This is a genomic window from Flavobacterium sp. Arc3, from assembly GCF_041431375.1.
In the GTDB taxonomy this organism is placed as follows: domain Bacteria; phylum Bacteroidota; class Bacteroidia; order Flavobacteriales; family Flavobacteriaceae; genus Flavobacterium.
In genome coordinates, this window is the sequence record NZ_JASMRI010000004.1 from 140,716 (window position 1) to 198,386 (window position 57,671).

At 33.5% G+C, this 57,671-nt stretch carries 47 protein-coding genes (1 of these 47 running past the window's edge); 25 read left to right on the forward strand and 22 right to left on the reverse strand.

From position 1 onward, the window contains the following. From QO200_RS04295 to QO200_RS04305, 3 genes are all read left to right on the forward strand, one after another. The coding region (locus QO200_RS04295) for a gliding motility-associated C-terminal domain-containing protein (protein WP_371536791.1) at window positions 1-1,389 on the forward strand (1,389 nt) is incomplete at its 5' end. 52 nt (window positions 1,390-1,441) lie between these two features. Further along, a complete protein-coding gene (locus QO200_RS04300) occupies window positions 1,442-2,350 on the forward strand; it encodes a type IX secretion system membrane protein PorP/SprF (protein WP_371536794.1) in 909 nt (302 codons plus the stop codon). 10 nt (window positions 2,351-2,360) lie between these two features. Then, complete coding sequence (locus tag QO200_RS04305; RefSeq protein WP_371536796.1) at window positions 2,361-4,301, forward strand: OmpA family protein; 1,941 nt, start codon at window positions 2,361-2,363, stop codon at window positions 4,299-4,301. 672 nt (window positions 4,302-4,973) lie between these two features. Here the strand turns inward: QO200_RS04305 and QO200_RS04310 are convergent. The 7 genes from QO200_RS04310 to QO200_RS04340 form a co-directional block, all read right to left on the reverse strand. Beyond that, window positions 4,974-5,684, reverse strand: a complete 711-nt coding sequence (locus QO200_RS04310) for a DUF3307 domain-containing protein (RefSeq protein WP_371536799.1) — start codon at window positions 5,682-5,684, stop codon at window positions 4,974-4,976. Beyond that, window positions 5,678-6,283 (reverse strand): transcriptional regulator, encoded by a 606-nt coding sequence (locus QO200_RS04315; protein WP_371536801.1) that lies wholly within the window; start codon window positions 6,281-6,283, stop codon window positions 5,678-5,680. The genes QO200_RS04310 and QO200_RS04315 overlap by 7 nt, the downstream gene beginning before the upstream one ends. Before the next feature lie 153 nt (window positions 6,284-6,436). Next, entirely contained in the window at window positions 6,437-6,883 is a 447-nt protein-coding gene (locus QO200_RS04320) for a YhcH/YjgK/YiaL family protein (RefSeq protein ID WP_371536803.1), read from the reverse strand. Between the two features lie 132 nt (window positions 6,884-7,015). Then, window positions 7,016-8,734, reverse strand: a complete 1,719-nt coding sequence (locus QO200_RS04325) for a serine hydrolase (RefSeq protein WP_371536806.1) — start codon at window positions 8,732-8,734, stop codon at window positions 7,016-7,018. 59 nt (window positions 8,735-8,793) lie between these two features. Continuing rightward, on the reverse strand, window positions 8,794-9,423 hold the full coding sequence (locus tag QO200_RS04330; protein ID WP_371536808.1) for a hypothetical protein: 630 nt from the start codon (window positions 9,421-9,423) through the stop codon (window positions 8,794-8,796). Between the two features lie 95 nt (window positions 9,424-9,518). Next, window positions 9,519-10,472 (reverse strand): hypothetical protein, encoded by a 954-nt coding sequence (locus tag QO200_RS04335; RefSeq protein ID WP_371536810.1) that lies wholly within the window; start codon window positions 10,470-10,472, stop codon window positions 9,519-9,521. A gap of 27 nt (window positions 10,473-10,499) precedes the next feature. Beyond that, the gene (locus tag QO200_RS04340) at window positions 10,500-10,715 is read right to left on the reverse strand and encodes a hypothetical protein (protein WP_371536811.1); all 216 of its coding nucleotides are present in this window, start codon (window positions 10,713-10,715) and stop codon (window positions 10,500-10,502) included. 212 nt (window positions 10,716-10,927) lie between these two features. Here QO200_RS04340 and recG point away from each other — a divergent pair, with 212 nt between their 5' ends. The 9 genes from recG to QO200_RS04385 all read left to right on the forward strand — a co-directional run bounded on the left by recG (window position 10,928) and on the right by QO200_RS04385 (window position 26,485). Continuing rightward, window positions 10,928-13,036, forward strand: coding sequence for an ATP-dependent DNA helicase RecG (gene recG, locus QO200_RS04345; protein WP_371536813.1), 2,109 nt, complete (start codon window positions 10,928-10,930; stop codon window positions 13,034-13,036). A gap of 306 nt (window positions 13,037-13,342) precedes the next feature. Continuing rightward, window positions 13,343-14,401 (forward strand): efflux RND transporter periplasmic adaptor subunit, encoded by a 1,059-nt coding sequence (locus QO200_RS04350; protein ID WP_371536815.1) that lies wholly within the window; start codon window positions 13,343-13,345, stop codon window positions 14,399-14,401. 71 nt (window positions 14,402-14,472) lie between these two features. After that, window positions 14,473-17,568 (forward strand): efflux RND transporter permease subunit, encoded by a 3,096-nt coding sequence (locus tag QO200_RS04355; RefSeq protein WP_371536817.1) that lies wholly within the window; start codon window positions 14,473-14,475, stop codon window positions 17,566-17,568. 4 nt (window positions 17,569-17,572) lie between these two features. Further along, window positions 17,573-18,883, forward strand: coding sequence for a TolC family protein (locus QO200_RS04360; protein ID WP_371536931.1), 1,311 nt, complete (start codon window positions 17,573-17,575; stop codon window positions 18,881-18,883). Window positions 18,884-18,912: 29 nt separating this feature from the next. Beyond that, window positions 18,913-19,770, forward strand: a complete 858-nt coding sequence (locus tag QO200_RS04365; protein WP_371536819.1) for a bestrophin family protein — start codon at window positions 18,913-18,915, stop codon at window positions 19,768-19,770. Between the two features lie 515 nt (window positions 19,771-20,285). Next, window positions 20,286-22,361, forward strand: coding sequence for a tellurite resistance TerB C-terminal domain-containing protein (locus QO200_RS04370; RefSeq protein WP_371536822.1), 2,076 nt, complete (start codon window positions 20,286-20,288; stop codon window positions 22,359-22,361). Further along, on the forward strand, window positions 22,358-23,671 hold the full coding sequence (locus tag QO200_RS04375; RefSeq protein ID WP_371536825.1) for an ATP-binding protein: 1,314 nt from the start codon (window positions 22,358-22,360) through the stop codon (window positions 23,669-23,671). The genes QO200_RS04370 and QO200_RS04375 overlap by 4 nt, the downstream gene beginning before the upstream one ends. Continuing rightward, entirely contained in the window at window positions 23,671-25,812 is a 2,142-nt protein-coding gene (locus tag QO200_RS04380) for a DEAD/DEAH box helicase (protein ID WP_371536827.1), read from the forward strand. Before QO200_RS04375 ends, QO200_RS04380 begins: the two co-directional genes overlap by 1 nt. Window positions 25,813-25,945: 133 nt before the next feature. Continuing rightward, entirely contained in the window at window positions 25,946-26,485 is a 540-nt protein-coding gene (locus QO200_RS04385) for a hypothetical protein (RefSeq protein WP_371536829.1), read from the forward strand. Between the two features lie 526 nt (window positions 26,486-27,011). On the opposite strand, the gene QO200_RS04390 is transcribed toward QO200_RS04385, so the two are convergent. Beyond that, on the reverse strand, window positions 27,012-27,542 hold the full coding sequence (locus tag QO200_RS04390; RefSeq protein WP_371536831.1) for a fasciclin domain-containing protein: 531 nt from the start codon (window positions 27,540-27,542) through the stop codon (window positions 27,012-27,014). Between the two features lie 1,079 nt (window positions 27,543-28,621). Here QO200_RS04390 and QO200_RS04395 point away from each other — a divergent pair. From QO200_RS04395 to QO200_RS04425, 7 genes are all read left to right on the forward strand, one after another. Continuing rightward, on the forward strand, window positions 28,622-29,647 hold the full coding sequence (locus QO200_RS04395) for a hypothetical protein (protein ID WP_371536834.1): 1,026 nt from the start codon (window positions 28,622-28,624) through the stop codon (window positions 29,645-29,647). Between the two features lie 22 nt (window positions 29,648-29,669). After that, window positions 29,670-29,822, forward strand: coding sequence for a YqaE/Pmp3 family membrane protein (locus QO200_RS04400; RefSeq protein WP_371536836.1), 153 nt, complete (start codon window positions 29,670-29,672; stop codon window positions 29,820-29,822). Between the two features lie 226 nt (window positions 29,823-30,048). Then, entirely contained in the window at window positions 30,049-30,849 is an 801-nt protein-coding gene (locus tag QO200_RS04405) for a haloacid dehalogenase type II (protein ID WP_371536838.1), read from the forward strand. Window positions 30,850-31,033: 184 nt separating this feature from the next. Further along, window positions 31,034-31,462 carry a PH domain-containing protein gene (locus QO200_RS04410; protein WP_371536841.1) on the forward strand — a complete coding sequence of 143 codons (429 nt, stop codon included), beginning with the start codon at window positions 31,034-31,036 and terminating at the stop codon, window positions 31,460-31,462. Window positions 31,463-31,756: 294 nt separating this feature from the next. Continuing rightward, window positions 31,757-32,671: a septum formation inhibitor Maf gene (locus QO200_RS04415; protein WP_371536844.1), complete on the forward strand. Its 915-nt coding sequence runs from the start codon at window positions 31,757-31,759 to the stop codon at window positions 32,669-32,671. A 31-nt stretch (window positions 32,672-32,702) separates the two neighbouring features. After that, window positions 32,703-33,353 carry a peroxiredoxin-like family protein gene (locus tag QO200_RS04420; protein ID WP_371536847.1) on the forward strand — a complete coding sequence of 217 codons (651 nt, stop codon included), beginning with the start codon at window positions 32,703-32,705 and terminating at the stop codon, window positions 33,351-33,353. A 300-nt stretch (window positions 33,354-33,653) separates the two neighbouring features. Then, window positions 33,654-34,487 (forward strand): hypothetical protein, encoded by an 834-nt coding sequence (locus QO200_RS04425; protein WP_371536849.1) that lies wholly within the window; start codon window positions 33,654-33,656, stop codon window positions 34,485-34,487. 252 nt (window positions 34,488-34,739) lie between these two features. Here the strand turns inward: QO200_RS04425 and QO200_RS04430 are convergent, their stop codons facing one another. Continuing rightward, window positions 34,740-35,399, reverse strand: coding sequence for a helix-turn-helix domain-containing protein (locus tag QO200_RS04430; RefSeq protein ID WP_371536852.1), 660 nt, complete (start codon window positions 35,397-35,399; stop codon window positions 34,740-34,742). Window positions 35,400-35,437: 38 nt separating this feature from the next. Then, entirely contained in the window at window positions 35,438-35,623 is a 186-nt protein-coding gene (locus QO200_RS04435; protein WP_371536854.1) for a hypothetical protein, read from the reverse strand. A gap of 362 nt (window positions 35,624-35,985) precedes the next feature. Here QO200_RS04435 and QO200_RS04440 point away from each other — a divergent pair, with 362 nt between their 5' ends. The 4 genes from QO200_RS04440 (at window position 35,986) to QO200_RS04455 (ending at window position 38,711) form a co-directional block, all read left to right on the forward strand. Continuing rightward, window positions 35,986-36,177 (forward strand): hypothetical protein, encoded by a 192-nt coding sequence (locus QO200_RS04440; RefSeq protein WP_371536856.1) that lies wholly within the window; start codon window positions 35,986-35,988, stop codon window positions 36,175-36,177. Between the two features lie 179 nt (window positions 36,178-36,356). Continuing rightward, complete coding sequence (locus QO200_RS04445) at window positions 36,357-36,659, forward strand: SDR family NAD(P)-dependent oxidoreductase (protein ID WP_371536858.1); 303 nt, start codon at window positions 36,357-36,359, stop codon at window positions 36,657-36,659. Window positions 36,660-37,220: 561 nt separating this feature from the next. Further along, complete coding sequence (locus tag QO200_RS04450; protein ID WP_371536860.1) at window positions 37,221-37,457, forward strand: DUF1059 domain-containing protein; 237 nt, start codon at window positions 37,221-37,223, stop codon at window positions 37,455-37,457. Window positions 37,458-37,793: 336 nt separating this feature from the next. Then, window positions 37,794-38,711 (forward strand): AraC family transcriptional regulator N-terminal domain-containing protein, encoded by a 918-nt coding sequence (locus tag QO200_RS04455; RefSeq protein WP_371536862.1) that lies wholly within the window; start codon window positions 37,794-37,796, stop codon window positions 38,709-38,711. Between the two features lies 1 nt (window position 38,712). Here the strand turns inward: QO200_RS04455 and QO200_RS04460 are convergent, their stop codons facing one another. Both QO200_RS04460 and QO200_RS04465 read right to left on the reverse strand, forming a co-directional pair. Continuing rightward, window positions 38,713-39,087: a DUF779 domain-containing protein gene (locus QO200_RS04460; protein WP_371536933.1), complete on the reverse strand. Its 375-nt coding sequence runs from the start codon at window positions 39,085-39,087 to the stop codon at window positions 38,713-38,715. A 101-nt stretch (window positions 39,088-39,188) separates the two neighbouring features. Then, window positions 39,189-40,694: an aldehyde dehydrogenase family protein gene (locus QO200_RS04465; RefSeq protein ID WP_371536864.1), complete on the reverse strand. Its 1,506-nt coding sequence runs from the start codon at window positions 40,692-40,694 to the stop codon at window positions 39,189-39,191. A gap of 264 nt (window positions 40,695-40,958) precedes the next feature. Between QO200_RS04465 and pheT the strand changes: the two genes are divergently transcribed. Then, a complete protein-coding gene (gene pheT / locus QO200_RS04470) occupies window positions 40,959-43,379 on the forward strand; it encodes a phenylalanine--tRNA ligase subunit beta (protein WP_371536867.1) in 2,421 nt (806 codons plus the stop codon). 125 nt (window positions 43,380-43,504) lie between these two features. Here pheT and QO200_RS04475 read toward each other — a convergent pair whose 3' ends face one another. The 7 genes from QO200_RS04475 to lon form a co-directional block, all read right to left on the reverse strand. Next, window positions 43,505-44,059, reverse strand: coding sequence for a fasciclin domain-containing protein (locus QO200_RS04475; protein ID WP_371536869.1), 555 nt, complete (start codon window positions 44,057-44,059; stop codon window positions 43,505-43,507). A 192-nt stretch (window positions 44,060-44,251) separates the two neighbouring features. Continuing rightward, a complete protein-coding gene (locus QO200_RS04480; RefSeq protein ID WP_371536871.1) occupies window positions 44,252-44,719 on the reverse strand; it encodes a hypothetical protein in 468 nt (155 codons plus the stop codon). Between the two features lie 110 nt (window positions 44,720-44,829). Beyond that, entirely contained in the window at window positions 44,830-46,608 is a 1,779-nt protein-coding gene (gene rpsA, locus QO200_RS04485) for a 30S ribosomal protein S1 (protein ID WP_371536874.1), read from the reverse strand. A gap of 408 nt (window positions 46,609-47,016) precedes the next feature. Further along, complete coding sequence (locus QO200_RS04490) at window positions 47,017-48,270, reverse strand: nucleoside permease (RefSeq protein ID WP_371536876.1); 1,254 nt, start codon at window positions 48,268-48,270, stop codon at window positions 47,017-47,019. A gap of 71 nt (window positions 48,271-48,341) precedes the next feature. After that, entirely contained in the window at window positions 48,342-49,037 is a 696-nt protein-coding gene (gene cmk, locus QO200_RS04495) for a (d)CMP kinase (protein WP_371536879.1), read from the reverse strand. Window positions 49,038-49,044: 7 nt separating this feature from the next. Then, on the reverse strand, window positions 49,045-50,064 hold the full coding sequence (gene porQ, locus QO200_RS04500) for a type IX secretion system protein PorQ (protein ID WP_371536881.1): 1,020 nt from the start codon (window positions 50,062-50,064) through the stop codon (window positions 49,045-49,047). Window positions 50,065-50,235: 171 nt separating this feature from the next. Further along, window positions 50,236-52,686, reverse strand: coding sequence for an endopeptidase La (gene lon / locus QO200_RS04505; protein ID WP_371536884.1), 2,451 nt, complete (start codon window positions 52,684-52,686; stop codon window positions 50,236-50,238). Between the two features lie 463 nt (window positions 52,687-53,149). On the opposite strand from lon, the gene QO200_RS04510 reads away from it, so the two are divergent. After that, entirely contained in the window at window positions 53,150-53,878 is a 729-nt protein-coding gene (locus QO200_RS04510; RefSeq protein WP_371536887.1) for a head GIN domain-containing protein, read from the forward strand. 71 nt (window positions 53,879-53,949) lie between these two features. Here the strand turns inward: QO200_RS04510 and QO200_RS04515 are convergent, their stop codons facing one another. From QO200_RS04515 to QO200_RS04525, 3 genes are all read right to left on the reverse strand, one after another. Further along, a complete protein-coding gene (locus QO200_RS04515; protein WP_371536889.1) occupies window positions 53,950-55,251 on the reverse strand; it encodes an MFS transporter in 1,302 nt (433 codons plus the stop codon). Window positions 55,252-55,390: 139 nt separating this feature from the next. Beyond that, on the reverse strand, window positions 55,391-56,209 hold the full coding sequence (locus QO200_RS04520; RefSeq protein WP_371536892.1) for a M48 family metallopeptidase: 819 nt from the start codon (window positions 56,207-56,209) through the stop codon (window positions 55,391-55,393). A gap of 89 nt (window positions 56,210-56,298) precedes the next feature. Beyond that, window positions 56,299-57,671, reverse strand: partial view of a glycoside hydrolase family 31 protein gene (locus QO200_RS04525; protein WP_371536895.1) — the 3' portion only. 1,027 nt of this gene lie beyond the right edge of the window; the window shows 1,373 of its 2,400 coding nt (coding positions 1,028-2,400); the start codon falls outside the window, past its right edge — the gene reads right to left on this strand; its stop codon occupies window positions 56,299-56,301.

Below are 57,671 nucleotides of genomic sequence, written 5' to 3' on the forward strand. Positions count from 1 at the left end.
GCTACTGTGACAGTGACTGTAGTAGCTCCAGCTATCAAAGCTGTCAATGATATTGCGGGACCTATCAACGGTACTAAAGGTGGTGATGCCGGAATCAATGTACTTACAAACGATACATTAAACGGTGTTAAAGTTAATCCTACAGACGTATTGATTACTTCTACTCCAAACGGACCTCTTACGGTCAATACGGATGGAACAGTAACTGTTGCGCCAAATACTAAAGCAGGTAATTATGCTGTAGATTATACAATATGTCAACTATTGAATCCTAACAACTGTAGTACTGCTATTGTGACAGTGACTATAGTAGTAGATATAATAATACCTGATCTTCCATCGATAAGCATACTGAAAGACGGTACGTATATTGATAATGACAAAAATGGTATTACTAACCCTGGAGACACAGTACTTTATAATTTTGTAGTAACCAATACTGGTAATGTAACTTTGACTAACATAACAATAACAGATAACAATGCTGTTATCACGGGTGGTCCAATAGCAACACTAGGAGTTGGTGCAGTAAATTCAACAACATTTACAGCTGTACATACAATTACGCAAAACGATATAAATGCTGGTTACGTATACAATTTGGCAACAGCCACAGGAACTACGCCAAATGGAGGTTTAGTTACTGCCACTTCTACAGACCCTACTCCTTGTACCACATGTCCAATAATTCAAGATTGTAAAACATGTACAATAACCAAATTGGCTCAAAGTCCAACAATAGAAGTTGTTAAAACAGCTAATTCTGAAAATTATAGTGCAGTTGGTGACATTCTTAATTATACTATTAAGGTTACTAATACAGGAAATGTTACCTTGTACCAAATAGCTGTAACGGATCCATTAACTGGGTTGGATATTGCAATCACTAGTTTAGATCCAGGTAAATCTCAAGAATACACACAAAACTATACTACTACCCAAAATGATATCACGAACGGTACTGTAAAAAACATTGCTTATGCAAAAGGAGTTACCGCTTTAAATACTGAAGTAAGCGCTTCTGATGATGCAGATGTAGATATCGCAATAGTATTAGGTTGTGGAGTTATTAATGTTCATAATGCCTTCTCACCTAATGGTGATGGAATCAATGAAGGATTTGTTATTGATAATATTGATGATTTGACTTGTTATCCGGACAATACAGTTGAAATTTACAACCGTTGGGGAGTACTTGTTTACGAAACTAAAAACTATGATAATGTAAATAAAGCGTTCAAGGGATTTTCTGAAGGTAGAACAACAATTAAACAATCTGATGGATTACCAGTTGGAACTTACTTTTACATTCTAAACTATACTTCAGTTGATGGAACTGGTAACTTAGTTACAAATAAAAAAGACGGATACTTATACCTTACTAGATAAAAATCAAATAAAAGATACTTTTTTAGTTTCAATTATAAAAAAAACAAAATAGATGAAGAGAATTATAATAATATTTACTTTGGCATTTACTAGTCTAGCCTCTTTTGCACAGCAAGATGCGCAATACACACAGTATATGTATAATACGATCAATATAAATCCTGCTTATGCTGGCTCACGAGGTGCTATGAGTATTTTCGCTCTACATCGTACACAGTGGGTAGGTTTAGATGGTGCTCCGGTCACTAATGCAGTTTCCATAAATACTCCGCTAAACAATAGTAACTTGGGCTTAGGCCTCTCTCTAGTAAATGACAAAATTGGTCCTACACAAGAGAATACTTTTTCAGCTGATATATCTTATACTGTTCCAACTTCTGAAACAAATAAACTTTCATTTGGTATAAAAGCAACAGCAAATGTATTTAATTTAGATGCCTCAAAATTAAACCCTCAAATTAGTGATCCAACCCTCCATGATTATGGTAATAAATTTACACCCAATATTGGAGCTGGAATCTACTGGCATTCTGATAAAGCCTATGTAGGATTATCAGTACCTAATTTCATAGCAACAAATCGTTACGATGATAATGAAGTTGCGATTTTCAAAGAAAAAATAAATTACTATTTGATTGCCGGTTACGTATTTGATCTAAGTTATAATTTAAAATTTAAGCCTGCCCTACTTACTAAATTAGTAGAAGGAGCTCCATTGCAAGTTGATATATCAGGAAATTTTATGCTTAATGATAAGTTTAGCCTTGGGCTAGCTTATAGATGGAGTGCAGCCGTAAGTGCAATGGCAGGGTTTCAAGTTTCAGATGCCATATATATAGGTTATGGATATGATTTTGAAACAACTAAATTACAGAATTATAATTCAGGATCTCATGAGATTTTCTTTAGATATGAATTATTCAAAAACAACAAAAGAATAACAAGCCCAAGATTTTTCTAAAATAATTACTATGAAAAAAAATATATTACTTTGCTTAACTATAGTAAGCGTTTTTTCTTTCAGTTTATCTGCGCAACAAGCTAAACTTGCTTCCGCAAATAAAAAGTATGAAAACTATGCCTACATTAATGCTATTCAAACTTATGAAAGAGTTGCAGAAAAAGGGTATAAATCAGTAGAGCTATTTCAAAAATTAGGGAATGCGTACTATTTTAATGCCCAGCTAGAAAAATCGGCTAAATGGTACGGAGAATTGTTTGCTCTAGACAGTACTAGTATTCAACCAGAATATTATTACCGATACGCCCAATCTCTTAGATCTATAGGACAAAATGATAAAGCAAATAAAATCTTAGAGAAGTTTAACAAAGTTGCAGCAAATGATGACAGAGCTGAACTTTTTATGAAAAACGAAAATTACTTAGAAGCAATAAAAGCTAAAACGGGATATTATACAATAGAGGACGCAGGTATAAATTCTGAATATTCAGATTACGGTACTACCGTATATAAGAATAAAATTATCTTTACATCAGCAAGAGATACCGGAAGTCTTGGACAAAGAAAACACACGTGGACAAATGAACACTTCACAAGTTTATATTCTGCCAATTTAGATTCAAATATGAATCCTGAAGCAACTGAAAAATTTGACCAAAATATCAAGTCAAAATTTAATGAAGCTACTCCTGTCTTTACCAAAGATGGTAAAACAATATTTTTTACACGAAATAACTACCTAGAAGGTAAAAAGGGAAAAAATGGAAGTGGTATTACTTTAATTAAAATTTACAAAGCTACATTAGATAATAATGAGTGGACTAATATTACTGAGTTACCATTTAATAGCGATAACTATAGTACTGCGCATCCTGCTTTAAGTCCAGATGGGAAATTTTTATACTTTGTCTCTGACATGCCTGGAACTTTAGGTCAGTCTGATTTATTTAAAGCGGAAATTTATGAAAATGGTACCTTTGGAAAACCTGAAAATTTAGGTCCTACAGTAAATACCGCTGGAAGGGAAACTTTCCCTTTTTTGAATGATGACGATGAAATCTATTTTGCATCTGATGGACATCCTGGTGTTGGCGGACTTGATATATTTGTAGCCAAAGTAAAACCGGACGGTACTTATGACAAAGTTCAAAATATTGGTATTGATATTAATTCTCCAAAAGACGATTTTGCGTATTGGATAGATACAAAATCAAACAATGGCTTTTTTACCTCTAATAGAGATGGCGGTAAAGGATATGATGATATCTATAAATTGAAGCAACTTAAAAAAGTTATCTGTGAACAATTATTATATGGTATTATTACTGACAATGAGACTTTAGAAATCCTGCCTCAAACGAAAGTTTCTTTATATGATAAACAATTTAATTTAATTGAAACGACATTGTCAGATGAGAATGGAAAGTATACATTTAATGTAGATTGTGGATCTACATATAATATAAGAGCAGAAAAAAAAGACTATTTAACGAAAGAAAGTAACGTAAGCATTAGTGCCGAAAATGGAAAAACTGATTTCCCTATTGCTTTAGAACCAATTGAAAAGAAAGCTAAAGTTGGAGATGATTTAGCAAAATTCCTTGACATAACTGTAATTTATTTTGATTTAGACAAATCAAATATTCGAAGAGACGCTGCATTAGAATTGGAAAAAGTATTAGATGTGCTAAACCAAAATCCAAATCTTAAAATTGACATTCGCTCCCATACAGATAGTAGACAAACTCATAAGTATAACGAAGCCTTGTCTAATAGAAGAGCTAAATCAACTCAAAATTGGTTAATCCGTAATGGTATTGATGCAACTAGATTGAGTAGTAAGGGATACGGTGAAACACAATTGGTTAACAAATGTGCAGATGGAGTTAAGTGCTCTGAAGAAGAACATCAATTGAATAGAAGAAGTGAATTTATAATTATGTCATTATAGATTACAACTACAAACTATGTCTAGTCCTAAAAAACGATACAATAGGTAGAAAATAAAACCCCAATTAATAAACAGTAGTAAGCAAAAGTTTACTGCTGTTTTTTTTTTATAAGTAATCATTATTATTTGGTAGTCTGAATCTGAAAATAAGATGCACACAAACATTAAGCTTCATTATAAAAAATATTTATTGACTCTAAATCTGTTCTGTGGATATGTATTCTCGAACGATAGTTATGACCTTTCAATCTAATAGACACGAGAGATACTTTTTAGGTATGCTTTACAAAGCAAGTTTCTTACTATTTAACCAGTAGGATGCTTTATGTATATCGCTATTTCAGGACGGGACAATGCGGCCTAAACGTAATAACTAATCCACCCAAAGATTCCTCCAGTAATGACACAAATTGCATTTATAGTTTAAATAGAATAATTATCTACCATACTTTTACTAGAAGCTCTATAAAAAGACCAAACTATTCCAGCAAGATATAATAGTAGATATAAATGCTTTTCATATTTGTAATCATTAATGAATTTAAAAGTTCTCTAGGAGCTAAAATTATTATCACAAAGAACTGGCTTTCTCATATACTAGTTTTCTCAGGTAGAAAATAAAGTTCATTCCTGCTTTTTAATTTTTTTAGGTGTTGTGTTTCTCTGTTTAATTTACGCGAAATATTTATAAACCATCGCACATAAAATCCCAAGTCCAAAACTCAATAAAGTTCCTATCAAGATGTATTCAGTAAGTTTGACATCCTTAGATTCTTTAAGGTCTCCAAACCTAAAAATGGATTTTGCTGCTAATAAAAACCCGATACCTTCCCAAAAATTAATCACCACAAAGAAGAAAATAAACAGCCGTTCTAGAATCCCAATATACTTCCCCGCATTATTTGTCTCGTCGTTATTATTAGTAGTGATTTGAGCACTCCATTTTGACAACATCATTTTTAACACAATCGCACTCACATAAGTCACCGTGACTAAAGCTGTAAGTAATGCAAGGCTTTTTGTTGAATACACTGCTTCAAAATCGATTTCATAGGGATAATAATAATGTACCACGGCAGCAATGACGGCTAAATGTAATAGTTGGTCTGCGAAAAACCAGATTTTTACCGTTTTCTTTTTTTCGAAATATAATTTAGCGCAATCAATGGCAAAATGACTGATAACAATCACAATCAACGCAAACAAGTATTCAGGATTAAATCTCGTGATCAATAACAAAAGCACAAAATGTACCAGCAGATGAAGGTATAGGTATTTTGATTTGATTTTATATTTCTTTTTATCCTTGACCCAAGAAGTGGGCTGTAATAAAAAGTCACCTATCAAATGAGCTAAAACAAGCATTAAAGATAACTCTACCATAGTTTTTTAATTTCTTGTTTATAATACTCAATCACATTTTTTAGTTCCTCGTACCCTGCCCTATTTAAAGATGCACTTATCGAACTTTGGCTTTTTCTATTTAAAGCAAGAGCCAGTTCCTTTTGATTAATGTTCGGATTTTCTAATGCTTTTTTTATGATTTCGGCTGATGTGGGCGTCCAATTATCAGCAAATAAAACCACTAATTGAAAAATAACAGTAAAGGTTTCGTTAAACCCAGACCAAGGTGTTTGTATTCCTAAAGTTTGTTTTTTTAATCCTTCAAAGCATTCCCCTGAATTTACAAAAGCATTCCCGTTTGATTCCGTTACTTTATCAGCGGTATAATCGACAGTACCTACTCCTATTGCCATACGAACATCGAGTACTTTGTTTTGTTTGATAGCAGCCTTGATTAATAAGGCGATTTCGAGTGCATCTCTAGGGTCGACTACTAGCTGAAAACTGTCGCCTCTATAGATTTCCCAATCCTTAGGTTCATTGCCGTAAGCGTTCAAAATACCCTTTAAATCCTCCATCCACAGTGCCGAAGCTACTTTTCTAGAGTTAATAATATCACCGGTGATTACTGCTTTCATACCTTTCAATTTTAAGCAAGATAGTGAAAATATCGCTAAATATGACGATATTTTAATTTATCGTTAAATTAAGCGATAATATATATAATCGCCATTTAAGGCGATAATGATTGAATCACGGTTTTGCTACTATGATAAAAAATTCTAACTACATTAAACCTGGACTTTCACAACCACTTTTTTAACTCTTGAACTTTTGCCTACTTGTACACACGGCATATGCAAATCATCAGGGAAAAACACAGTAAACATCCCCTTTTCTACTCTAATAAAGGAGGTTTCTCCCTCATAAAAAGTGTAATCTTTATCTAAATCGCTACTAATTGCTTTTTGGTTATTCTTTGTTACAACTCCCATCAATTCGGTTCCCTGAATTATATATTGAATGTCAATATATTTAGTATGCCCTTCTAGCACACAGTCTTTTATTTCTTTTGTATCATAATCCTGAACAATGGCAAAAATAGCCTTATTATCAATTTCATAAGTCCCAGATTCTATTTGAACTAAATCTGTGTTTTTTATAAATTCAAATCCTTTTGCTAATCTTTCTGTCAAGTTTGCATAAAGGTTAGAATTTTCAATTTTATCGATTACCATTCTCTATTTTTAATTGTTCATCCCGGTTTTCTTGCTTTTGCAAATTTGTAAAAAATTAAAATGCTATTTTAAAACCAGGCTTTTTTATTTTATTCTTTTTTCGAAATTTTGTTTGAATTTATTAAATGTCATCTACTCTACTTTTTTAGCATTCATATCTTTTCCCATATTCAATGTCAAACTATCAATATGTCCATTTTCATCGCTATTAAAAGTAAATTGAGCTGTAATTATTTTGCTGTAAAATCTATTTTGTGTCATCGGATATACAGTTGTGATTTTTTCGTTAGTCCCTTGTATATATAGCTGTCCTTTGTCTTCGGTTACCGTAAAAGAATAATTTTCATTTAATTGATATCGTCCCAAATAGTTTTTAAGAACTTCTGCAGCAACCGTAACTTCACTAATTAAATCAGTTGTCGTAACACCTATTTTTTTTAAAACCTTTAATGCATTTGCATTATCTGGATTTAAAGCCACTGATTTTTTATAATTTTCGATCGCATTGACCGTGTCTTTTTGCAATAGATAAATTTCGCCCAGACTGTTATAAACATTTGAAGAATTTGGATTTAATGTCACATTAAATTTAAATAGGGAGAAAGCGTCTGCTAATTTATTTTCGTTAAGATATTTGTAACCCAATTCATTAATAGCGGCATCGTCCATCATAAATAGATTTGGATTAGATTGTATCGATTTGGTCGTTTTAGCAATCGCCTCATCGACAGAGTTTGCTTCTAACGCTTTTTGTAATTCTGACAAAACAGTAATCTTAGGTATTTCATAAGGCTTAGAAGCTAATATATTCTCTATTGCAACATTCATTAAATCTTTAGTAATCGCATTTCCAGCATTCGTAAGCCATATATACGTATTTTTTTTGTCTAAATCTCTCATGATAAAATTACGGTAACCAAAATCACTTCCTGAATGGTTAACTGATTTTTTTTCTGGAGTAAGAAACCATCCAAATCCATAATTAGACAATGAACCATCATTTAAAACCACTGGAGTAAATGCTTCCTCAATTGTTTTCTTAGAAACTAACTTTTCAGTATACAACGCTTGATCCCACAAAAACAAATCATCAACGTTTGAAAACATACTTGTAGAACCCGTATGTGAAACTACATAATCATCAAGTTCACCAATCACAGTATAACCAATAGCCCTATTTTTTAAATCGATTTTTGGAGCATCACCAACCAAAGTATTTTTCATTTTTAATGGGTTAAAAATATTCTCTTTTAAAAATTCTGCTAACGACCTATTCGAAACTTTCTCTATAATCATAGCCAACATAACGTAACCAGCATTATTATATACATATCGCTCTCCAATGCCCGCATCTAACGCCTCTCTTTGCTCAATTATTTTTAAAATTTCTCCATTGGTCAGGTTATATTTTTCAGCAAATGGCTGATATAAAGGCATACCCGAAGTTTGATTTAGTAAGTTTCGTATTGTAATATCCTTCCCATAAGCTGGAAATTCAGGGAAATACTTGGTAATTTTTTCATCGTACGACAACTTATTTCTTTCTTTTAAGATCATAATCCCCATAGCAGTAAATTGCTTTGAAACAGATGCCAAATCAAAACAAAATTCTGGTTTTAATAACTGTTTTGTTTCTTTATTGGCATAGCCAAAAGCTTTACGATAAATAACTTTTCCGTTTTCAGCTACTAAAACACTTCCATTAAAAACACCATTTGCGTGAGCTTGATTCATTAATTTATCCAGTTCTGCCGTTTTATTTTGCGCTACAGCATTTGTTAAAGTAGTCAATAGAATGATAAATCCTAAAAGGATTACTTTCAAGAAAGAGGGAGTTAATGTTGTTTTCATGTTTTGTTTTAAGGTGTTATAATAGCAGTGAATTTAATATCGTTTTACTTTGTTATTTTTTATTTTTCAATTAAAATTTTATGTGATGGTAAAACAAACTGTTTGTCAGTCACATTACCGCCATTTATGGCTACAGCTTCCATTCTTGCAATAAAATCAATGAAAAAATAATCAACTCTAAGAAATATAGATTTCATTATATCTGTAATTTCATTTTTATTGAAAGCGCTAAAATTTCGAAAATATTTGGGGCTTACTTTCAAGTCCTTTGTATAATAATAATCTTGTTTTCCTACATCGTCCTTAACAGTTAATTTATCACAAACATGTCCCAAAATAGTAATTGCATTTTTAGTGATTTCATATTCAAACTTAGTGTTTTTAATTTTTGATCCAACAATATAAAACAAAGTATCCGATTCTATTTGACTCTTCAAATACAATCTATTTGTAAGCGGTTCATAAAGTTGATAGGCCATATACTGAGAATTAGTAACTTGTTTATAAGATCCCTTTTTAGTAATAAATATAGAAGTATCACCAAACAATCTAATAAGTTCCGGAGATTCAATAAGAGTTTTGTTCTCTTTTTGATAATAAGACAGTTTATATTTTATTTCCCCTTCAAAATCCTGAGCGCTAACGGAAAATGAGAAAATTAAAAAAAAACAAAGGATAATAGTCCTCATAGTATATCTAGGTGTGGGTTCCTGTTTTACAAAATTCTATCCTTTTCATAATTTGGATTGAAAACAAAAAACTGAATAAAACAAATAAGTATTTTTTATTTAATTTTCGCTTCGTAGTCTGAAACCGTTTTATATTCTCTATTTTTTATAATTATTCGATACATTCCTTTATCCAAAATGAAATGAGCTTCTTGGTCTTTATTTTCAATTTCAATGACATCAGCAGGAACTCCTTCTTTTTCAAATTCATTTATTCGATACGCTAAAGCCAACACAGGAAATTCTAAAATAGATTCTGTAACAATGCGGTATGCTTTTCTTCTTCCTTCTAAAGTCAACCAATCCGGCCTACCGTTTTTATAAATTGTAACTGGATGAATTATTCTGCAATCAGCAACACCATTATCTTTGCTACCATTAAATGTCTCCCCTTTTCCATTAACCATAATTACAGGTTTAACTTGATTTGCAATACTGATATAGGGGTTGTTAAATTCGGGGGAACCCTTCTCTGAACAAGCTATTTGATCAATTGTAAATGGATTAACTCCTGTCTTATCGTTTAATCTTGCTGCCATTGCTTTTTCCCAACTACTAATCCCTGGAATTCCTTCATTAAGATGATCATACCCACAGTGAATTAAAAACTTATCATTGGGATGCTTTGCCATCATCTTAGCAATATTTTCAGCTTGCTCCATCTCTCTGTCTTTTCCGGTCTTCCCTTTGACATACGTATATTCATAATTAAATAAAACAAAACCAATATTCAGGGCTTCTTTAATTAAATTAGAATTTTGTGATTCTTGTAAATACAAACTACCACTTTCCAAATTTGCAAAATTACGGGAGTTAATCAATGTATCTTCTAATGCCTCAATTCCCAGATATTTATAACCATTTTTATATAGACCTTGCAATAAAGAGGTAGTAAAAACTCTATGCCTAGAATTATTATGGGCTTCATTTATTATTATTACCCTTTCTTTTTGAGAACGTTTTATGATGTAATCTTTAGCATTCTGTGGCTTAAATTCATTAAAATACAAGCTATCCTTTGCAGAAATCGATTGCCTTTAAGCTCCTTGCATATCATAGGCTTGCAGTGCTTTTATATAATTTCCACTAATAGAAAAATCTACAGCAGCATATTGAAATCGCCAAGGAACAGTGTCCTTTTGCAGCTTATTACTGATATCTTCAGAAAACTTATAAATTTCTTTTTTATTTTGAGCATTCATTTCGATACTAATCAAAATTATACATATTAAAATAGCTAAAGCTTGTTTCATAGATTTTTACATTTAAGTTCAACTACTCAAATATACACTTTTTTCTTACATCACTTTCAAACAATCCTATTTCCAAATTTCCCAACAAAAACCTATCTTCGCTTTTAATTAAGAGTAAAGAAAATAGAACAAAGAAAAAAGACACGAAACAGCTATATTCTTTGCTCTATATTCTATTTTCAATCTTTACTCTATTTTCCAAATAATTTAAAATGTCCAACAACCTCCTACTTACTCCTATCGAATACTTAAAAGGCGTTGGCCCTAGTCGTGGCGAATTGTTGCGCAAGGAATTGGGGATTCATAAGTATAAGGATTTAATCAATTTATACCCCAACCGCTATATTGATAGAACACGTTATTACAAAATCAACGAGTTGCAAAACAATGTTGCCGAGGTACAAATCATTGGTAAAATAATCAATATAAAAACTGTCGAATTTGCCAAAGGCAGGAAACGCCTCGTCGCCACTTTTGTGGACGATACAGGACAGATGGAATTGGTATGGTTTCAAGGACAGAAATGGGTTCGGGAATCGTTGAAGCTAAACGAAATTAGCGTGATTTTCGGGAAATGCACTTCGTTTAATGGAGCCTACAATATGGCACATCCTGAAATTGAAGCGATGAGCGAGCACGAGCAAAGTTTGCGTTCCGCTATGCAACCTGTATATCCGTCGACCGAAACCCTGAACAACCGCGGAATTTCAAACCGGGTCATCAATAAATTAATGCAACAGCTTTTTATGGAAACTCAGGCGTTGTTTACTGAAACCCTGCCGGAGTATCTATTGCAGGAATTGCAACTGATTCCTAAAAAAGCAGCTTTATTCAATATTCATTTTCCCAAAAGCGCTGAAGCGTTGGCAAAAGCCCAATTCCGATTAAAATTTGAAGAATTGTTCTTTATCCAATTGCAATTAATTACCAAAAACCTGGTTCAAAAACACAAAATAAAAGGGCATCCGTTTACTAAAGTGGGTGACAATTTCAATGATTTTTATCAGAACCACCTTCCTTTCCAACTCACCGGAGCACAAAAAAGGGTGATTAAAGAAATTAGAACTGACATGGGAAGTAACGCCCAAATGAATCGTCTATTACAAGGAGATGTAGGTTCTGGGAAAACGATTGTGGCCTTTATGAGTATGTTACTTGCGCTCGATAATGGATTCCAAGCTTGCTTGATGGCACCTACAGAAATCCTAGCCAATCAACACTTTATTGGATTGTCAGAATTGGCAAACGAACTAAACATAAACATCCGAATACTGACGGGATCAACCAAAACGTCAGCTCGAAAAATCATATATGAAGAGTTAGAAAACGGAAGCTTACAAATACTGATTGGTACACATGCCTTACTCGAAGACAAAGTGAAATTTCAAAATTTAGGGTTGGCCGTAATTGATGAACAGCACCGTTTTGGGGTAGAACAGCGTTCTAAATTGTGGAAGAAAAACGAAATTCCGCCACACATTTTGGTAATGACTGCCACTCCTATTCCGCGAACGCTGGCGATGAGTTTGTACGGCGATCTGGATATTTCAGTTATTGACGAATTGCCTCCAGGACGAAAACCCATTCAAACCGTGCATCGCTTTGACAGTAATCGACTGAAAGTTTGGAAATTTATAAGAGACGAAATTGGTCTAGGCCGACAAATATATATTGTCTATCCGCTGATACAAGAATCCGAGAAAATGGATTTTAAAGATTTAATGGACGGTTATGAAAGTATTTCCCGCGACTTTCCTTTGCCTGATTATTCCATTTCTATTTTGCACGGAAAGATGAAACCAGCCGACAAAGATGCTGAAATGAAACGTTTTTCGGATGGAAAAACTAACATTATGGTTGCTACAACTGTTATTGAAGTTGGGGTAAATGTTCCTAATGCTTCGGTAATGATTATCGAAAGTGCTGAGCGCTTCGGACTTTCACAATTGCATCAATTGCGCGGTCGTGTGGGTCGTGGTGCTGACCAAAGTTATTGCATCTTGATGACGAGCCACAAATTAAGCTCTGACAGTAGAACCCGAATGGAAACTATGGTAAGTACTAATGACGGCTTCGAAATTGCGGAAGTAGATTTAAAACTCCGCGGTCCAGGAAACCTGATGGGAACGCAACAAAGTGGTGTTTTAAACCTTCAAATTGCCGACATTGTTCGGGACAGAGATATTTTGGCTTTAGCCAGAGAAAAAGCCATAAAAATCCTTACTGCCGATGCCCCTTTGCAAAAACCAGAACACGCTACTTTAAGAAGTGTTTACATTGAGTTGACTAAAAAGAAAAACATATGGAATTACATCAGTTAATCTTTTTTAATAAAATTTAGTTTTTTTAAAAAATCGAATTAAACCTTTATCTATTTTTAACGTCTTATTGCGAAGTGTAAAATAGTAAACAATTTATTTTTTATTGTTTTTTACTGTTTAATTTATTTAAAACAATAACCTAATCGTCATAATTTGAACGACTAGGTATTTTATATGGCTTTTTAAAAAATAGTTGTATGTACAAGTGTTAAATATGACAAACCTATTATGTATTCCAATTCTAAAACTTAAATTTGTTTTTTTAACAAAAAAAATTGAAACCTAATCCTACTTTACTACATAACCATGAAAATAAAATACTTAGTTTACGGCTTACTCATTGTTGGTTTTGGTGCTTTCATCAGCTACCGAATTATCGAAAATAAAGGAGATGCAAAACCAGACAATAGCAAATCAGAAAAACCAAAGGCGATGCGTTTATCCGGGATTGTGGTTCAGCCAGAAACTTTTGATAATAACTTGTCCCTTTCGGGTTCTATTGAGGCCAATGAGCAAGTAGAGATCCGTTCTGAAGTTTCAGGTATTGTAGAAAGCATCAATTTTCAAGAAGGAAGTAATGTTAGTAAAGGACAATTACTTTTTAAAGTAAACGACAGAGAGCTAAGAGCCCAGTTGAGTCAAGCAAACACTAAGGAAACTCTGGCATCAGAAAATGAAAGAAGAGCCAAACTTTTATTGCAAAAAGAAGCCATCAGTCAAGAAGAATATGAAGTCGCCAGAGCTGAATATGCTTCAATGAAAGCACAAAGTCAGTTGATTAAGGCACAAATAGCTAAAACAGCCGTTAGAGCTCCATTCTCAGGAAGAATTGGATTGCGTTCTATTTCTGTAGGAACCTATATCACCCCTACTATTTTAGTGGCTAATTTGGTTAATATTGGAAAGTTAAAAATTACTTTTTCAATACCTGAAAAATATGCAAATCAGATAAAAAACAATACTATTTTAAGTTTTAAAGTTTCTGGATCTACTGAAAAATATACGGCTCAGATTTATGCCATCGAACCATCAGTTGAAGTTTCAACGAGAACCCTACAAGTTCGTGCCATTGCTGAGAATAAAGACGGAAAGTTATTACCTGGCACTTTTGCAGATGTTGAGTTGCCACTTGCTGTCATTAAAGACGCGATTGTGGTTCCCACACAAGCCGTAATTCCAGTGCAAAACGGAAAAAAAGTATTTATTTCTGATCTTGGTAAAGCCAAGGAAGTCATGGTCGAAACAGCTACAAGAACAGATGCATCTCTCCTGATTTTATCTGGATTAAAAGCAGGTGATACCGTAATCACAAGTGGTGTTATGTCTTTGAAAAATGAAACTCCCGTAAAAATAATCATCAAATAATTTAAAGTTATTGGATAAGGATATACTATTACTCCTAACCCAATAACGATATCTTATTAATCCCATAAAAAATGAGTTTATCTACATTAAGCATAAAAAGACCGGTGATGACCATTGTTATGAATTTAACAATAGTATTATTTGGTATTATAGGATACACCTATCTTGGCGTTCGTGAATTTCCCTCGATAGATCCCGCTCAAGTTTCCATTAGAACCAACTATACGGGAGCCAACTCAGATATCATTGAGTCCCAAATCACAGAGCCGCTTGAAAAAGCAATCAATTCCATTGATGGAATTAGAAATATCACCTCTTCCAGTTCACAAGGAAGCAGTTCGATTACGGTAGAATTCAACTTGGATAAAGATCTTGAGGAAGCGGCAAATGATGTTCGTGACAAAGTATCACAAGCCATTCGAAGTTTACCGCAGGATATTGATGCGCCGCCTGTTGTTTCTAAGGCTGATGCCAATAGTGATGCGATTATCTCCATGACGGTTCAAAGTGATACCAGAAGCCAACTAGAATTGAGTGATTATGCAGAGAATGTGATTTCACAACGTCTGGAAACGATTCCTGGTGTGAGTGGTGTTCAAATTTGGGGACAAAAAAGATACGCCATGCGTTTGTGGATTGATCCTGTAAAACTAGCTTCTTATGGACTAACAGTTGCCGAGGTGAGAACGGCCTTGGGTAAACAAAATGTCGAATTACCATCTGGGAAATTGACGGGTACCAATACTGAATTGACCGTAAAAACCGTTGGGAACTTATCTACAGCCGAAGAATTTAATAATATCATCATTCTTTCCGAAGGAGAAAAAATTGTTCGTTTAAGCGATATTGGTTCTGCCGTTCTTGGGCCAGAAAATATTGAAACTAAATTAAGTCAATCTGGATTACCTTTAGTTGGTTTGGCAATTGTTCCTCGTCCAGGAGCCAATTATTTAGACATTTCAAAATCCTTTTACGAGCAGTTTGAAGCATTAAAGAAAGATCTGCCTAAAGATATCAAATTAAACATTGCTCTTGACAATACCATTTTTGTAAAAAAATCAGTACTTGAAGTAGCTGAAACATTGGGAATATCAATATTCTTAGTAATTCTTATTATCTATTTATTCTTTAGAGACTGGGCAATCGCTTTTAGACCATTAATTGACATCCCCGTTTCCTTAATTGCGACCTTTTTCATCATGTGGTTGTTTGGTTTTTCGATCAACGTTTTAACCTTGCTGGCGATTGTTCTGGCTACAGGATTGGTCGTAGATGACGGAATCGTGGTAACTGAAAACATCTTTAAAAAAGTAGAAGAAGGTATGACGCCTATCGAGGCAGCTATTAAAGGATCAAACGAGATATTTTTTGCAGTAATATCTATTTCAATTACGCTGGCAGCCGTATTTCTACCCGTTATATTTCTGGAAGGATTCGTGGGCCGATTATTTAGGGAATTTGGTGTCGTCATAGGTGCAGCCGTTTTAATTTCGGCTTTTGTATCGTTGACCTTAACACCTATGCTGAATGCCTATTTAATGAAAGGCGGCGAACAAAAAAAATCAAAATTTTACAATTTAACCGAACCTTATTTCAAAAAATTAAACAGCAATTATGCAGCTGCATTAGGACGATTTATGGCTAAAAAATGGTGGAGTTTCCCCATCTTATTCGCTTGTTTTGGATTGATTTTTGTCTTTTATAATTTGATCCAAAAAGAAACCGCGCCTTATGACGATCGTAGCTCTTTGATACTACGAATCACTGCTCCGGAAGGCTCTAGCTACGAATATACAGATCGTTTCATGCAAGAAATCTCTAAATTAGTTGATGACTCTATCCCTGAGAAAAAAGTGAGTTTAGTGGTTACCTCTCCTGGATTTGGATCTTCTTCAGTAAATAGTGGTTTTGTGCGTCTCTCGCTAAAAGAACCGGGGGAAAGAAAGTTGTCTCAAGAAGAAATTGCAGACAAATTAACCAAATGGACCAAACAATATCCAAATGCCAAAACATCTGTTACGCAACAGCCCACTATTTCTGTAAACAGACGTGGTGGCTTGCCGATACAATACATTATACAAACGCAAAACTTTAGTAAGCTAGAAAATAAAATTCCCGTGTTTATGGACGAAGTGGACAATGATCCCACTTTTTCAATGTCTGATGTAAATTTAAAGTTCAATAAGCCCGAGCTTAATGTCACTATTGATCGTGAAAAAGCAGAGAGTTTAGGAATATCGGTTATTGATATTGCACAAACCTTGCAACTGTCCTTAAGCGGACAGCGTTTTGGTTACTTCATGAAAAAAGGAAAACAATACCAAGTAATTGGACAATTTGATCAACAAGACCGTTCAAAACCATTGGACTTAACCTCGATGTATGTAAAAAACAACAAAGGAGATCTAATTCAAATGGACAACATTGTAAGTATTGAAGAACAAAGCAAGCCTCCACAATTGTATCATAATAATAGATTTATGTCGGCAACCGTTTCTGCTGGTCTCGCTCCAGGCAAAAGCATCAATGACGGAATTGAAGCAATGGAAAAAATTAGAGCCAAAGTCCTCGATGATACGTTCACGACCGATTTAGGAGGAGAATCAAGAGATTTTGTTGAGAGTAGTTCTAATACTTCTTTTGCCTTCGGATTGGCTTTATTATTAATATTTTTAATTCTAGCAGCACAGTTTGAAAGCTTTATTGATCCGTTTATCATTATTTTAACCGTTCCTATGGCTGTTGCAGGTGCTTTATTCTCCTTATGGTTATTTGATCAAACTTGGAATATTTTCAGTCAAATTGGAACCGTAATGTTGATTGGATTAGTAACTAAAAACGGAATTTTAATTGTAGAATTTGCTAACCAACTCCGAGAACAGGGAAAACCGAAACTGGAAGCCATTCTTGAAGCTTCAGAAGCACGTTTAAGACCTATCTTAATGACCAGTTTAGCCATTTCACTTGGTGCATTACCTATTGCCATGTCACTTGGTGCAGCATCTACCAGTAGAATTGGTATGGGAGTTGTTATTGTAGGGGGAACTATATTTTCTTTGGTTCTAACCTTATTTGTTATTCCTGCACTTTATTTTATGTGGTCTAAAGCCAAAAAACACTATCCTGAATTTGAACACATCGAAGAATATGAAAATGAAAGTAAATAAAATTATGTCTACTAAAATACTATTTCAAAGTCTGCTTATCTTCTTTTTTTGTGTTCTAAAAGGAAACGCACAGGAGCTATTAACGCTCAAAGATGCGGTACAAATAGCTTTAGAAAACAATTACGAAATTAAAATTGCCAAAAACGATTTAAAAATTGATGAAAGTAACGTCACTGCTGGAAATGCCGGAATGTTACCTAATGCAACCGCATCAATTGTCAATAACAATAACATCCAAAATCTTTCGCAAACACGTACTGATGGAACAACAAACAGCCTCGATAATGCTAAAAGCAATAGCTTAAACTATGGTGTGAACTTAGGATGGACTATTTTTGATGGGTTGAGAATGTTTGCCATGAGAGACCAGCTAAGAGAGTTGCAAAAACTGGGCGAGAACCAACTAAAGCTTACGATTATTACAAAAATAAGCGACGTTCAAGCCGCCTACTTCGATTTAGTGCAACAACAGCAGCAATTGTCTGCGCTTGATAGTACGTTAGTTATTTCAAACCAGCGAGTAAGTTTGGCACAAAACCGATTTACCATTGGAAAAGCCTCTAAATTAGAAGTTTTGAATGCCCAAGTAGATATCAATACAGACAAGGTAAGCTTGTTGAGACAAAAAGAAATGTATGCTAATGCTAAAGTTTTACTGAATCAGATTTTGGCCAGAGACCTTACTACTGATTTTAAAGTAGCTGATGTTTTCGTCATGGACAAACAATTGGATTTTAACGAGTTAAAAGGTTTGGCAGAACAACAAAATCCAAAAGTTGAAGCGCTAATCATTAGTAAAAAAGTAGCTGAATTAGAACTTAAAAAAATAAAATCAGGACGCTATCCTACGGTAAAGTTGAACACGGGCTATAACTTTACTGATACGGAGTCGAGCCTTGGTTTTACAACAAAATCCTCTGCTAGAGGACTTAATTATGGTTTTAGCGCTTCTCTAAATCTGTTTGATGGATTTGCTCAAAAACGCAATGAAAAAATTGCCGCCTTACAAGTTGACAATTCCAGTATCTTAATTGAGCAACAAAGTGTAGCACTTCATGCACAATTAGCAACAGCCTATCAAACTTATGTGACCAACTTAGATTTAATTGAGCTAGAAGAAAAGAACGAGGCTATTGCCAAACAAAATCTAGACATTACCTTAGATAAATTCCATATTGGAACAATAACCACCTTAGAATTTAGAACGGCACAATTGAACTATGTGAATGCTACAGTACGATACAGCAACGCACAATTTCAGGCAAAATTATCAGAAATTGCTTTAAGAGAATTAGCCGGGAATCTTAATTTTTAAATTAAATTTGTGAAAAATATTTCGCATTAATGATTACCTACAACCCAAAAGACTGGATTACTTTTATTTTTCGTTTTCACAAAGCCGATACTTTCCGCCAACTGATTCCTACGATGATTTTCATAGGAGCCTATTCCGCTGGGATTGCTTACCTTGAAATAGAATATTGGGATTTACCTGATGACAGTCATGTCAAGAACATTTCCATCATGCATGGAATGCTGGGTTTTGTGATCTCTTTATTACTCGTCTTCAGGACAAATACCGCTTACGATCGCTGGTGGGAAGGAAGAAAAATATGGGGCAGTTTAGTGAACAACTCTCGCAATCTGGCCATAAAGCTGTCCGCAATTTTAACTGAAGAATCAGACCGCTCTTTTTTCAGGAAAATAATACCCAGCTACGCCTCTATCCTGAACAAACATTTAAAAGACGAAGAAACCAGCAAGCAGCTTTTTGACGATATCGTCATAGAACACCACAAGCACAGACCCAATCAGGTGGCCAAAGTATTGTTTCACAAGATAAATGACCTTTATAACTCCAGGAAAATAACGGGCGACCAACTCATAATCTTAAACCATGAGATACAATCCTTCACGGATATTTGTGGCGCTTGCGAACGCATAAAAAACACCCCTATCCCCTATTCTTACAGTGCTTTCCTCAAGAAATTCATCTTTTTTTACGTGATGACATTGCCTTTTGGATATGTATTTAATCTGGGGTACTATGTAATTCCCGTAGTTGTATTTATCTTTTATGTTCTGGCCAGTTTAGAATTAATTGCCGAAGAAATCGAAGACCCTTTTGGTAACGACGCTAACGATTTACCCACAAAAAAAATAGCCGAGAACATCAAAAGACACGTCGAGGAATTACTTTAAAACGAACACTTTTCATCCTTTTTTTTCAGGAGCAATTCCCGTCATTCGTTACAATCCTTTTGGCACAAAACCCTTTTTCTAGGCTGTTTCAGGAGCTTCTTTCAGTCGCTCTGCCCCATCCAGAAAAAAGCGGTTTTCTTCCTGCAAGGGATTTCACTACTACCGCGGCTAAAAAAATCCTGCTAAAAAAACCCGTTTACGATTTTCCGTAAAGTAGGTGGAGGAAAAGGGGTTATATTTGAAAAAAAATAATTTATCAGATTTTTCGGTAAAATAGCATATATTTGAATAACTGAAAAGGCGCTATTCAATAGCGACAATCTACCTGATTTGGGGGTGTATAGTCACAATGGAGTAGTGAGTATATAAAAGTTGATTGAAAATTAATGCTTTTGACATTCAGAACACTAATGACAGCACTATTAAAAATTGGAATGTTAATATTTGTAGCTTTTAATAAGAAAAAAATGCCACTACAAATATAATTTATTCACGTTATAATATAAAAGTAAAAAATGAAAAGTAAAAATACTGCTTCTTTCTTGGCATTATTCTTAGGTGGAATTGGAATTCATAGATTTTATTTAGGACAAACAGCAAAAGGTATATTCTCTCTAATTTTTTTCTGGACCTATATTCCGTTATTTATAAGTATAATTGATTTTATAATTTTTCTAACTATGTCTGAAGAAAAGTTTAATCTTAAATACAATCCATTAATAAGAAATGTAAATTCTAATTATAAAAAAGAAAAGATAATACCACAAAAATTAGTGCAAAACCCCTTTAACAACACCAAAGTAACCGTGACAACTTTAGGTTTTTCAAATAACTCTAATGACGACTCAGTAATTGACATTTCGGATCAGTCTTACACAATACCACCAATAAGTAATTTAAAACACAATGTCGACGTACCTGCATGGAAACATCAATATATTTACTCGTATGAAGAGATAAATAGAGCTTCAAGCGAACAAAAGAAGTTTTATAGTATTTTCAAAAACAGCTTCTTAAATAATGAGTATTATGATTTAGAAGGAAACACAAATTATGCTTTCATTCTATTATTTGACTTACTCGCTGAATATGATAATTCTAAAGACATTCCTAAACTTGAGAACCAGCTTAAAACTTTAGGTCAATATTATCCTAAAACAAAATCCTACGGTATTTCATTTCTTAGGCAAAAAATCAAAAATGAGAATTATTCTGTATCAACTGAAGATACTGTTTACCCTCAAAATAATTATTATGAAGAGTATTGGAAATTAGGAACCAAATACAAAGAAAAACTAAAACTAAATGAAGAGGAGGTAATACTACTTAACAATATTTATAATCCAAGTAATGTTTTTTTCAACGTTGAGTTTTGTAGTCTTGAAATTATAAAACTCTATATTGTTTTAATTGCAGAGTTAGTAAACAACTATAAAATAGAAGGAACGAATCTAGAAACAGAATTTTCAACTGTTGCAAAATTACTTACGAATAGACATCTTAACTATAGCGTAGGAACTGAATTGTATCATCACTATTTAGGATTAGCTATAAAAGAAATTCATTCAAATATTTTTAAACATTGTGAAAATGCAGTTCGCGAATTTTACAGTCACAAACGTAAATTAGATACTCGTTTTTACTATGGAACAACAAATTCAGAAACCATTTTTGACACAAAAATAATTTCGAAAGTAACTGAATTACTCCCTTTATTAATCTCTAAAGTTGCATTACCAGATGAAGCGACAGAGATCGAGCTATACTCACAAAATACAAATCGTTGGAAAATTAAGTTTGAAGAATTAATAGCAAACTATAATGAAAATTCAAATGAGTTTATCGATTCGATTCACTCTCTTGTATTACTAAACGAAAAGAATCCGTCAATTGAGAACATCTTTTTTGAAGCTTCAAAGTTTATCTCTAAATATGACAAGGAATCTGCACTTACTTTTTATGTGTCTTATTTATACTGCGATTTGGAATCCGCCACTTTCAATAATAAACAACTTACTAAAACCATCCAGAAAAAATTGTTCAATACAAATGAACAATTACACACTTTTGAAAAAATTATTAGTGAACTAATTAAAGACAAGGATATAGATAAAGCGCTGGAAGGCGTCTCTAACTTATATAAGGTTAAACGTAAAAAAATAAAGCTTAACACGTCATCAATTAAAGAAGTTCAACAACAACACTCCGAAACTGTTGAACTACTTAATGAGTATTTGAAGGATGAATTTGAAGATGAGAACATCATTGTAAAATCACAGGAAATAAGCAATGAAGAAATCCAACTCGAGATAACTAAAAAAAACGAAAAGGTTCATCAGTACGCTTTTGTAAGCGAAATATCTTTTACAACAATACATGCAGCGGCATTACAACTATTTGCTAAAAGCAATTTTTCAATACCTCAAGAGGAGTTTGAAGTATTTGCCAAATCAAAAGGAGTCTTTAAAAACTCCTTGATTGAAAGTATTAACGATACTTGTTACGAGTTTTTGGATGATGTATTGATTGAGGAAGAAGACGATTACTACACCATCAACATTAACTACTTTCAAAAAATATCTACAATATGATAAATAACATTAAACCTAAAGAAGCTACATCAATTATCAATTCATTAATTGGGGGCGTAGTTCCAAAAATTGGCGTTCAACATATTGCTGTTGGACGTTCGGAAGAAATAAATGCAGTTGTTTCTGCATTAGAAGATGTAAAGAATGGACACAGCATGGTGAAATTCTGGATTGGTGACTTTGGGTCAGGTAAATCCTTTATGCTTCATTTGCTTAATACTGTTGCTTTAAAACAGAAATTTGTCGTAGCAAATGCTGACTTCACTCCCGACAATCGTCTGTATTCCAATGACGGAAAAGGTGTTGCATTATACGCTGCCATTATGGATAATGTATCTATTCAGACCAAACCTGAAGGTGGAGCTTTACCTACTTTATTGGAAAAATGGATTGAACAAGTGATTTCTAAAACTGCAGAAGACAACAATATTTCCTTAATAGATATTCGTAACGAACAATATTTGAAGCTTATACAAAGCAATATTATGAAAACCATTAATGACATCACAGATGTTGGTGGTTTCGATTTTGGAGTGGTTGTAATGAAATATTACGAAGGATATATAACTGATGATGAGCAATTAAGAAGAAATTCCTTGAAGTGGCTCAAAGGAGAATACAAAACGAAAACCGAAGCGAGACAAGATTTAGGAGTAAGAGAAGTCATTAATGATTTGAATTACTATGATATGCTCAAAAATTTTTGTAAATTATTTGTAAGTATGGGCTATAGCGGCTTTATGGTGAACTTAGATGAAGCTATTAATCTTTACAAAATTTCAAATTCTGCTGTTAGAGAGAAGAATTACGAAAAAATATTGACGATTTATAACGATTGTTTTCAAGGAAAAGTCACTAATTTATTTTTCAACTTTGCGGGTACAAAAGAAGTTTTAGAAAATCAACGCAGAGGCTTTTTTAGTTATGACGCTCTAAAAAAAAGATTAATAACTAATAAATATGAAACAGCCGAAATAAGAGATTTTGCGCAACCGGTGATTCGTCTACTTCCTCTTGACCATAATGAAATATTTGTATTGCTTAAAAAGTTGAAAGCTATATTTGATTACAATTACAAAACGGAAATATCAATCAATGATGAAGATATTCAACAGTTTATGGAAGAGTTATTTAACAAACCTGGAGCCTCAGAATTTTTAACGCCAAGAGAAGTTATTCGAGATTTTCTCAACATACTCAATATTCTTCGACAAAATCCAGAAATAGACAAAAAGAAGCTTTTTGGAGATTTAGAAATTTCAGATGAAAGACCTGCTGAATTTTCATTAGATAGCATTGAAGAATTATAATGTCGTTTAATTTACTTTCAGAGCCAATACGAAAATATGTTCGTGATATGCATTGGGAACAATTGCGCCCAATTCAAAATGCTGCTATTACTAAAATTATTTCTTCTGAAGACAATTTTATTTTAGTGTCAAGAACGGCATCAGGAAAAACAGAGGCTGCTTTTTTACCAATCCTTTCAAAAGTTGATTTTAACGAATCTGGTGTTCAAGTACTCTACATTTCGCCTTTAATTGCTTTAATAAACGACCAGTTTTTTCGCATTGAAGAACTTTGTAAAAATCTCGATGTAACTGTCACAAAGTGGCATGGTGAGGCCAACAAAACATTGAAAGACAAACTAATAAAACAACCAAACGGAATAATATTAATTACGCCTGAATCATTGGAAGCAATGTTTGTGAATAAGCCTTTCAATATAAAACAGTTGTTTTCAAATCTCAAATATGTAGTTATAGATGAAATACATTCATTTATCGGTACAGACAGAGGAATTCAATTAAAATCTATTTTATCAAGACTACAACAGCTGAATTCTAAAGCGTACAGCATTGTTGGTCTATCAGCTACAATGAGTGAAGAAAATAAATTTTCAGAAGTAAAAGAATTTACTGGTAATGCTGAGAAGACTAAAATATTAATTGACAGAACCGCCAAAGAAATTAATGCTCAATTTCGCTACTTCAAAAATGAAACCGAAGAGTTACCTTTAGAACTTTTGAAAAATTTATACCTAGAAACAAAAGATAACAAGGTTTTAATCTTTCCCAACAGTAGAGGACGAGCTGAAGAGGTAGCGGTAAAACTTAAAAAGATTTCAGGCCGGGTGAATGGGCATTCTAATTATTTTTCACATCATTCATCAGTGGACAGAGAAGTAAGAGAGTACGTTGAATATTTTGCAAAGAACAACAATAGACAAAACTTTTGCATTTCTTGCACATCAACACTTGAATTGGGAATTGACATTGGAACAGTTGATGAAGTAGTTCAAATTGACGCAACTCATAGCATTGCTTCGTTAATTCAAAGAGTTGGACGAAGTGGACGAAAAGAAGGAGAAAGCAGTAATTTGTTTCTGTATGCTACAAATAAATGGAGCTTACTTCAATCTATTGCTTGTTGGTTATTATACAAAGAAGGTTTTATTGAACCACCTCAAAAAAACGAAAGGCCCTATGATATTCTAGTCCATCAGGCCTTATCAATAACAAAAGGACATTCAGGAATTAAATTAAAGGATTTAATAAATCAACTAAAAGAAAATGCTGCGTTTAAACAAATTGAATTATCTGATATAGAACAAATCCTTAATCATTTAATTGAAATTGATTTCCTTGAAAAATTACAATACGAAGTTATAATCGGTGTAGAAGGAGAAAAAGTCGTAAATAGTCGTGATTTTTATAGCGTATTTAAAACTGAAGAAAATTTTAAAGTAGTAAATGCAGGTAATAAAATTGGAGAAATACCCTTTTCATTACAAATAATTGAAGATGAAAATATTTTGCTATCTGCTAAAATTTGGAAAATTAAATTCATTGACCACAAGGCTAAAAAGATAGAAGTAGTGCCTACAAATGATGGAAAACCACCTAAATTTTCGAGTAATGGGGCAACATTACATCTAAGAATTAGAGAAAAAATGCTCGAAATTCTTTACTCAAAAACAAACTACGATTTTCTTGACCAACCAAGTTGTAACGAAATAGAAATTCTTCGTAAAGATTTTTCTGTTTTCGAAATACTTGATTTGCACACTGACCGTCCTTTATTTTTAACAGAAAGAAACTTGCAACTATTCACTTTTGCAGGGACACGGATAAACAGGACTATACAATTACTCTTAAATATTGCAGGAATAAAAAATTCCCTTGATGAGAGAGAATCCAAGTGTCTGTTTTATATAGAGATTCCTCAAGAAGAATTAATCTCAAAATGGAGTTCTATAGCTCTCCCATTAACCGATATTGATAGTCATATTTCTATACTTTTAGGAGTAAATCCAGCATTATTAGATTTTTCTAAATGGGGTATTTATTTACCGGTGAACTATAAAGTAAAGCTTATAAAAGATAAATACTTTGACATCGAAAAAACACAACAACTTTTAACAACAATGAAGTTAATAGTAAATAAGTAATTACCCCCGCTACAGCCCGAATCCTTTCGCGTGGTAGCTATTTAAAAAAGCTAAAGATTCTATATTTACAGTAAACTCAATTTAAAAAGAACCGATCAAGAAAGTTGTAATAAACTTCTAGAAAACACAAAGAATGAAATTCGACAGAAAAGATAAAATAGAAATATTTGAAAATGCAATTAGCTGGATTGTAGTATTTGGCTTGTTTGTTTATGGTGGCGGAAAAGCATTACAATTTGAAGGAGCTAGTGCGATTGAGAAAACAGTTTCAGAAATGACTGGAATGCAATTGATGTGGGCTTTTTATGGTTATTCTAAATCATATGCAATAACTTTAGGACTTTTTGAAATAATGGGAGGGGCTTTGATTTTGATAAAAAGAACTAGACTTATTGGTTGTTTAATTGCCTCTACTATACTTGTCAATGTGATCTTACAAGACATATATTTCGAAGTGCATTATGGAGCTCTAAAAGCAGCGATTCTGTACCAATTGTTAATACTAATCATTTTATGGTTAAATAAAGAAAAAGTTATTCAAAGCATAAAGGCATTAATGAATTTCAATAAGTTTCAACAACCGAAATCTAAATTTTTAATCAAATTAGTTATTGCTTTTACATGTTTTGTATTATTTAGAATAGCAGAATATTATATAACAAGAAAATGGTAAAGCCAGCAGTTAAATAAACCGACCGAACCGATATTTTAGCGCAAACGTTGGCCCTGACTGCTCGGATATATTTTTTCCCATCGTTAGCGCAGAATTGCATTCTGTGCCCGCAACAATGAGTAAACAAGCGTAAACCTGAGAAGTGAAAAGTTCAAAAAGAACTGGTGAAAATAAATTGCAATTGATAATTGGCATGGGTACGGATTACAAATTCGTGTTATCGGGATAATAAACTTTAATTAAAACAATTCATAATCAACAACCTCGGGGCAAGCCACGAGGTTGTTGATTATGAAAATATATTTTGATTGCGAGGCAAGCCCCGGGGAATTAAACCCACAATGAGGGATTAAAAGGCGAGCCGTGATTTTAAAATTTGTTGAAATATCATTTTAACAGCGCTCGTTTTGTGTTAAATATTGAACTTATCACAGACATAGTAAAAGGGCTTTCCTTCAACATATTTCTATTGAAATTTGAAGTAAAGCCCTTGTGAGGTTTATAGTATCAAAAACTTGAATTGCTCTTAAAAACGGGAAGGTTCTATAAAGCCATCTATTATAAAAATCATTCCGTTTTTAGATTTGATATCTGCTTGAATGACTTCTGCTCCTCCAAAAGACAAATAATAATCATCCTTATAAAGTTTAATCTTGGTGTTATTTCCAGTACTGATGATATCAGCCTGCTTAAACTCATAACTATTATATTTTTTTGATAAAAAATGGTCAGTCATAAATTTGATCAGTTCTGTCTTGTTCTTTGGATTGGTCAATTCCACAAACCGTTTTATGGACATTTTGGAAAAAGCTTCATTGGTAGGAACTAACAGTGTATGGGGTTCTGTGGTAAGCGCCAAAGAAAGATTGAGCCCAGAAAGCGTCAGCAAGTTTGCAAAGGTCGAGAGATCTTTGTCCATATTTATTAACTCGATTGTTTTATACTCGCTGGTGTTGTCTACTCCGTTAAGGATAGGTCCATCCACCTGGGCAGAAACGCTTGAACTTAACATAAATGTTGTCAAGATAGTGATGATTTTAAAGAAATTAGTTTTCATAATATTGATTTTAGTGTGAATTATTTGTTTTCGTATTTCTATTTAAAGAATCTATTATTTCCAAAGAAGAAGTCTGTTGAATTAGCGATTTTTCGGGAATTTAGCGAACATAACTGAAAAAAATAAGTTTCTTAAATTATAATAATACTTTTTGTTCTTAATTACTTCAAAGATAAATCATTCTTATTCAATATGTTACGTAATTTTGAAGTATTTTTACACAATTCACATATCGTGATAATCATTGGATAGTTTAACCCGTGTTGATGATCAAGTTTTTTTTTATGCCTGGTCGGAAACAGATTTGAAAAATCAACCTTGTGCTGTTTGCCTATATTAGGAATGTTGGGGACCTACCTCATACCTTGGTTGTCTTCACTAACCAATCAAAATTAAGAAAGTAAGCTCTTCGACTTGTTCTGAAAGTCATGTCGAAGCCAGATAAAATGGAATCTCCTGATTCCATTACCTAATCTTCACCTCTGTTTTCCTTTGAATAAAGTTACTCTTTTTATCAAACATAAAGTAAAGGCACGAATCCTTTCGTGTGGAACCACGTTAGCGCAGAATTGCATTCTGTGCCCGCAACAATGAGAAAACAAGCGTGAAACTGAGAAGTGAAAAGTTCAAAAAGAACCGTTAAAAATAAATTGCAATTGATAATTGGAATAGGTACTTGTTGAAAATTCGCGCTATCGGGAACAACTCAACTCAAATTAATTCATCAGATTTTTCGGTAAATTTATATATTTGAATAACTGAAAAATGCGCTATTCAATAGCGACAATCTAACTGATTTGGGGTGTATAGTCGCTATTGAGTAGCGAGTATATACAAGTTATGTGCAAGGCTAAAAAAAGCCAATACTCGAAAGGCACATTTGTTTTTTGCCAAAAACGCACCACCAACCACACAAAAAATAAAAGAGCCTTTTGCCACCGCTGACATCACTAATACAAGGAAAAGAGTAGCAAAATTAAATTTTGATGAAATTGATAGCATCAAAGTTTTTTCAAAATAGAGTCTTTTAACCACCTTTTTTAACTAACTTTATTTGTAAAACACTAAAAACCAATACAATGAGAAATCAATACATTGACATTCAAAATAAATTTCCAAAAATTTCAAGAATATCTTGGGGAGCAATCATCGCAGGTACTCTTACCGCAATTACAGTAGCATTTCTACTTAATCTTCTCGGATTGGGTATTGGACTTACCACCATTGACCCAATGACCGAAGCCAATCCAATGGACGGTTTGGGAACTGGAACGATAGTATGGTGGGGAATTTCAAATCTTGCTGCTCTCTTTATGGGTGGTATGGTAGCTGGTCGTATGAGCGGATTGCCAGCAAATAGTGACGGCGGACTTCACGGATTTCTTGCTTGGGCTCTTTATTTAATACTTTCGATATATCTTGTAACATCTACTATTGGAGGAATTTTCAACGGGATGGCAAGCGCAGCAAGCTCAGTTTTTTCAGATTCTACAGCAACAAATGTCGCTGAAGCATTAAAAGAAGCTGAAAACAAAGGAACAGATGACGCAACATTTTCAATGGAAACAATTAAAAAACAAGCTTTTCAACTCATTAATACTGCTGAAAGAAATGATATTTTACCAAACGATGCATCAGCAGAGATCAGAAGCACAATGAACGAAGCCCAAAGAGATTCTAAAGCATTTTTAAAGGACCTAAATCTTGACGAGAATATTGACGAATTTTTTAATGAACTATCTGTTGATTTAGATAAAGACGGGAATTTAAGGATTAACGCAGATGGCGCAGATGAACTTCTAAATAAAGAAGAGATTAAGAATTATCTAACCGAGAATACCAAATTATCAGAAGCTGAAATCAACGGAGTAATTGAAAAATGGGACAGAAAGATAGACAAAGCTGTAAACAAGGCAGAAAAGTACTATGCAAAAGCAAAAAAGAAAGCAATTAAAGTAACGGATGAAGCAGCTGATGCAGCAGGAAAATACAGCATTATAGCATTTTTTCTATTCTTATTAGGCGCTGGAGCTGCATTTGCAGGAGGTGCGATTGGCTCACCATTTTTAACGGTCGAGGAAGAACAAATTGAAGATAAAATTTAAAGTAATTTAAAAAACATAAAATATGTCACCATTAATAATTATACTAAATATATTAATACCACCATTAGCAGTTTTTATGAAACACGGAATTGGTGGAACATTTCTGATAAGTATTATCCTCACAATTATAGGATGGCTACCAGGAGTAATTCACGCATTTATCGTGAACGACTAAATTTAATTTCAATAGGATTGAGATAGCCATCATTCATTATTGATGGCTACCCGATCGCGCAGTTATACTTAAACGTTCGCGCAGATTACAAAGTTATATGATAAAGAGATTATTCTAGTTCAATATATTTCTGGTTTATCATTATACCTAAATCAACTAAAACCATAATTTTTTTTTTACTTCGAAAACATACCTCATAAAATGTTTTAACATAAATACACAAACAATGAAAAACAATAGAAGAAATTTTATTAAAAACACCGCTTTACTTGGAATTGCAGGTACAGCAATTCCTTATTTTGGATTTGCTGCAACCGCTGCGAACGAATTGGAATCAAAAGAGTTATCGACAAGACCCAAAGTATTATTTTTTGATGTTAATGAGACTTTACTAGACTTAACAGCAATGAAGAGAAGCGTTGGAAACATACTTGGAGGCCGAAGTGAATTATTACCGTTATGGTTTACCACCATGTTGCAGTATTCTTTAGTCTCTACCGTAGGACGACAATACAATGATTTTGGAGTAATTGGAGCGGCAGCACTACAAATGGTCGCAGCTAACAATGGTATCGTTATTACTGAAAATGAAGCTAAAGAAGCTATTTTGGTTCCCATCCGCTCCCTACCGGCACATCCCGAAGTCAAAGCGTCTTTACAGCAATTAAAAGATGCTGGATACAAATTAGTTTCCTTTACCAATTCATCAAATAAGGGGGTGAAAACACAATTTGAAAATGCTGGATTATTAGACTATTTTGAAGAAAGATTAAGTATTGAGGATATAGGAAAATTTAAACCTCATGCAGATGCCTACGATTGGGCAGCAAGGAAAATGGGTGTAAAACCTTCTGAATGTCTATTAGTAGCAGCACACGGATGGGATATTGCCGGTGCACTTTGGGCTGGCTGGAGAGGTGCTTTTATTAGTAGACCAGGTGCTCAATTGTACCCTCTTGCTCCAAAACCAGAAATCAGTGAAAGTGATCTGGAATTAGTCACTAAAAAATTAATTTCCTTAAAATGAAAAAGATGACCCGATCGCGCAGTTATGCGTAAACGTTCGCGCAGAATTGCAACAGTTAGTACGCGCAACGATGAGCAAATAGCAAAAGAGAAATACGTGATTGTCAAAAACTTTGGCGATCTTCGGTCTGGAACTTTTTTAAACCAAAAACAAGATTGGAAAGATTAATGAATATAAAATTTTTATGACAAAAACATATCCATCAAAAGTATCATACGGATTACTGACTTTTGTATTCTTGGTGTTTTATGGACCATTGATTCCTGATTTAATTAATGGAAATATTAATGCAAAAACGATTGGATTAATAGTATTCCTTTCAGTAGTTTTTGCTTTTATTGCGCATCTTTTTTTAAAAACCCAATACACCATAGATAATGATAAACTTAAAATAAAAACCGGAATATTTTCGTATGAACCGATTGATATTGATGAAATCAAAGAAATATCAAAAACTAAAAGTATCATCTCTTCACCTGCACCATCATTTGACCGAATTAAAATCAAATATGGAAAATTTGATGCTATTATAATTTCACCAAAAGACAAGTTTCATTTTGCAAAGGATTTAACTAAAATAAATCCAAGAATAAAAAATAAAATAACTGAATAAAAACGTTCGACAACAATGGCAATAGGTAACTGCTTATTCTAGCATACCTACGAAAATAATCGCAGATTTTTAGCTTAAAACGCACTTACAATGACAACTGTTAACCCAGGTAATAACTAATTAGTTTAAACAGAAGAAATTATTCCCGTAATTATGAAAAGGAATCGTTATTAGTAGCCTTATATTAAATTTAAGTGACTATAATTTAGATAAAGAAATAGCCGCTGAACCTCTTCAACGAGTAACAAGCATTTTAGAAATTTAAAAAAATTACTGCTTTAAAAATAGACACTTATGAATACATTCTTAAATACATTGTGCTGCATTAGCATTGTCACCTTATTTAGTTGTCAGTCAGACCAAAAGTTATCCAAAGATCAGGACAGCACTGCAAATAGCGGCACTACAACAAAAGAGTTTAATGATTATTGGTATTCTGGAAAAGCGGAATTGGATAGTTACACATTAAAACAATCTCGCTATGGCGAAATTCGTAATGGCGAAGTAGTTTTGGTATTCGTAACGGAACCTTTTTCGTTAAAAAAACAAGTCAAATTAGATGATCCAGAAAAAGCGGGTAAAGACAATATTTCGGTGATGAAGTTAAACCAAATAAGAAAATTCACGACCGGGATTTACGATTATTCTATCGTTAGCTCTACCTTTACGCCCGTAGATTTAGGTCAGTATCCGCATACTTTAAAATCAAACACAAGCATACAAGAGTGGTGTGGTCATACTTTTACACAGTTCAACCTTGGTAAAAATAACTATCACATGAAGCAATTCTCTTATTTTGAAGCTGATGGCGATACTGAGAAAGACATTCCTGTTGCACTACTTGAAGAAGAATTAATGACGCGTTTGCGAATCAACAAAGCACACCTTCCTCTAGGTGAAGTGGATATGATTTTCTCCACGGTTTATAGTCGCTTTTTTTATAAAAAACTTCAAGCTACAAAAGCTACGATTAGTAAAACTGAATCCGATAATTTGATCAATTACACTATTCAATACGCTAAATACGATCGAAAAGTGACTATTGCAGTACAAAAAGCTTTTCCTTACAAAATTGAATCTTGGACAGAAGACGATGGCGACGGATTAATTACTGAAGCAAAATTAAAGAAGACCCTAAACGAACCGTATTGGAATCAAAAAAAGACTTCAGACGAGGCAAAAAGAGAAGAATTACAATTACAGAAATAAAGACGCCCTTAAAGCAATTTAAAATAATAACATGAAAACATTAAAAGAACAAACAGACGCAAAAATTGAAGCAGGACGCCAAGCTAATCCTGAATTCATGAAAGGTGTCGATGCAGCAATAAATAAAGCAAAAGAATTTGAACAAGGGGCCAACGCATTAAAAGTGGGACAAAAAGCCATTGATTTTGAATTACCAAATCAAGAAGGTGAATCAGTATCATTGAAAAAATTAATATCTCAAGGTCCAGTGGTAATCACTTTTTACCGTGGTGATTGGTGTCCGTATTGTAATTTACAGCTAAGAGCATTACAAGCCCGATTAGAAGAAATTCAAACGCTAGGTGCTACTCTCGTTGCCATAAGTCCGCAAGTTCCTGACGGTTCCCTAACAAAAACTGAGATCAGCGAAATGAATTTTACCGTTTTATCAGATCAAAACGCAAAAGTCGCATCGCAATACGGTGTTGCATGGGAGGTTCCTGAATTTTTGTTAGATCACATGCGCGTGGATCGCAACTTAGATTTAGAGAAAATCAACAATGGCAACAGCAGCGTTCTACCTATTCCCGCAACGTTCATCATTGGAACTAACGGAATCATTACTTGGAATTACGTTAATGTTGATTATAGAACGCGTTCTGAACCGGAAGATATAATCGAAGCACTAAAAAACCTTGTTTAATAAGAACTGATACAGCTTATCCTCTTACTTTAATATATAGTTTTATTAAAATTATTTTGATATTTTTTCTTGTCCTAAAACACTCGTTTTCTTAACTTTCAAAATGAATAAAGCTTCACGAAAGCCGCAGTTAATACCTTTTATTTTATAGTTCCAGTTTAATTATAAAAATGCTCAAGAACCTTCTATTTGTTATGTATTTCATAAATTAGCTGCTTCGACTCAATGCAAACTATCGTACCACATTTTTTATAAATCAAAACACAATCATCAACAATACCTTTCAAAATAATAAATACTATGAGAATCAAATTACTAGTCAGCATAACTTTAGGTTTTCTCTTGGTTTCGTGTAAAAACGATAACCAATCTGCGAAAAAACAAATCCCAACTGATTCTATTACTTCGACGACGCCAAAATTTGCAAATAAAGGGCATGAATTAGTATATAATATGGTTCAAAAAGTGGGCAATTTTAATGCACTTTTGGATAAAAAAAATGTAGTATATACGTATACGTACCAAACGCCAGATAACAAAACCGATAGTGTTACAGAGAAGTATATCTTTGAAGGAGAATTGTCTTACGGCGCTTATAAAAAGCACGAACGTACCTTAGCAAACCTAGACGGACTAGTGGAGCAAGGATATGACGGTAATGAATATTGGCTTAAGCATAAAGGGAAAATTATAAAGGATCAAGACCTATTAAAAACGGTGATTTTTAATAGACCAACTAATTTTTATTGGTTTACAATGATGCAAAAATTATTGGATAATGGATTGTTTTATGAATACCTAGATGAGAAAACAATTGATGGCATAAAATATGACGTTGTAAAAGTCACTTTTCAATCTAAAGATGATAAACCCAAAGATACCTATCAATTGTATATCAATAAAGAGACGCATTTAGTAGATCAGTTTCTTTTTACAGTGGTTGATTTCGGCAAAATGGAGCCTTTTTTAATGAAATTGGAATACGAGAATATTGAAGGTCTATTGTTACCTACAAAACGTAAATATAAAAAATCTAATTGGGATGCAGAGGTTACTAATGAGCCATGGACACTCGTGAATTGGTCTGATATAAAATTCAATACTGATTTAACTAAAGCTGATTTTAAAAAATAGACAATAGTACATACAGTCCGAAAAATTATTGTTTTATAGCTTCAACTGCTTTTTTAACGAAAAATTATTGTGATTACACAACCAAAGCTGTTTAAAAAAAACAGCAAAACCTGATGGCAGCGGGATCGCCCCATTTAGAAAAAGAAGGCTTTTCTAACCGTAGTTTTTGTTAATGTTTATATAGCGTACAGCAGGACGTATCGTACTTTAAAACTCCAGTTTTTCTGCTCCTAAAAAAAGAAAAATCTCATGCTATGCGCTACAAACTGATCTTTTTAGCAGCATATACTCTCCTTCTTTTTTGAACTCCCGGATGGATTTTCCCGTGTATTTTTTAAACGTTTTGGAAAGGTGGCTGACATCAGTAAAACCTAAATCATCAGCGATTTCGGTCAGGGTGAAATTAGAATTTAACAACCTGATTTCGACTAGTTTCAACTTGGCCTTGATAATGTATTCTCGCAAGGGCATATTAACTTGCTTCTTGAAAAACTCACTCACATAAGTAGGAGACATGGCAAAAGTGCTGGCGAGGTTTTCAATTTTTAGTTGTTCGGGTTTATCAATATGCTCGTTGATGTAGGTGAGCATTTTTGTAATACGCTCGTCAGTATTGTTTGGGCTCACTTCGGAAAAACTTCCTTTTTTTATATTGCGAATGATAATTTCTAATACACTCATCATTAAACTGACAATCAAACTTATAGAATCGTCACCATAATTGCGAGATTCTTGCAAAATAATAGCAAGTAAACGCTCGATATGCTGTCTGTCGACATCATTTTTAATGATATCACCAGGCAATTGGTTGTAATTAGAAAGGATATACGACGCTTCTTTAAACCATTCGTTTCTGTCAATGGCCAATCGATTGGTATTCTTGAAAATCGAATCGGTAAACTTTAAAAACACAAACTTAGAAGATGTTTTAATATCAAAAGAATGGCATTTTAAAGGCGGCAACAAAAAAATGCTTCCCTTACATAAGGGTAATGATTGTAATTGATGCATTGTGTGCCATCGCCTTCAATTACTAAAACGAGTTCGAAGAAATTATTTTTAACTGGGCGTTGTTTCCACTCGGTTAATTCTAATTCTTGTATTTCAAAAGGTTTATAAGTCTCTAATACTTGCATTATGATGTTATTTTGATGCAAAATTAGATTTTTTTTACAATACAAATAAATTACACTGCTGTAAACCTTTAAATATACCTAAATACCCATTTTAGACACCTTATTCGCCGTCGAAACCCCCTATATCCTTGTAACACCAACCTTGATTTTATGGGGTAAACATGATGGCGTTGTAAAAGCAAACGTATCCGAATACCTGCATCAAAATATTGTAAAAAGTAGCGTGGTTTTTTATCGAAAATGTTTCTCATTCTCCACAATTGGAAGTTCCAGATGATGTGGCTAATAAAATAATCTCATTTTTAGAAACGAAAAAATAAGCTTGAACAAGAGTTTAATAGTAACTATAAAATTAATAAATCATGAAAAGAAACGTATTAATTACAAGAACATCTACAGGAGTAGGATTTGAAAGTGCTATTTTATTTGCACAAAATGGATACAAAGTGTACGCCACTATGCGCGACACTAAGAAAGCAACCGATTTAAAAAAGAAAATTAAACAGGACGATCTAGTCATCGAAATCCTACCGCTTGAAGTTACCTCTATTTAATCGATAAAAGCAGCGGTAAATACTATTATTGAAAGAAACGGTACCATTGATTTTTAGACAACAATGCAAGTGCGGGATTTGCAAAAACTACTGAGCAAGCAACCGAAGCCTAAATAAGATAGGTAACGGACGTTAATTATCTAAGTACTGTATTTTGTACAAAAGCCATTTTACCGTGCATGCGTAAACGAAAATCAGGTCAAATTATATCGTTAACTTCTGTAGGCGGAGTAGTTGGACAACCTTTTAACGAATTGTATTGCGGTGCTAAATTTGCAGTAGAAGGGTTTATGGAAGGATTAGCAACTTACGTATCAGATGCTTTTAATATCAAAATTAGTTGTGTGGAACCAGGCGATATTGCAACCGAATTCATGAAATCGGCCATAGAAAAAACGGCTGTTGACGGGCAATTTGCGACGGCGGAATACTTGTCTATATTCGAAAAATACATGTCTGGAAATCAAAAAAGAGCTAGATAAAGCACAACATCAGTCTATCAAACTGGATTAGAATTAGCTCAAGTTGTTTTGAAAATGGCTCAGAATGAAAACCCGCCTTTGCGCATTAGAGCCTCACAATGGGCAGAAGATTTTTGTAATGACAATGACAAAAATTATCTATTGGGTCTCTACAATTGCATTGGCCCTTTTTCTGTTGATAAGTGCTTACCGTTCTATTTTAAATAAAAACAGTATCTCCTACTCTGCCCTCGTTTGAAAGTTCACCTCTACTTTCCTTTGAATAAATTTAGTGTTTTTTACTGAATACAAAGTAAAGGCTCGTTTGCAACGTAGATTCCCCAAAAAAAACATTAACCAAAATCAAAAGACAAAACCTTTGATGAGGAAATAGAAAGCCTCTTTTAAGTTTTTCTAAGCTTATATTGACAAACACTTTTCTTCAAAAACTACCAAATTGTCATTTAATTCCATTATATTTACGATATAACGATGTTAAATGACTAAAATACGTGTTGAATATTGCATTAAATTGAATATCGACTCTTCGTATTTAGTTCTCTATTAATTAAAAATAATTTTATGAAAACAATGACTTGTAAAGAACTTGGCGGAGCATGTGAAGAAAAATTTCATGCTCACACTTTTGAAGAAATCGCTGAATTGAGTAAAAACCACGCTTTGGAAATGATTGAAAAAAAGGATGACGCACACACCAAAGCATTAAGAGAAATGCAAGAGTTAATGCACTTCCCGCAAGGTATGAATGCATGGTACGAAAACAAAAGAAAAACATTTGAATGCCTACCAAGATCTTAAAATTAAAAAATATGTTTTGTTACACGCTTGAATCACGAATAATGATATACGCAGTAAACTACTCCGCTTTTACGAAATTTCATCCTTGACGCTGTCTAACTATTTATGATAGGTAGCATTCTTAACAATGGAACTTAAATATATAAATAATTTGTGGTAGTATTTGCAAGCAATTCTTTTTTCAAAACTACATGGTTGCACTTGCAAAATAGTTGATTTAAAATTTTCTGTAATTTGATTCCTAAGATGAAAATTATATCCATTTTAACAATGTAAGATTTAACTAATTCGTTTATTTTTATTAAGTTTATAACTCTTTCTTTATAAACTACTTCTATGAATCGCAACTACATCAATCCTCCTAATTTGTCGAGTGAAAAATCGTTAAAAACATTAGTTGAAAATAGAACAGTTTACAATTTAAATCATTGTGAATTAAATCTATTTGAAACATACAAAGAATCACAATTAGTACCATTGAAGTTTAATGATTTGGTAGTAACCAGTATGTTGAGAGGAAAGAAAGTCATGCACCTTTTTGACGAGCCAGGGTTTGAATACTTGCCTGGTGAAACTGTAGTTATTCCTTCTAATGTAGAAATGAAAATTGATTTCCCTGAAGCAACAAAAAATAATCCTACCCAATGCTTAGCTTTGGCGATAGACCAACAAAAAATAAATGAAACACTGCATTTTTTAAATGATCGTTATCCTAAGGAAGGCAATAGCCAGTTCTGGCATTTAAACTACCAAAATTACTATTTCTACAACAATGTAGAATTAGCTACAACCATCAATAAATTGATTAAAGAGTGCATGAGTACTTCAATAACAAAGGATGTATTAGCTGATTTGACCTTACAAGAATTACTAATTAGAATTATACAGACCCAAACGGCTAAATCTATTGAGGAAGGACTTTACTCAGATCCTAATAGTGCGATAGCACAAGTAGTAGAATACATTCGAGTAAACATCAAAGAAAATATAAGTCTTAAAAACTTGAGCGAAAAAGCTTGTATGAGTACAACGTCCTTTTATCGTTTCTTCAAGAGAGAGTTAGGTATGACTCCAATTGAGTTTGTAATTAGAGAAAAAATAAAATGTGCGAAGCAGTTACTGAAAAACCCAGCGATTCAAATTAATGAAGTGTGTCATTTATCAGGATTTGAAGACAGTAATTACTTCATTCGTTTGTTTAAAAAGCACGAAGGCATTACGCCAAAACAATACCAGTTGTTGTACGTGAATTAGCTTATTCAATATATTTCACGGGTTCTAAATCTTTCTCCTCCTCAGGAGTAAAGACTCTATATTCAATTCGGAATGTCTTTTTTAATGGTGTTTCCAAAGAAAACCCTCCTACTCCAAAAGCATCAATTACATCCAAAGTAAAATGCGTATGTTTCCAATATTCGAATAAATCCTTGTCTACCCAAAACTCAGTGTTTTCTATTGTACCAATACAAACATCACCCAATCTTTGATAGAAACCTCCTTTTTCAAAACATTGCGGCTGCGAACCTTCACAACATCCTCCGGCCTGATAAAACATCAAGTCGCCGTGTTTTTCCTGCAAGATTTTTATTAGTTCTATTGCTTTTTCGGTTGCGTCAATTCTTCTAGTCATCATTTGTTTTCTAAAATTTAAATCTTTAATCTCCCTTTATTCCCATCATATAAAAAAAGGCAAGTCTTTCAACTCACCTTTTCTATAGTTAGTGCTACATTCTAAAAGAAACCTAATTTCTTTTTATCGTACGAAATCAACATGTTTTTTGTTTGTTGATAATGCGCAAGCATCATTTTATGATTTTCACGTCCAATTCCTGATTGTTTATATCCTCCAAAAGGAGCACCTGCAGGATAAGAGTGATATTGATTGATCCAAACACGCCCTGCTTGAATCGCTCTTGGAACCTGATATATCTCATGGGCATCACGTGTCCAAAGCCCAGCACCCAAACCATACATAGTATCATTTGCAATAGCAATAGCTTCCTCTGTTGTTTTGAAAGTAGTCACTGCTAAAACGGGTCCGAAGATTTCTTCCTGAAAAATACGCATTTTATTATTCCCTTTAAAAAGAGTAGGCTTGATATAATATCCTGTTGAAAGATCTCCTTCTAAATGATTCTCTTCCCCTCCAGTCAATACTTCAGCTCCTTCTTCTTTTCCTAATTTAATATAGTTAAGAATTTTTTGTTGCTGAACCAATGAAGTCTGTGCTCCCATCATCGTAGTTTTATCCAATGGGTTACCCATTTTTATAGCCTCGGTTCTTTCAATTACTTTAGCTATAAATTTGTCATATATATCTTCATGAACTAATAATCTTGACGGACAGGTACATATCTCTCCCTGATTTAAAGCAAACATTACTGCTCCCTCAATCGCCTTGTCAAAGAAATCATCATCGGCATCACCAACAGATTTCATAAAAATATTAGGGGATTTACCACCAAGTTCTAATGTCACAGGGATAATATTTTCAGTGGCATATTGCATCACTAAACGTCCTGTGGGTGTAGAACCCGTAAATGCGGCTTTTGATACTTTTTTGTTTGTTACCAAAGCTCTTCCCAGCTCTGCACCAAAACCATTTACAATATTGATAACTCCCGGAGGAAGAATGTCTCCTATCAATTCCATTAACACCAATATCGAAATAGGAGTGCTTTCTGCCGGTTTTAATACCACAGTATTTCCTGCTGCCAACGCAGGTGCCAGTTTCCATACAGCCATTAATATTGGGAAATTCCAAGGAATAATTTGAGCAATTACACCTAAAGGTTCGCTCAATGCTATAGATACGGTTTGTGAATCTAATTCAGCAATCGAACTTTCTTCAGCACGTATCACTCCAGCAAAATACCTGAAATGGTCAATAGCTAAAGGAATATCAGCTGCCATTGTTTCGCGAATAGCCTTTCCATTATCTATCGTCTCTACTGTAGCTATGTACTCTAGGTTGTCTTCTATTCTTTGAGCAATTTTATTCAATAAATTACTTCTTTCTGTAGCCGAAGTTTTTCCCCAAGTTTGAAAGGCTTCATAGGCTTTATCCACAGCAAGTTCTAAATCTTCCTTCGCGGAATGTGCGGCTTGTGTAAATACCTTTCCGTCAATCGGACAAATAACATCAAAATATTCTCCTTTAATGGGGGCTACGAATTTACCACCTATATAATTATCGTACTTTGCCTTAAACTCAGGTCTTGATACTATGTTACTCATATCTTATTAATTTAAATTTTATCAAATATAGATTGATACATCTTAATACTATAGCACTATTCCACCAAAAAATAGCATTAAATTTTCATATGTGCTTTTTTATAGTTATTTTTTTATGTTATTCGTAAATAGCTTTAACTTAGATTAATAATATCCAATTAAGAATACTTATAAAATATATCAATACTGTGTTAAAAAACCAAAAAAATAGTTTCTTACTACAAACTGCAATCCTTATATTTGCAATCTTATTAAAATTGACAGATGAAAATATCTTATAATTGGTTAAAACAATTCATAAAAATAGACTGGGACTCCGAAGAAACAGCAGCATTACTAACGGATCTAGGTCTAGAAGTAGAAGTTGTTGAGAAATACCAGTCTGTAAAAGGCGGCTTAGAAGGCATAGTAGTTGGGCATGTACTTACTTGTATTCCTCATCCCGATGCAGACCGACTAAAAATAACAACTGTTGATTTAGGAGACGGAGTACCGCTACAAATTGTATGTGGAGCTGCCAATGTTGATGCTGGACAAAAAGTTCCAGTAGCAACAATAGGTACCGTTTTGTATGACAAAGAAGGTGGTTCTTTTACTATCAAAAAAGGAAAAATTCGCGGACAGGAAAGTCACGGAATGATCTGTGCCGAAGATGAGTTAGGTCTTGGAACTGGTCATGACGGAATTATGATATTAGACAATTCAATTGCGGCAGGAACAAAAGCGGCAGATGTATTTAAAATAGAAAATGACGAAGTATTCGAAATCGGACTTACACCTAATCGTGCCGATGCGATGAGTCATTTAGGAACAGCTCGCGATTTAAGAGCCGGTTTACTGCAAAGTGGAGTAAATGTTGAATTAATCACTCCTTATGTCAGCAATTTTAGAGTCGACATGAGAACACTTAAAATTGACGTTAACGTAGAAGAAATACTTCTGGCACCACGTTATTGCGGTGTTACCATTTCAGGAATTACGGTAAAACCTTCTCCTAACTGGTTGCAGGATCGTTTAAAAGCAATAGGAATCACTCCTAAAAATAATGTAGTAGATGTAACTAACTATGTTCTACATGAATTGGGACAGCCACTACATGCTTTTGATGCTACAAAAATTAATGGAAAAATAATTGTAAAAACATTACCTTCTGGAACAAAGTTCACAACATTAGACGATATTGAAAGAACGCTTCATGAAGAAGATTTGATGATTTGTGACGAAAAAGGACCTTTATGTATTGCTGGAGTTTTTGGCGGTAAAAATTCAGGTGTTACAGAGCATACTACTTCTATTTTCCTAGAAAGTGCTTATTTTAATCCGGTGAGCATCCGTAAGACAGCCAAAAGACACCAATTGAATACCGATGCTTCTTTCCGTTTTGAAAGAGGAATCGATCCTACAATTACTGCCTACGCATTAAAACGTGCCGCTTTGTTAATCCAAGAAGTGGCAGGTGGTGACATTACATCTGATTTGATTGATGTCTACCAAAAGAAAATCGAAGATTTCTCCGTATTCTTAAACTTCGCAAATGTTGCCAAGATAATTGGGCAAGAAATACCAAAAGATACTATTAAGCAAATTTTAGTTTCATTAGAAATTAAAGTAAATAGCTTTTCAGAAACAGGCCTAGGTTTAACAATTCCTGCTTATCGTGTTGATGTCCAAAGAGAAATTGATGTAATAGAAGAAATATTAAGAGTTTACGGATATAACAACATCAGCTTTTCTAATAAACTGAATGCGACCGTATCTAATTCTCCTAGAAATGAAGATTATAAATTACAAAATATAGTTGCCACACAATTGAATTCACAAGGATTTAATGAAATGATGGCCAATTCATTAACGACTGCTTCTTACGTTGAACTTTCAGAAATGTTGAAAGAAGAGCACAACGTGACCATGTTGAATCCGTTGAGTAATGATTTAGCAACATTGCGACAATCTTTATTGTTTTCAGGACTAGAAGCCATATCCTACAATATCAATCGCAGAAACAGTGATTTGAAATTATTTGAATTTGGAAAAAGCTACCATAAATTTTTATCAGGTTTTGAAGAACACAAACACCTAACATTGTTTCTAACAGGAAACAGAAGCAAAGAAAGTTGGACTACAACACAAAAACCTTCTGATTTCTTTTTATTTAAAGGTTACGTAGATGCTGTTCTTGCAAGATTTGGAATCCAAAAAACACAAAACAGCCCTGCAACATCTGACGTTTTTTCGGAAGGAATTGCAATAGGCGCTGGTCATAATGCTCTGGTTGAATTTGGAGTTGTAAAAAAATCAATCTTAAAACATTTTGGAATAAAACAAGAAGTGTTTTACGCTGACTTTAATTGGGATGTGATTATTAAAATGATATCCAATAAAATCAAATTTACAGAAATTCCAAAATACCCAGAAGTAAGAAGAGATTTAGCCTTGCTAGTAGACGAAAGCGTAACATACGACAGTATTTATGCCATTGCAAAACAGAGCGAAAAAAACCTATTAAAAGACGTCAATTTGTTTGATGTTTACGAAGGAACCAATCTGCCTGAAGGTAAAAAGTCATATGCATTAAGTTTTATCATACAAGACACCGCAAAAACTTTGACCGATGTTCAAATTGATAAAATCATGGGGAAACTTCAAAAGAATTTTGAAACAGAACTAGGAGCAAGTTTACGATAACACACGATATTATAAAATCAGAAATCCCAATTCTAAAATTAGAATTGGGATTTTTTTGTATAAAAAAGTCTCGCACATATGCGAGACTTTTAAATCAACAAACAAATCTAACCTCTTAATTGAAATTATTTTTTTGGCAAAAAAACTGCATCCACAACGTGAATAACACCATTTGATTGATTCACATCAGCAATTGTAATTTGCGACATAGTACCATTTTCATCTGTAATGTATAATTTTTTACCTTTCATCCATGCAGTCAAAGTTCCACCACTAACTGTTTTCAATTTAGCTTTTCCATTTCCTGCTTTAATTGCTTTAGCGATATCAGCAGAATTCATTTTCCCAGCTACTACATGATAAGTAAGAATAGTTTGTAACATTTTTACATTTTCAGGTTTCAATAATGTTTCTACTGTTCCCATTGGCAGTTTATCAAAAGCTGAATTTGTAGGAGCAAAAACAGTAAAAGGCCCTTTTCCTTGTAATGTTTCTACTAAACCAGCTGCTTTAACCGCTGCTACTAATGTCGTATGGTCTTTTGAGTTAACTGCATTTTCGATAATGTTTTTTGAAGGGTACATCGCTGCTCCACCAACCATTACTGTTTTTTGAGCGAATGACGTTGCTCCAAATACTAATGCCATAAAGGCTACTGATAAAAATTTTCTAGTTTTCATAAATCTATTTATTAAGTTATATAAAAGCATTTACGCCACAAAAGCAGTTATGGTTTTAAAATAACTAAATAAAATTAAAAATAATTTAATTACACCTATATATCAACAAGTTACACAGTATTTATTTTTACAAAAAAACCTCCGATTCTTAAAAAAAGAAGCGGAGGTTATATGTTTTTTTTAAAATTATATTCAGAAAGCAGAAAAAATACCTACAATTAAGCCCATAAAAATAATAAAACCATAAAAACAAGCAAAAATTAATGCCATTATTCCAATGAATTTATAATGCGACTTCAAATATTTAAAGGAAGCATTTAGCTGCTCGTTGTCATCATCCCTAAAAGCAATCTTTATTTTAGACGAAAATTGAAACAAATAATAGATTGGAAAAAAATACAATAAAGCAATAAGTAGGTATATCGCAGAAAAAAATCCTGTGCCCACCCCCATCATCGGATTCATCGTGCCACTCATACTAGTCAGCTTTGAAAAAATTGTGCCAATAAAAAGCGCTAAAACCACCATTAAACCCATCATTACAAATCCTAAAATAGACAAAAAATAGGCCCATTTGGCTATTTCCTTTAAAAATCCTTGCGATTCTTCTGATAATTCAAAATTCTTTTTTGAGACCATTTCTGTAAAATTTTCCTCCATGTTATATTTTTTAAATTTAAATATAAGTATTTTATTTCAAAATTTAACTTTTAACAAAAAAAAAGCCCCACATCACTGTGGGGCTTTACTATTATAAGAAAGATTGAGAATTATTTTTTCTCTGTTTTTTCCATTTTAGCTTTCAATGCTGCAAGAACATCATTGCTATCTCCTAAAGTTGAAGCAGATGCATTGTTTGTAGATGCAGATGAATTATTTTCAGTAACTGCTTTCACATTTTTCTCTTCTTCTTCACGGAAGATAGCAGTGTGAGATGCAACTACTCTTTTGAATTCTTTGTTGAATTCGATTACTTTGAAATCAGCAGATTCACCTTTTTTCAATTTCTTACCATCTTCTTTTTCAAGGTGACGAGTAGGAATGAAAGCAACGATATCATCTCCAAATTCTACAGTAGCTCCTTTGTCAACAATCTCAGCGATTTCACCTGTGTGGACAGTTCCAACAGCAAATGAACCTTCGTATTGATCCCAAGGATTAGGAGTAGTTTGTTTGTGACCTAAAGATAATTTACGTCCGTCAACATCTAATTCTAATACTACTACATCAAGTTTCTCTCCAACATTTACAAATTCAGATGGATGTTTGATTTTCTTAGTCCAAGATAAGTCAGAGATGTAAATTAATCCATCAATTCCTTCTTCAAGTTCTACGAAGATACCAAAGTTTGTAAAGTTTCTAACGATACCAGAATGTTTAGAACCTACTGGGTATTTAGAAGTAATATCAGTCCAAGGATCTTGAGATAATTGTTTGATACCTAATGACATTTTACGGTCATCTCTATCTAATGTTAAGATAACAGCTTCAACAACATCACCTACTTTTACGAAATCTTGAGCAGAACGTAAATGAGTAGACCAAGACATTTCAGAAACGTGGATTAAACCTTCAACACCTTCAGCAACTTCGATGAAAGCACCGTAATCAGCGATTACAACTACTTTACCTTTTACTTTATCTCCAATTGCTAATTTAGCATCTAGAGCATCCCAAGGATGAGCGTTTAATTGTTTCAATCCTAATTGAATTCTTGTTTTCTCATCATCGAAATCAAGGATTACAACATTTAATTTTTGATCTAATTCAAGAACTTCAGATGGGTGGTTGATTCTTGACCAAGAAAGGTCAGTAATGTGAATCAATCCATCAACACCACCTAAATCAATAAAGACACCATAAGAAGTAATGTTTTTAACAACACCTTCTAATACTTGTCCTTTTTGTAATTGACCGATGATCTCTTTTTTCTGTACTTCAATATCCGCTTCAATAAGCGCTTTGTGAGATACAACAACGTTTTTAAATTCGTGGTTGATTTTCACAACTTTGAATTCCATTGTTTTATTTACGTAAACATCGTAATCTCTAATTGGTTTAACATCAATTTGAGATCCTGGTAAAAACGCTTCAATTCCGAAAACATCAACGATCATACCACCTTTAGTTCTGCATTTTACAAAACCATTAACGATTTCTCCTGTTTCATTTGCAGAAATAACTCTATCCCATGATTTGATAGTACGTGCTTTTCTGTGAGATAAAACTAGTTGTCCAGTTTTGTCTTCACGGATGTCAATTAATACTTCAACAGTATCACCTACTTTTAATGCTGGGTTGTAACGGAATTCGTTTAAAGAAATAACACCTTCCGATTTTGCGTTGATATCAACGATAACGTCTCTATCTGTAATTCTAACAACAGTTCCATCAACTACTTCTTCTTGATCAGTAGAAATAAATGTTTTTGTAACTAATTCTTCGAATTCTTTTAAGTTTTCTTGATTAACTGGATCAATACCTTCTTCAAAGTTATGCCAGTTAAAATTCGCTAAAAACTCTTCTTGTGATTGTACTTGTTCAGACATGCTGATAAAAATTTGTATTCTGTATTCTCTCGAGTTTCTTAATGTGACAGAAAACAACAGAAGTTGTTTGTATAATTAATTGATACCCAAAGGAAACTCTTACTCACCAAAAGGTGTGCAAAATTAATACTTTTTTATTTAACTACAAAATAAATGACACCCCGATACTCATTTAAAGAGCGACGAATACTAATTTAACACTAAATTAATATAAACAACTGTTTTTCAGGAGCATAAACGCCGTACATTCTAATCGCGTTCCCTCCTGCTCTCGCCTTTATCTCTCCATTTCATTACGAGGATATCGGCTCCATCAGGGCTCATATCTTTGCCATAGAACTTCTAAGAAACAAATAACCCGATGCTTATGACACATCGGGTACTATATTTATAAAAATTGTTTGATTATTAATGAGTTACAGCAACAACATCTTCTGCATGATGTTTGTGTTTAAACAACACAGCAAAAGCAATCGCAATTACCAAGGCATACGCTGCAAACGAAAGCCAGATGTTATGCCAGTCTCTAACGCCATTATGAGTGAAAAAATTATCGATAACGATTCCGCTGGCAATCCCTCCAAAGAAGGCGCCAAAACCGTTAGACATCATCATAAACAATCCCTGCGCACTGGAACGAATTCTAAAGTCGGTAGTCGTTTCAATAAACAACGATCCTGAAATATTAAAAAAGTCAAACGCCATACCATAGACAACACAAGACATAATAATCATCCATAAACCATCTCCAGGATTACCGTAAGCAAACAATCCAAAACGTAAAACCCAAGCAAACATTGAAATCAGCATTACCTGTTTAATCCCAAAACGCTTCAAGAAAAAAGGAATTGCCAAAATGAATAAGGTTTCAGAAATTTGAGAAATCGACATTATAATAGTAGAATATTTGGCTACAAAAGAATCTGCATATTTAGGAGTATTTGCAAATTCTGATAAATAAGTATCTCCATACATATTAGTCAATTGCAATGCTCCACCAAGAAACATGGAAAATATAAAAAACAATGCCATCTTATAAGTTCCAAATAACTTAAACGCATCTAAACCTAGTTTTTCAGTCCAAGTCGCATTTTTCACAACCTGTTTTTGCGCAGGACATTTAGGTAATGTAAAAGAATAAATACCTAAAACTAAAGAAGCAAATCCAGAAATATAAAACATATTAACTGACGCCTTATTACCTGAAAGATTAGTTATCCACATCGCAGCGATAAAACCAACAGTTCCCCATACTCTAATAGGTGGAAAAACCTTTACAACATCAAAATTATTGTTTTTCAATATATTGTAAGCTACTGAATTTGATAACGAAATTGTAGGCATATAAAACATCATAGCCAAAAATATAACCCAGTAGAAAAGTGTAGGATTGTCAACTTGCGGTATATAAAAAATAGCAAAGCCACTTAATATATGTAATATCCCGTATAATTTTTCGGCATTAATCCATCTATCGGCAATAATACCTGTTAGTGCAGGCATTATTATTGACGCAATTCCCAGAGTTGAAAACACGGCCCCAAATTCAGCACCACTCCATCCTTTTGTTCCAAACCAGTAATTTCCAACGGTAATCAACCAGGCTCCCCAAACAAAGAATTGAAGAAAACTCATTACCGTCAATCTATTTTTAATTCCCATAAAATGAATTCTTATATTTTAAATAACAAAAGCCCGTAAATCTAATATTAAAATTGATATCTACAAAAAAATTACTCTGTTTTAGCAACTTCATTAATCAACCCTAATACAATCTCAAATTGTTCTTCGCGCGTAAGATGCGAATTGTCAATCTCGATGGCGTCTTCTGCGATTACCAATGGCGAATTATCTCTGTGGGTATCAATATAATCTCTTTCTTCTACATTTTTAAGGACCTCTTCATAAGTTATGGCATCTTCTTTTTGCTTCAATTCATCGTATCGTCTTTGTGCTCGGGTAGTTGCACTCGCAGTCATGAATATTTTAAGTTCGGCATCAGGAAAAACAACGGTTCCAATATCTCTACCATCCATAACAATTCCTTTGTCTTTCCCCATTTCTTGCTGCTGTTCCACTAATTTTGCACGCACTTCGGCTATCGTGGCTATTTTACTTACAAAACTTGAAACTTCAATGGTTCTAATTTCATTTTCAACATTGACATCATTAATATACATCTCAGCTAAACCCAATTCTGGACTGTATCTAAATTGTAGTCGAATAGCCGGAAGACTTTTTATTAAAGATTCTTTGTCAAAATTTTCAGCTCCTATATATCCGTTTTGCATTGCAAATAATGTGATAGCACGATACATAGCACCGGTATCTACAAACACATAGCCTAAATGATTGGCTAATTGTTTGGCTAAAGTACTTTTCCCTGTGGATGAAAACCCATCTATTGCAATTGTTATTTTTTTATTCAAAATAATATTATTGAAAGTTAATTGTTAAACCAAAAAGACTCGTATTTCCTGCTAAAGTATATCTTGAGTAGGAGTAATTAAATTTTAATTTATTGAATTTTAATCCAAAACCAAGTGAAACGCCCGAGAAATTTCGCTGTTCCAGAATTCGTAATTCTTCGGCTCTTCTAAAATTATATCCTAATCTCAGATTAAAGGATTTTTGAGGAAAAAGTTCCACGCCAAAAATAACATGTCGCAAAGCATTATTTACAAATGACACTTTTTCCTCTGTAAAAGTACCGTCAAGAGACGATTCAGCTCGAACAGGATTAGAAAAAGCAATATTCCATTGTTGCAAATTCTCTAATGTAAGATGCCATCTAAGCGGTACATGTTCTAATTCTTGAGACACCCCCACAATTACTTCAAGCGGTAATTTTTCCCTAACCTCAGAGTAACTTGTAAACTGAGTACCTATATTTCTGATCACCAAACCCCAATTTACGTCATTTCTTTCGTCAATAAAAACAGCCCCTAGATCAATCGCCCCACCTAATGAATTATAGCTTTCTAATGTAGAAGAAATTAATTTTGCATTAGCCCCAATATGTATCGTCGTGTATGGAATATTATAGGCATAACCTGCCGAAAGCGCAATTTCGCTACCCGTAAATGAAGTCGTAGACTGCCCCGCTTCATCATAGCCTTCAAAACTACCATAATTTACATAATTCACTCCCACCTGAAAAGTTTGTAAATGACGGTCATACGTATAGGCGTAAGAAGCAGTACCATAGGTAATTTCTCCATAATAGCTACCGTAATTTAATGCCAAATGGTTGTCCATTTCAACATTTAATGTTGCAGGATTAAAATTAACCTGATTCACATCGTCGTCATAGATTGTAATGGTTTTTCCACCTAATGCTGCCTGCCTAGGAGATGTTACCAAATTTAAAAACTGATAGGTATACTTACCTCCTATTTGACTGTAAGTTACAGTACAAAAGAAAAGAAAAACGTATAATAAAAGTTTTTTGAACATGTTTTACAGCTGTATTTTCGTAAAATAAAACGCAATTGCGAAGATAAAATTATAATGGTAATAAACACTCGTTTTACATCTTCAAATTCCAAACAAATAAAATTCCAAAATCATCGCTTAATAAGATTAGGCTTTGATTTTGGAATTAATTCATTTTTGAAACTCTTTTACTTACAAGACTTTGGCGTTTTTTACCTTCTGATCCGTAATTGCAATTTTTAAAACCTCACTCATTTCTTTTACATAATGAAACGTAAGACCTTGAATATATTCTGGCTTTATTTCGTCAATATCACTTTTATTTTCATGACACAAAATAATCTCTTTAATATTAGCTCTTTTTGCAGCTAAGATTTTCTCTTTTATTCCACCTACAGGCAATACCTTTCCTCTTAAAGTAATCTCCCCTGTCATTGCCATATTTTTCTTTACTCTTTTTTGACTAAATACAGAAACTAAAGAAATCAACATGGCAATACCTGCGCTTGGTCCGTCCTTAGGCGTTGCACCTTCCGGTACATGTAAGTGAATGTTATACTTAGAGATGATCTCAGGATTTAAACCCATAAGTCTTGCATTCGCTTTAATATATTCTAATGCAATTGTTGCTGATTCTTTCATTACCGTACCTAAATTTCCAGTAATAGTCATTGTTCCTTTACCCGGAGAAATCAAGGATTCGATAAAAAGAATATCGCCACCTACACTTGTCCAAGCTAACCCAGTAACTACTCCAGCAACATCATTACTTTCGTATTTATCACGTTCTAATCTTGGAACACCCAGCACTTTTAAGATATCCTCGTCAGTTACTTTTTTATTGTAATCTTCCTCCATCGCAACCGATTTCGCAGCATTTCGGATTACTTGTGCAATCTTTGCTTCTAATCCACGAACACCAGATTCACGAGTATATCCTTCAACAATTTTTTCCAATTGTTTTTTTCCAATCGTTAACTCTTTAGAAGTCAAACCATGCTCTTTTAATTGTCTTGGAAACAAATGTTGTTTGGCAATTTCTACTTTCTCTTCGATAGTATAACCAGACATCTTTATAATCTCCATTCGGTCTCTTAATGCTGGTTGAATGGATGACATCGTATTTGAAGTCGCTATGAACATCACTTTAGACAAGTCATAACCCATTTCCAGAAAATTATCATAGAAAGAATTGTTTTGCTCGGGATCCAATACTTCTAACAAAGCAGATGATGGATCACCTTGACTACTTACCGATAATTTATCGATTTCATCTAAAACAAATACTGGATTTGATGTCCCAGCCTTTTTTAAACTTTGAATAATCCTACCTGGCATAGCGCCTATATAGGTTTTTCTATGTCCTCTAATTTCAGACTCATCACGTAAACCACCAAGTGAAATACGCACATACTCTCTACCTAATGCTTCTGCTACTGAACGTCCTATAGAGGTTTTACCCACTCCTGGAGGTCCTGTCAAACAGATAATGGGTGATTTCATATCATTTCGCAATTTTAAAACTGCCAAATGCTCTATCATTCTTTTCTTTACATCTTCTAACCCGAAATGATCGCGGTCTAATATTTTTTGAGCGCGTTTTAAATCAAAATTATCTTTAGAAAACTCATTCCACGGTAACTCTAAAAACAAATCCAAATAATTTCTTTGAATCCCAAAATCAGGAGCCTGTGGATTCATCCGGCGCATCTTAGACAATTCTTTTTCGAAATGTTTTTTGGTTTTTTCATCCCATTTCTTAGTCTTCGCCTTAACCACCATTTCATCTATCTCTTCCTCTTGCGTAGAACCACCCAATTCTTCCTGGATCGTTTTCATTTGCTGATGAAGAAAATATTCTCTTTGTTGTTGATCTAAATCAAAACGAACTTTCGACTGGATATCGTTTTTTAATTCGAGCTTTTGCAACTCTATATTCATATAACGAAGCGTCTCTAGTGCTCTTTCTTTTAAATCATTAATCGCTAACAAATCTTGTTTTTCCTTAACAGACAAGTTCATGTTTGAAGTAACAAAATTGATTAAGAAAGATTGACTTTCAATATTCTTAATCGCAAATGTTGCTTCAGTCGGAATATTTGGACTTTCTTTTATAATTTGGATTGCTAATTCTTTTATCGATTCAAGAATTGCTAAAAATTCTGTGTCTGATTTATCCGGTCTATTTTCCGGAAAATCTTTGATATTAGCAGTAAGATAAGGATCTTCGGAAGTAACAGTGTCAATTTCAAAACGTTTTTTCCCTTGAAGAATAACGGTTGTATTCCCATCAGGCATTTTTAAAACGCGCAAAATTCTAGCTACAGTACCAATGGTGTGAATATCCTCTTTAGTAGGGTCTTCGTCAGACTCGTCTTTTTGAGCCACAACCCCAATGATTTTTCCTGCCGCATTTGCGTCATTAATTAGCTTAATCGATTTATCTCTACCGGCAGTAATGGGAATTACAACTCCTGGAAATAAAACCATGTTACGCAACGGTAAAATAGGTAAAGAATCAGGTAATTCTTCATTAATCATTTCCTCCTCATCTTCTGGAGTCAATAATGGTATTAATTCCGCTTCTGAGTCATATTCCTGTAGTGACATATTGTCAATAGTAAGTATTTTATGATTTGACATATTATTTTTGAGTCTTTTTGTCATTAAAAATTTCATGTAGATAACAAATATAAGGTTTCAACTGTTTAATTTTGAATTAAACCTCATAATTTATTATGCTTTATAAAAATGCAATCTTTATGCCATTTTAAAGAAATGAGAAATTATAGAAGCTAAAGTTAGTTAAATAAAATGTATTAAATTTATTACTTTATCACCTTTCCTAAAAAAAGAAATTATTCATTTCTCAATCTATAAGTAATAATAAAAACTATCTTTATATGTGTTATTTACAAATAATTAAATATTATTTAAACAAAGACATTTACATTAAGAAACGATAAACTCATAAGCTCTATTTGAATTTTACTAACCAATGGCTTAGAAATAACCATGAAACAAATACCTCTAAAAGATTTAGCGGTTACAAACTTAAAAAGGATTTAATCATTAGATAAATAGAATAATCAAAAAACGAGAACAAATGAAAAAACTATTAAAATCAGTAGTGTATTGCAGTTTGCTTTTTACGACAATAACAAACGCTCAATGGCATTCTAAAAACAGGATAAAAGGAAATGGTACTATAACCAGCGAAAAAAGGATAACAGCTGATTATGACGAAATAAAAATAGCTGGATTTTTTGACGTTGAATTGGTTTCAGGAAAAGAAGGAAACATTACAATTCAAGGAGAAGAAAATTTAATACAATACATTAAAACCGAAACGGAGAAAGGTGTTTTAAAAGTTTTTACTGAAAAAAACATAAATATCAGCACTAATAAGAAAATGTTAATCACTATTCCTTTTGAAAATATCAATGCTGTTTCACTATCTGGATCCGGTGATGTCAGTACTAAAAACACCATTAAAACCAATCAATTTAAAACTAAGTTAGCGGGATCAGGTGATCTAACCCTATCAGTAGATGCCAATGAAATACAAGCCGACTTGAATGGTTCAGGTGACCTTGTTCTAAAAGGTAATACTGAAAGTCTAATTACTAAGTTAGTGGGATCTGGAGATATCGATACCGCTGAATTAAAGGCACAAAATACAGATGTTTCTGTTACGGGTTCAGGAGATGCAACGGTATATTGCTCAAGTAATCTTAAAGCACGCGTTTCTGGTTCTGGAGATATTAACTATAAAGGAAACCCAAAAACAAAAAATACTAAAGTCATGGGATCTGGCGACATAACACAAAAATAAAGCTAACTAAATAAGAAAGGTTTTTTTAAGAATTCCTAAAAACACCTTTCTTATAATATTAAATCTGCAATCTATTCTTTATTTTTTTTCATAAAACTTAGAACAATAAATCCCAATAAAAAGAAAACCGCCAGAATGAAAAATGAATTTCTCATCGAGTTTGTAATTGCTGCGACAAATCCAAAAACAAAGGTCCCTACTACAATCGATATTTTTTCAGTTACATCAAAAAAGCTAAAATAGGTAGCGTGATCTTCAGTGTCTGGTAATAATTTGGAGTACGTAGAACGGGATAAAGTCTGAATTGCTCCCAAAACCATTCCTATCGTTGCTCCAAGAACATAAAACTGAGTATCAATGTACTCACTTTTGGCATCCAGTAAATAAGCCGCAACACAAATAAATCCCCAAATTACTATTGTAATTTTTAGCGTTTTAATATTACCTATTTTCTCAGATATTCTTGAAAATAAAAAAGCTCCAAATATAGCTACCACATTTATTAATAAAATTATAATTATCAATTTACTGGTATCAATCCCTAATTCTTTTTTCCCAAAAAGACCTGCTAATAATATTACAGTTTGAACACCTATACTATAAAGAAAAAAAGCAGTTAGAAATTGTTTTAAATCCTTCATGCTCTTCAAACTATCTAAAACTACTTTCAGCTCTCTCAGTCCTTTAAAAATATAGTCTTTCTCTGGTTTTTTATGAAAAACATTATTGGGCAAGTAATGAAAAGTGACTTGTGCAAAACCCATCCACCAGATTCCTACGGATAAGAAAGAAATACGAGCTGGCAAAGAACCATCAGTTATTCCATACCATTCAGGCATCATTACCATAGTAAGATTGAAAGCGAGTAATATTAGAGAACCAGCATAGCCAAACATAAAACCCTTTGCACTAACCCTATCATGTTGTTCAGGAAAAGCAATTTCTGGCAAATAGGAATTATAAAAAACAATACTTCCCCAAAAACCAATACTTGCTAAAACGGTCCCTAAAATTCCAATCCATAAGGTGCCTTGTCCTTTAAAAAAGAATAAACTCATCACAGATAGTGACCCTAAATAACAAAAGAATTGTAGAAATCGTTTCTTATTTCCTGTATAATCTGCAATACTGGATAAGATGGGAGACATTAAAGCCACGATCAAAAATGAAAATGATAAAGAATAAGATAAAAGTGATGAATTATTAAATTCAAAACCTAAAAATTGAACTATTCCGTTATTATCACTAGTTACCGTTTCATAGTATATAGGAAAAACTGCAGTAGCAATAACTAAACTATAAACAGAGTTAGCCCAGTCATAAAAGGCCCATGCATTTATTAACTTTTTATCTCCTTTTTGCAATGTTATCATAGAATTATTTTTATACGAATTTATCTATTTTTCCGTAGGAAACATCTAAAATAACTAGAATGTTGAAAACTTGTTCTTTTACTAACGTAAAAAGCCAATTCAAATGAATTGGCTTTTCTTTAATATCTATCTATAATTATTATTTATAAATCATTCCGAATTTTGCAGCAGTTGCTTTAGCTTCTGGAATCATTGCTTTTAAATTAGCAATTCGGGTTGCATCAGATGGGTGTGTGCTAAGAAACTCTGGTTGCGCTTGTCCATCAGAATTTGATGACATTCTAGTCCAGAAAGCAATTGCTTCTTCTGGATTATATCCCGCTATTGCCATTAAAACTAATCCTATTTTATCAGCCTCTGTTTCATGACTTCTACTAAAAGGTAACATCACTCCTACTTGAGTACCCACTCCATAAGCTTGATTCCATATTTGTTGTGTTTGTTCACTTTTTCCTGAAGTTGCAACAGAAACTCCCGCACCAATAACTTGTTGAAGTTGTCCAGCGCTCATACGTTGTGCTCCGTGATTTGCAAGCGCATGAGACACTTCATGTCCCATTACCGTTGCTAAACCTGCGTCATCTTTAGTAACAGGTAAAATTCCAGAGTAAACAACAATCTTTCCTCCAGGCATACACCAAGCATTTACATCTTTACTATCTACTAGCTTGTATTCCCATTCATAACCATCCAAATATTGCTTTTGCCCTAAAGAATTTAAATATTTTTCGGCTGCCAATTTTATTTTTGTTCCTACAGATTCAACTCTTCTAGCATCAGCTGTACCTGTAATTACTTTATTTTCCTTTAAAAAAGTTCCATACTCCGCAAAGGAAGAAGGGAAGAGTTCGCTATTCGAAACAAAATTTAATGTTTTCTTTCCTGTAAGCGGATTAGTTGCGCAAGAGACTAATAATCCCAAAGTACAAATACCTACTAATATTGAATGTTTTTTCATGGTGCTATTTTTATTTTAACAAAAATACAACAATTATAGATATCCTATTTGCAAAATTAAAACCAAATGTTGCAACATTTTTGGTTTTCTTATTCTCCAATGATATGCAAAACATTAAATTCCTTAGTTACTATAAGGTAGTTATCCTCTTCAAACTTGGCTCTATTAAACGAAACTTTTTCATTGTCAATTTCTATGCTTTTAACTTTAAAAGGAAATCCTATTAGGTTTATCTTATAATTAGAATAACTTGTATCGTATTTACCTTCTTTATGCAATTGGATATTAAATTCTTTTTCTTTCCCTGTTACTATAAAAGTCAAGAAACTGTATCTTCCTTTTTTATAATCATAGCCATCTTGTGCATCTTCATACACAACCGACTTCTCTTTTCCTTCTTTATAGAATAAATCTAAGGTCAATTCATCAAATTCTAATTCTCCCACATATTGTTGAATAGGATATTTTGGAATAACAGCACCCGCTTTTACAAATACTGGAATTTCATCGAATTTCGTTTCTACCCAAATTTCTTTACCTCCAGTCACTAAGCTATTAGTCCAGTAATTATACCACTGACCACGAGGAATGTACATTCTTCTTCCTAAAGCATTCGGTTCCAAAATAGGGCATACTAAAATTTGGTTTCCAAAAACAAATTCGTCATTTCTATAATGCGTTTGTATGTCACTTTGATCATAATAAACTAAGGGTTTAAGCATAGGAATTCCCTCTTCGATATATTGCCAGAACATAGTATATAGGTAAGGTAGCAACTGGTAACGCAGGTTAATAAATTTTCTAGTAATATCAATAACCTCTTCATCAAATGCCCAAGGTTCCTGATCTCCGTGATCACCAGAAGAATGTGTTCTACAAAAAGGATGAAAAACACCTAATTGAATCCAACGAGCATATAATTCTCCCGAAGGTTGTTCTGCAAATCCACCAATATCCGAGCCCGTAAAGCCCATTCCAGAAATTGACATTCTTTGCACTTGTATGTTTGCAATCCACAAATGTTCCCAACTAGCCACATTATCTCCCGTCCAGGAAGAAGTATAGCGTTGCGCTCCTGCATAAGCTGATCTTGTGATTATAAAAGGTCTTTTAGGATAAGCAAATCTTTTTACTCCATGATACGTGGCTCTTGCCATCTGTGTACCGTAAATATTGTGTGCTTTTCTATGGCTACATGGGTTTCCGTCATAGTCATGACGAACATCCATAGGAAATGTTTTATTTGGCACCTCCATAACAGCTGGCTCATTCATATCATTCCAAACTCCTTTTACCCCAATTTCAGATATTAGTTCTTTAAATAATCCCGCCCACCATTCTCTCACTTCGGGATTAGTATAGTCAGGAAAATTACAATCTCCCGGCCAAACTTTACCTTTCATATAAGGACCATCCGCACGTTTACAAAAATAATCTTTTTCTAAAGCCTCTTTATATACTG

Excerpts from the sequence above, each read along its gene's own strand:
- QO200_RS04300 (WP_371536794.1), top strand. The coding sequence starts at position 1,442 with ATGAAGAGAATTATAATAATATTTACTTTGGCATTTACTAGTCTAGCC.
- QO200_RS04305 (WP_371536796.1), top strand. The coding sequence starts at position 2,361 with ATGAAAAAAAATATATTACTTTGCTTAACTATAGTAAGCGTTTTTTCT.
- QO200_RS04310 (WP_371536799.1), bottom strand. The coding sequence starts at position 5,684 with ATGGTAGAGTTATCTTTAATGCTTGTTTTAGCTCATTTGATAGGTGAC.
- QO200_RS04315 (WP_371536801.1), bottom strand. The coding sequence starts at position 6,283 with ATGAAAGCAGTAATCACCGGTGATATTATTAACTCTAGAAAAGTAGCT.
- QO200_RS04320 (WP_371536803.1), bottom strand. The coding sequence starts at position 6,883 with ATGGTAATCGATAAAATTGAAAATTCTAACCTTTATGCAAACTTGACA.
- QO200_RS04325 (WP_371536806.1), bottom strand. The coding sequence starts at position 8,734 with ATGAAAACAACATTAACTCCCTCTTTCTTGAAAGTAATCCTTTTAGGA.
- QO200_RS04330 (WP_371536808.1), bottom strand. The coding sequence starts at position 9,423 with ATGAGGACTATTATCCTTTGTTTTTTTTTAATTTTCTCATTTTCCGTT.
- QO200_RS04340 (WP_371536811.1), bottom strand. The coding sequence starts at position 10,715 with ATGAAACAAGCTTTAGCTATTTTAATATGTATAATTTTGATTAGTATC.
- recG (WP_371536813.1), top strand. The coding sequence starts at position 10,928 with ATGTCCAACAACCTCCTACTTACTCCTATCGAATACTTAAAAGGCGTT.
- QO200_RS04350 (WP_371536815.1), top strand. The coding sequence starts at position 13,343 with ATGAAAATAAAATACTTAGTTTACGGCTTACTCATTGTTGGTTTTGGT.
- QO200_RS04355 (WP_371536817.1), top strand. The coding sequence starts at position 14,473 with ATGAGTTTATCTACATTAAGCATAAAAAGACCGGTGATGACCATTGTT.
- QO200_RS04360 (WP_371536931.1), top strand. The coding sequence starts at position 17,573 with ATGTCTACTAAAATACTATTTCAAAGTCTGCTTATCTTCTTTTTTTGT.
- QO200_RS04365 (WP_371536819.1), top strand. The coding sequence starts at position 18,913 with ATGATTACCTACAACCCAAAAGACTGGATTACTTTTATTTTTCGTTTT.
- QO200_RS04370 (WP_371536822.1), top strand. The coding sequence starts at position 20,286 with ATGAAAAGTAAAAATACTGCTTCTTTCTTGGCATTATTCTTAGGTGGA.
- QO200_RS04375 (WP_371536825.1), top strand. The coding sequence starts at position 22,358 with ATGATAAATAACATTAAACCTAAAGAAGCTACATCAATTATCAATTCA.
- QO200_RS04380 (WP_371536827.1), top strand. The coding sequence starts at position 23,671 with ATGTCGTTTAATTTACTTTCAGAGCCAATACGAAAATATGTTCGTGAT.
- QO200_RS04385 (WP_371536829.1), top strand. The coding sequence starts at position 25,946 with ATGAAATTCGACAGAAAAGATAAAATAGAAATATTTGAAAATGCAATT.
- QO200_RS04390 (WP_371536831.1), bottom strand. The coding sequence starts at position 27,542 with ATGAAAACTAATTTCTTTAAAATCATCACTATCTTGACAACATTTATG.
- QO200_RS04395 (WP_371536834.1), top strand. The coding sequence starts at position 28,622 with ATGAGAAATCAATACATTGACATTCAAAATAAATTTCCAAAAATTTCA.
- QO200_RS04400 (WP_371536836.1), top strand. The coding sequence starts at position 29,670 with ATGTCACCATTAATAATTATACTAAATATATTAATACCACCATTAGCA.
- QO200_RS04405 (WP_371536838.1), top strand. The coding sequence starts at position 30,049 with ATGAAAAACAATAGAAGAAATTTTATTAAAAACACCGCTTTACTTGGA.
- QO200_RS04410 (WP_371536841.1), top strand. The coding sequence starts at position 31,034 with ATGACAAAAACATATCCATCAAAAGTATCATACGGATTACTGACTTTT.
- QO200_RS04415 (WP_371536844.1), top strand. The coding sequence starts at position 31,757 with ATGAATACATTCTTAAATACATTGTGCTGCATTAGCATTGTCACCTTA.
- QO200_RS04420 (WP_371536847.1), top strand. The coding sequence starts at position 32,703 with ATGAAAACATTAAAAGAACAAACAGACGCAAAAATTGAAGCAGGACGC.
- QO200_RS04425 (WP_371536849.1), top strand. The coding sequence starts at position 33,654 with ATGAGAATCAAATTACTAGTCAGCATAACTTTAGGTTTTCTCTTGGTT.
- QO200_RS04435 (WP_371536854.1), bottom strand. The coding sequence starts at position 35,623 with ATGCAAGTATTAGAGACTTATAAACCTTTTGAAATACAAGAATTAGAA.
- QO200_RS04440 (WP_371536856.1), top strand. The coding sequence starts at position 35,986 with ATGAAAAGAAACGTATTAATTACAAGAACATCTACAGGAGTAGGATTT.
- QO200_RS04445 (WP_371536858.1), top strand. The coding sequence starts at position 36,357 with ATGCGTAAACGAAAATCAGGTCAAATTATATCGTTAACTTCTGTAGGC.
- QO200_RS04450 (WP_371536860.1), top strand. The coding sequence starts at position 37,221 with ATGAAAACAATGACTTGTAAAGAACTTGGCGGAGCATGTGAAGAAAAA.
- QO200_RS04455 (WP_371536862.1), top strand. The coding sequence starts at position 37,794 with ATGAATCGCAACTACATCAATCCTCCTAATTTGTCGAGTGAAAAATCG.
- QO200_RS04460 (WP_371536933.1), bottom strand. The coding sequence starts at position 39,087 with ATGACTAGAAGAATTGACGCAACCGAAAAAGCAATAGAACTAATAAAA.
- QO200_RS04465 (WP_371536864.1), bottom strand. The coding sequence starts at position 40,694 with ATGAGTAACATAGTATCAAGACCTGAGTTTAAGGCAAAGTACGATAAT.
- pheT (WP_371536867.1), top strand. The coding sequence starts at position 40,959 with ATGAAAATATCTTATAATTGGTTAAAACAATTCATAAAAATAGACTGG.
- QO200_RS04475 (WP_371536869.1), bottom strand. The coding sequence starts at position 44,059 with ATGAAAACTAGAAAATTTTTATCAGTAGCCTTTATGGCATTAGTATTT.
- QO200_RS04480 (WP_371536871.1), bottom strand. The coding sequence starts at position 44,719 with ATGGAGGAAAATTTTACAGAAATGGTCTCAAAAAAGAATTTTGAATTA.
- rpsA (WP_371536874.1), bottom strand. The coding sequence starts at position 46,608 with ATGTCTGAACAAGTACAATCACAAGAAGAGTTTTTAGCGAATTTTAAC.
- QO200_RS04490 (WP_371536876.1), bottom strand. The coding sequence starts at position 48,270 with ATGGGAATTAAAAATAGATTGACGGTAATGAGTTTTCTTCAATTCTTT.
- porQ (WP_371536881.1), bottom strand. The coding sequence starts at position 50,064 with ATGTTCAAAAAACTTTTATTATACGTTTTTCTTTTCTTTTGTACTGTA.
- lon (WP_371536884.1), bottom strand. The coding sequence starts at position 52,686 with ATGTCAAATCATAAAATACTTACTATTGACAATATGTCACTACAGGAA.
- QO200_RS04510 (WP_371536887.1), top strand. The coding sequence starts at position 53,150 with ATGAAAAAACTATTAAAATCAGTAGTGTATTGCAGTTTGCTTTTTACG.
- QO200_RS04515 (WP_371536889.1), bottom strand. The coding sequence starts at position 55,251 with ATGATAACATTGCAAAAAGGAGATAAAAAGTTAATAAATGCATGGGCC.
- QO200_RS04520 (WP_371536892.1), bottom strand. The coding sequence starts at position 56,209 with ATGAAAAAACATTCAATATTAGTAGGTATTTGTACTTTGGGATTATTA.